This window comes from Pseudomonas sp. GM50, from assembly GCF_000282375.1.
Lineage (GTDB): Bacteria > Pseudomonadota > Gammaproteobacteria > Pseudomonadales > Pseudomonadaceae > Aquipseudomonas.
Genome location: NZ_AKJK01000051.1, coordinates 57,672 through 101,582, shown reverse-complemented (window position 1 = coordinate 101,582; position 43,911 = coordinate 57,672). Strand labels below are relative to the sequence as shown.

The following is a 43,911-nucleotide window of genomic DNA, read 5'->3' as shown; positions in this document are numbered from 1 at the left end:
GAAGGCCGTCCCCTATGCCGATTGTGCATGGATTCTGGAAAGCACCACAAATCCAATGTGGGAGCGGGCTTGCTCGCGAAAGCGGTGGGTCAATCGACATCAATGTTGAATGATGAATAGCTTTCGCGAGCAAGCCCGCTCCCACAGCATTAGTCGTGCTCTTCGAGGTACTGCAATGCCAACCGCTCGGTCGCAACCTTGATCGGCGGCAGCAAGTGCGGCGCCACCAGCATCATGATCTGATACACCACCAGTCGCACTTCACCTTCACGGTCGAGAATCCGCTGATAGTCCAGCGAGAACAGCAACGTCATGGTGATTTGTTCCACCAGCTGCCCCAGCGCCTGTGTGTCACTGACCAACTGACCTTGAGCTTTCAACTGTGCCAGCAATGAAGCCAGTGTGCGCTTCAACGCATTGAGCAGGTTGCGTATCCCCTTGGCCAGTTTCGGCAGGCGGCCGGCAAGGTTCGACAGGTCCTGGAACAGAAACCGGTAGTGGGCCAGGCGTTCGATGATCAGGTGCAGGAACAGCCAGTAATCTTCGGGCGCCAATTCCACATCGGACGGCGGATCGAGCAAGGGCGTCAATTCGGCCTGGAAACGCTCGAACAACCCGAGAATCAGCGGTTCCTTGCCGTGGAAATGGTAGTAGAGGTTGCCCGGGCTGATGCCCATTTCGTTGGCCACTTCCATGGTGGACACATTCGGTTCGCCCTTCTGATTGAACAACTGCAGGGCACATTCGAGAATCCGGTCGCGGGTTTTCATCCAGTCTTCTTAATGGTCGAGTCATGCCACGGCCATGGGCGGCCGTGGTTCGTTGAACGTCAGCGCACGCGCACGTAAGTACCGGGTGCCGCCTCCATCGGTGGATAGTTCTGGTTGCCGAGGGCCATCTGGGTTTCACGTTGTGCGCCGGAGCGTTCCTGAATCCAGCCCAGCCATTGCGTCCACCAGCTACCGTCGACGCGCTTGGCATCGTAATACCAGGCTCGCGGGTCGCTGCTCAGTTTCGGATTCTCGACGTAGTTGGCTTTCGGATTGTGAGGCGGGTTGAGAATGCTCTGCACATGACCGCTGTTGGACAGCACGAAGCGCCGCTCGCCACCCAGCAGCAATGTCGAGCGATACACCGCATCCCATGGGGTGATGTGATCATTCATGCCCGCCACGCTGAAACTGTCGACGGTGACTTTCTGCAGGTCGATCGGCGTGCCGCACACTTCCAGCCCGCCAGGATGACTCAGCGGGTTGTGCTTGAAGAAGTCCAGCAGATCACCATGAAATGCTGCCGGCAGCCGCGTGTTGTCATTGTTCCAGTAGAGGATGTCGAACGCCGGCGGCTCCTTGCCGAGCAGGTAGTTATTGACGAAGTAATTCCAGATCAAATCGTTGGGGCGCATCCAGGCAAACACCCTGGCCATGTCACGACCTTCAAGAACGCCCTTCTGATACGAGCGGCGCTTGGCCGCTTCCAGCGTCTGTTCGTCGGCGAAGAGGGTGGCCGGGCTGTCTATCTGGCTGTCGAGCATGCTGACCAGGTAGGTCGCACTGGACACCCGTCGTAGCTGCCGCTTGGCCTGCAAATGCCCTTGCAGCGCGGCGATGGTCAGCCCGCCGGCACAGGCCCCCATCAGGTTGACCTCGCGAGCGCCGGTGATCGCCCGGCACACGTTCATCGCTTCTTCGACGGCTTCGACGTAAGACGACAACCCCCATTCGCGATGACGCACATCGGGATTGCGCCAGCTGATAATGAAGGTCTGCAAACCGTTTTTAAGGGCGAACTGGACGAAGCTGTTGCTCGGGCTCAAGTCGAAAATGTAGAACTTGTTGATCTGCGGCGGCACGATCAACAACGGTTTTGAATACTGTTTTTCGCTCATCGGCTTGTACTGGATCAGCTCCAGCAGCTCATTGCGAAACACCACGGAGCCGGTGGTGGTAGCGACCGTTTTGCCCACCTCGAATGCTTGTTTGGTGACTTGTCTTGGCAGGCCGTGGTTGTGCATAAGGTCGTCGAGCAGATGGCCGATACCCCGCACCAGACTGTTGCCGCCGGAGTTGAAAAACTCCTTGATCGCCAGCGGATTGAGCAGCGTGTTGGACGGCGCCACAGCGTCGTTGATCAAGGCAAAGGCAAAGTGGGCGCGGGCACGATCGTCCGGGCTCATGTTGCTTTCGTCGATCCAGTTTTTGACTTCTTTCTGCCAGCTCAGATAGGCCTGCAGGCTGCGGCGATAAAAAGGATTGAGGCTCCACGTCGGGTCGGCAAAGCGACTGTCCTGCGGGTTGGTCGGGTGCAGGGTTTCACCCAACAATACGCGGCCCAGCTGGCCGCCCAGCTTCAAGGCATGCCGGGCCGTATACACCGGGTTGCGCAGGCCGTGGGTGGCCAGGCTGCGCAAGGTCGAAAGCAGGTCCCGGCCGCGCAGACCGGTAACCGCACTTTGTGCATTGATGAATGCAGCGGGAGTGGGCAACGAGCCCTTCGCTGGTTTGTCGCGCATGAGTCAACACTCCTTCGTCATCAGGCCAAAAACAAACACACCCGAACAAAACACCATAGACGTTGTTGCGGGTTGTTGCGCGGCACGGCCTCCTGCCGACTCCTTTTCATAAACAAAAGTCGGGATCGGTTAACCGCCCGATGGCGCCGGATGCGGATGCATGACTGCGCGCTGACGTTCCTCCTCAAGAAACTTCATGATGATCGGTGCCACCGCTTCGGCCCGGGTAATCAAAAACAGATGGCCGTCGTCGATGATGTGCAATTGGGCATTGGGAATTCGCCAAGCCAGCATGCGCATGTTGATCAGCGGGATCAGTGGATCGTCGTCGCCAGCCAGCACCAGGGTTGGTTGGTGGATTTTGTGCAGCCAGTGAATGCTGGTCCAGCCGAGGCCGGCGAACAGCTGCCAGTAATAACCGAGTTTGCCTGCCGAACGAACCCTGGCGGCGTGACTGGCAGCCAGGGTCGGATCACGACGGAACGAGCCGCCATAAATCATCGGTGCGATGCGGATCACATGCGATGGCTGGATGTAGCGCCGTGGGCTGGCCATCATCCACAGCACTTTCGGCTTGCCCGGAACCATCACGGCGCCGGCCGCTGTGGCCGCCAGCACCAGCTTCTTGCAGCGCTCGGGATAGTCATGGGCGAATTGCTGCGCCAGAGCGCCACCCCACGAAACGCCAATCACGTTGACTTGCCCGTAATCGAGATAGTCGAGCATTCGCGCCGTGAGTTTCGCCAGGCCCGCAAAGCGATACGGGCGATTGGGAGTCGATGAACCGCCGACGCCGGGTACGTCGAAGGCGATGACTTCCAGGTCCGGATCCAGAGCCTGGACGAACGGGAATATCAGCTCCAGGTTGGCGCCGATGCCGTTGAAAATCAGCAAGGGCGTCAAGTGAGGCTTGCCGGGGCGTACCGCAGTGCGGAGGGTCTGGCCATCCAGGTTGACGGTACGAAAGACGAACGGTTGCGGCATGCACAGAGCCCTGTAGGTTTAAACGCTGATCGGGCCGTCCCGGGCCGTCGCAGAATGTTCGAGGTTGGCCTCGAGAGTAATCGATAGAGATCGCGGCACCTCCCAGTGCCGCGGACTGCGAGTTATTTGAAGCTCAACGTTCATGCACGTAAGTACCTGGCGAAGCTTCGCCCGCTGGATAGGCCTTGTTGCCAAGGTTGGCGGGGGATTTCTTCAGTTTGCCCGAACGCTCGGCCTGCCACGCCTGCCAATGCAACCACCAGGAATCGGTGTGCTTGGTGGAGTTTTCCATCCACTCTTCGGCTTTGACCGGCATGTCGGTGCTGGTCATGTAGCGTGCTTTCGGATTGCCCGGAGGGTTCAGAATGCTCTGGATATGCCCGCTGCTGGACAACACGAACTCGACCTTGCCGCCGAACAGCTGCGCGGATTTGTAGCAGGACTTCCACGGTGTGATGTGATCGTTGGTACCGGCCAGGGAAAAGATGTCGGCGGTTACCTGCTTGAGGTCGATCGCCGTGCCGCACACTTCCAGGGCATCGGGACGGATCAATGGGTTGTTTTTGAACATCTCGATCAGGTCGCCATGGAACGCCGCCGGCAACCGGGTGGTGTCGTTGTTCCAGAACAGAATGTCGAAAACCGGCGGCTCATTACCCAGCAAGTAGTTGTTGACCCAGTAGTTCCAGATCAGGTCGTTGGGGCGCATCCAGGCGAAGACTTTCGCCATGTCGCGACCTTCCAGCACACCGGCCTGGTAGGAATGGCGCTTGGCGGCTTCGAGGGTCTGCTCGTCGACGAACAGGGCCACATCGCTGTCCAGGGTGGTGTCCAGTACGCTGACCAACAGGGTGAGGGCGTTGACCTTCTTCTCGCCGATCGCTGCGTAGTGACCCAGCAGGGCGGTGCAGGTAATGCCGCCGGAGCAGGCGCCGAGCATGTTCACGTCTTTGCTGCCGGTAATCGCAGTGACCACGTCGACCGCTTCCTTGAGCGCTTCGATATAGGTCGACAGACCCCACTCGCGCTGCTCCTTGGTCGGGTTGCGCCAGCTGACGATGAACGTCTGCACGTTGTTGCGCAGGCAGAAGCGCGCCAGGCTCTTGTCCGGGCTCAGGTCGAAAACGTAGAACTTGTTGATCTGTGGCGGCACCACCAGCAGCGGGCGTTCATGCACCTGCTCGGTGATCGGTCGGTACTGGATCAGCTCCAGCACGTCGTTGCGAAACACCACTGCGCCTTCGGTTACGCCCAGGCTCTTGCCGACTTCGAATGCACCCATGTTGACCTGGCTCGGCATGCCACCGTTGTGCACCAGATCCTTGGCCAGATGGGAGAGGCCGTCGAGCAGGCTCTTGCCACCGGTTTCGAAGAAGCGTTTGACCGCCGCCGGGTTGGCCGCCGTGTTGGTCGGGGCCATGGCTTCGGTCATGAGGTTGATCACGAAATGCCCGCGAGCGACGTCCTTTGGCGACAGGTTGCTGTCATCGATCCAGGCGTGAAGCTCTTTGCGCCATGCCAGATAAGTTTGCAAATAACGTTTGTAGAGCGGGTTCTGACTCCACGCCGGGTCAAGGAAGCGACGGTCATCACTTTGCGGTTGAAGCTCGGATTTTCCGAGCAGCACGTTCTTGAGTTCGATGCCGAAATGGGCGACATGCCTGGCACTGTGGATGGGTTGTCTGATGGCCTGGCTAAGCACCATGCGGGCAGAGCCCAAGAGATCCTTTCTACGTAGTCCAACAACAGGATTCAGCCCCAAGGTATTTTCCGAAGCCTGAAATTTCAAGTCATCGTTAAGCTTGTTACTCATCTACGACGCTCCATTGTCCTGAGACGAGTACCTGAGTCCAGCTGTGTAATCACACAGCACGCCAAGTACTACTGCTCGGGTGACTGTAAATTGCGCATCGCTGCTTTTTTAGTTCAGAGAGCACTGCACGGAACTTGCCAGCTCCATTGGTTACCCGAGTTTAATTTTTTTCGCAAGCGGGCCAATCGTTGCCACCGCAGCGAAGCATTCAAACAGATGGAATTAGAAAATGCCCTCTAAATAGCCAGAGGCCTGAGCTAGAGCATCAGCTTGACGACCGACTCATTCGGATCACGGGTCTTTCCAGCCGCTTTGAGTTCCGCAAGATAATCGTTCCAGAGATCTTCCTGGCGCACTGCCAGCTGGTACAGATATTCCCAAGTGAACAAGCCGCTGTCGTGGCCGTCGTCGAAGGTCAATTTCAGTGCGTACTGACCGGCCGGTTCGACCTTGCTCAGGCCGACGCCGATCTTGCCAAATTGCAGGATAGGTTTGCCGTGGCCCTGGACTTCGGCGGAAGGAGAATGCACGCGAAGGAACTCGGCGGGCAGGTGATATTCCTCGCCGGACGCGTATTTGAGTGACAGGGTTTTCGAGGCTTTGTGGAGTTTGATGTCGGTGGGGAGTTGGGTCATGGCTGGCAGTCCGTCTGTGTGGGAGACCTGGTGGAACCTGATCTGCAAAACACCACAGTTCAAATGTGGGAGCGGGCTTGCTCGCGAAAGCGGTGTAACAGTCAACACAGATGTTGAATGTTACGGCCTCTTCGCGAGCAAGCCCGCTCCCACAGGGTCCGCTACCACTGTAAGTATGGCTTACAGGATATAACGGGACAGGTCTTCGTTCTGCGCCAATTCGCCCAAGTGGCTGTTGACGTAATCGGCATCGATCAGGATCGGCTTGTCCTCGTGGGTGCTGGCCAGATCACCGGCGCTGAACGACACCTCTTCGAGCAGGCGCTCGAGCAGGGTGTGCAGGCGACGGGCACCGATGTTTTCGGTTTTCTCGTTGACCTGCCAGGCGATCTCGGCGAGACGCTTGATGCCGTCCGGCAGGAATTCGATGAGCAGCCCTTCGGTTTTCAGCAGTGCACAGTACTGCTCGGTGAGCGATGCATGTGGCTCGCTGAGGATGCGCTCGAAATCTTCCGGGCTCAGGGCCTTGAGCTCGACCCGAATCGGCAGGCGACCTTGCAGCTCAGGCACCAGATCGCTCGGCTTGCTCAGGTGGAACGCACCGGAAGCGATGAACAGGATGTGGTCAGTCTTGACCATGCCCAGTTTGGTGTTGACGGTGCAGCCTTCGATCAGCGGCAGCAAGTCACGCTGTACGCCTTCACGGGACACGTCGATGCCACCGGAATTGCCGCGCTTGGCGACCTTGTCGATTTCGTCGATGAACACGATGCCGTGCTGCTCAACGGCCTCCAGGGCCTTGGCCTTCAATTCTTCTTCGTTGACCAGGCGACCGGCTTCTTCGTCGCGAACCAGTTTCAGCGCTTCCTTGACCTTGAGCTTGCGGTTTTTGCGCTTGCCCTTGCCCATGTTGGCGAACAGGCTCTGCAGCTGGTTGGTCATTTCTTCCATGCCCGGTGGCGCGGAGATATCGACGCCGGCCACTTCGGCCACTTCGATTTCGATCTCCTTGTCATCCAGCTGACCTTCACGCAGGCGCTTGCGGAACAGCTGACGGGTGTTGGAATCGGCCGACGGTGCGGAGTCCTCGTTGCTGAAGCCCATGCGTGCCGGTGGCAGCAAGGCGTCGAGGATGCGTTCTTCGGCAGCGTCTTCGGCGCGGTGGCGAACCTTGGTCATTTCCTGTTCGCGCAGCAGTTTGATCGCGGCGTCGGCCAGATCACGAATGATCGATTCGACGTCACGGCCAACGTAGCCCACTTCGGTGAACTTGGTCGCTTCGACTTTGATGAACGGCGCGTTGGCGAGCTTGGCCAGGCGACGGGCGATCTCGGTTTTACCGACACCGGTCGGGCCGATCATCAGGATGTTCTTGGGGGTAACTTCGACGCGCAGCTCTTCGGGCAGCTGCATGCGGCGCCAGCGGTTACGCAAGGCGATGGCGACGGCGCGTTTGGCATCGTCCTGGCCGATGATATGGCGATTGAGTTCGTGGACGATTTCACGGGGGGTCATGGGCATAATAATTGGCGGTCCTCAAGCAAAAGTGAGCCGTGGCGCTAGGCCAAAACAGGCTTACTCAGCGAGGTCCTGCTCCTCAATGGTGAAGGTGTGGTTGGTGAACACGCAGATGTCGCCAGCGATGCCCAAGGCGGTTTCGACGATTTCCCGGGCCGACAAATCGGTTTTCTTCAGCAGGGCACTCGCGGCGGCCTGGGCGTAACCGCCGCCGGAACCCATGGCGATCAGGCCTTCTTCGGGCTCAACCACGTCACCGTTGCCGGTGATGATCAGGGAGGCATCTTTGTTGGCGACCGCGAGCATGGCTTCGAGGCGGCTCAGGGAGCGGTCGGTGCGCCATTCTTTGGCGAGTTCGACGGCGGCGCGAACCAGGTGGCCCTGATGTTTCTCAAGCTGGCCTTCGAAACGCTCGAAGAGGGTGAAGGCGTCAGCGGTGGCCCCGGCAAAACCGGCGATAACCTGGCCGTGGTAGAGGCGACGAACTTTCTTCGCGTTGCCTTTCATCACGGTATTGCCGAGCGAAACCTGGCCGTCGCCGCCCATGACGACTTTGCCGTGGCGGCGAACTGAAACGATGGTGGTCAAGGGAGAGTCTCCACGCAGCGGGGCGAAAATGCCTTATGCCAACTCATATGGGGGTGGTAGAGCGTTTTTCAACTGTAGGGCGGGAGAGGGGACGAGCGGTGTAGGGCAGGGATGGGGGTGTTGTCTGTTCGGGCGCCTTCGCGGGCAAGCCTCGCTCCTACAGAGATTTACGTGATCCTGTAGGAGCGAGGCTTGCCCGCGAAGAACGATGACGCGGTGTCCCTGGCGAAATCAGCGGCTCTGACGCCTGCTCCTGTAGGAGCGAGGCTTGCCCGCGAAGAACGATGACGCAATGCCCCTGACCGAATCAGCGACTCTGGCGTTGTTGTAACAACAGGTTGCTGAAGCCGCTACCCGCCAGTTGCTTCTGGGCGGTGGTCAGCTGTTCGCGGTTGCTGAACGGACCGACCAGCACCCGATACCAGGTCTCGTCCTTCACCGTGCCGGATTCAACCGCCACGGCCTGCCCCAGCAAGATGATCTGCGCACGCACCTTGTCGGCATCGGCTTCCTTGCGGAACGAACCCGCCTGCAGGAAGAACTTGGTCACCGGCGCAGCTTTCGCCACGGGCGGTGCTGGCGGTGGGGTGATGCCGGCTAATGCCGCTTGAGCCCGGGCGGTGTCGATCTTCGCCGCTTGCTCTGGCGTCACCGGCGTGGTCGGAATGGCCGGCACTTGTGGCGTCGGCAGGGTTTTCTCCGGTACCGCGTCCGGCGGCACAATGACTTCCGATTCCGGCAGCAAAGTGTAGAAGTCGTACTTCGGCTTCACCGGTTGCGTCGGGCTCGGCGGGGTCTTGTTGGCCTCGGCGATCTTGGTGGCTTTCTGCTGCTCGATCTTCTCGCGCTTGACGGTATCGCTGCCCTTGCCCGGCTCCAGCTTCATCAGGAACACAATGAACGCGCCGACCGTCAGGCCGATAGCCATCCACAGCCAGCCCGGGATCGGTTGCTTTGCAGGAGCTTGGTAACGGCTGGCGCCACGCTTGGGTGCTGGTTTTTTCTTGGCAGCCAACTTACATACGCTCCAGAGTTTCCAGACCCAAGAGTTCCAGGCCTTGCTTGAGGGTGCGGCCGGTCAGCGCGGCGAGGCGCAGACGGCTCTGCATTTGCACCGGGGTGTCGGCGCCGAGGATCGGGCAGTTCTCGTAGAAGCTGGAGAACAGGCCGGCAACATCGTACAGGTAGGTGCAGAGGATGTGCGGCGTGCCTTTGTCGGACACGTTATTCAGGATCTCGCCGAACTGCGCGAGTTTCGCCGCCAGCTCATGTTCGTGCGGCGCTTCGAGGACGATCTGCCCTTCGACTTCGCTGAAATCCTTGCCAAGCTTGCGGAACACGCCGGCCACCCGAGTGTAGGCGTACAGCAGATACGGCGCGGTGTTGCCTTCGAAGTTCAGCATCAGGTCGAAGTTGAAGCTGTAGTCGCTGGTGCGGTGCTTGGACAGATCGGCGTATTTCACGGCGCCGATGCCCACGACCTTGGCGATGTTGCGCAACTCGTCTTCGGCAAGCGTCGGGTTCTTCTCTTTCACCAGCGTGTAGGCGCGTTCCTGTGCTTCGGTCAGCAGGTCGATCAACTTCACGGTGCCGCCATCACGGGTCTTGAACGGACGGCCGTCGGCGCCGTTCATGGTGCCGAAGCCCATGTGTTCCATTTCCATCGGGTGCGTCACGAAACCGGCCAGGCGCGCGACCTGGAACACTTGCTGGAAGTGCAGGGCCTGGCGCTGGTCGACGAAATACAGCGCACGATCGGCCTTCAGCACGCCGCTGCGATAACGCACGGCCGCCAGGTCGGTGGTGGCGTAGAGGTAACCGCCGTCGGCCTTGACGATGATCACTGGCAGCGGGTCGCCATCGGCGTTCTTGAACTCGTCGAGGAACACGCATTGAGCGCCGTTGCTCTCGACCAGCAGGCCAGCGGCCTTGAGGTCGTTGACCACGTTGATCAGGTCGTCGTTATAGGCGCTTTCACCCATTACGTCGGCCATGGTCAGTTTGACGTTCAGCAGTTCGTAGATTTTCTGGCAGTGCGACAGCGAGATGTCTTTGAACTTGGTCCACAGCGCCAGGCAGTCCGGGTCGCCGGCTTGCAGCTTGACCACCAGGCCACGGGCGCGATCAGCGAACTCGGCGGACTCGTCGAAGCGTTGCTTGGCGGCGCGGTAGAAGTTTTCCAGGTCCGACAGCTCGTCGCTGGTGATCGGGTTTTCCTGCAGATAAGCCATCAGCATGCCGAACTGGGTGCCCCAGTCGCCAACGTGGTTCTGGCGGATCACTTCGTCGCCGAGGAATTCCAGAACCCGGGCCACGCCGTCGCCGATGATGGTCGAGCGCAAATGGCCGACGTGCATCTCCTTGGCCAGGTTCGGGGCCGACAGGTCAACCACGGTGCGCTGCACCGGGCCGGCCTTGCGTACGCCGATGTGGTCGTCGGCCAGCGCCGCGTCCAGGCGGGTCGCCAGGGCTTGAGTGTTCTGGAAGAAGTTCAGGAAGCCAGGGCCGGCGATTTCGGTCTTGGTGACGTTCTCGTCAGCCGGCAGCGCGGCGATGATTTTCTCGGCCAGGTCACGGGGTTTCATACCCGCCGGTTTGGCCAGCATCATGGCGATGTTGCTGGCGAAGTCGCCGTTTTTCTTGTCGCGAGAGTTTTCCACCTGGATCGCCGGCGACAGGCCTTCAGGCAACACACCTTCGTTGACGAGTTGGGTGATGGCTTGTTGGATCAGCTGGCGAATGGTGTCTTTCATGGTCTGCTCTTTCGACCGCAAGCGCGGCGGCGCTTCGATGCGCTGGTGGAAAAACTGGGCATTATCCGTTGCGAAGACGGGCTTGCCAACTATAGCGGGCAGGTTATGGATATGTGGTGACAAATCGGGCCCCATCGCGAGCAGGCTCGCTCCCACAGGGTAAGTGGTATGACGTAGAGCATGTGAACAACGCAGATCCCTGTGGGAGCCGGGCTTGCCCGCGATAGCAATCTTGAATTCAATACAAATCGACCGGATCCACATCCAAAGACCAACGCACCGCCCGCCCACTCGGCATCTGCTCCAAAACCAGCAACCAACTGCTCAGCAATCGATGCAGCGGTGCCCGGGCCGTCGCTTGCAGCAACAACTGTGCGCGATAACGCCCGGCCCGGCGCTCCATCGGCGCAGGCACTGGCCCCAGCAACTCAATCCCGCTCAGGTTCTGCTCGGTCAGCAAACGCTCGGCCTCGCTGCACGCTTCATCGAGGAAGCCTTCGGCTTGCCCCGGTTTATGCGCTTCGGCCCGCAGCAGCGCGAGATGCGCAAACGGCGGAAGCCCTGCGGAGCGGCGTTCGCTCAACGCCTGTTCGGCAAAGGCGAAATAGCCTTGTTCGGTCAGTTGCACCAGCAGCGGATGGTCCGCCAGGTGCGTCTGGATAATCACTTTGCCCGGCTCTTCGGCCCGCCCCGCGCGCCCGGCGACCTGGACGATCAACTGTGCCATGCGTTCGCTGGCGCGGAAATCGCCGGAGAACAGCCCGCCGTCGGCATCGAGAATCGACACCAGGGTCACCCGTGGAAAGTGGTGCCCTTTGGCAAGCATCTGTGTGCCGACCAGAATGCACGGCTGGCCTTTCTGAATGGTGGCGAACAGTTGATTCATCGCGTCTTTGCGTGAAGTGCTGTCGCGGTCGACCCGCAGCACCGGGACGTGCGGAAACAGAATCCCCAGGCGTTCTTCGGCGCGCTCGGTACCGGCACCCACGGGCCGCAAATCGACTTTGCCGCACTTCGGGCAATGCCGAGGCACTCGTTCGACGTAGCCACAATGGTGGCAACGCAGTTCACCGGAGCGCTGGTGCACGGTCATTCGTGCGTCGCAGCGCTGGCATTCAGACATCCAGCCGCAGTCGTGGCAGAGCAGCGTCGGGGCGAACCCTCGGCGGTTGAGGAACACCAGCACCTGCTGGCCGGCGGCCAGGGTCTGACCGATAGCTTGTTGCATCGGCCCGGAAATGCCGCTGTCCAGCGGACGACTTTTCACGTCCAGGCGCAGGAAACGCGGTTGCTTGGCGCCACCGGCCCGCTCATTCAGACGTAAGAGACCGTAACGACCGGTGTAGGCGTTTTGCAGGCTTTCCAGCGAAGGGGTGGCAGATCCGAGGACAATCGGGATGTTTTCCTGCCGGGCGCGGACCAGTGCCAGGTCGCGGGCGTGGTAGCGCAGGCCTTCCTGCTGTTTATAAGAGCCGTCGTGTTCTTCATCGATGATGATCAGACCTGGGTTTTTCATCGGCGTGAACAGTGCCGAACGGGTACCGATAATAATGTCGGCCTCGCCATCTCGTGCCGCCAGCCAGGCTTCCAGGCGTTCGCGGTCATTGACCGCGGAGTGGATCAGCGCGATGCGCGCATTGAAGCGCTGCTCGAAGCGCGCCAGGGTTTGCGGGCCGAGGTTGATCTCCGGGATCAGCACCAGGGCTTGCTTACCGGCCTCGAGGGTTTCGCGGATCAGCTGCAAATAGACTTCGGTCTTGCCACTGCCGGTGACACCGGCCAGCAGGAACGCGTGATAACTGTCGAATCCGGCGCGAATCGCTTCGTAAGCGGCGCGCTGCTCCGGGTTGAGCGGCAGCTCCGGTTGCGCTAGCCAGTGTTCGTGGCGCACACCGGGCGCGTGCTTGCGGATTTCTACTTGCACCAGATCCTTGGCCAGCAACAGATCGAGGCTGTCCTTGCTCAGCATCAATTTGCTCAGCAACTGATGAGCGACACCATGGGGGTGCTGGGCCAGGGTCGCCAGGGCTTCACGTTGTCTCGGTGCGCGGGCGATGCGCGGATCATCAAGGCTGGCGCCGGGTGCGGCGGACCAAAAACGCTCCTGGCGCGCTTCGGCCAGTTCACCCTGACGCAACAACACTGGCAGCGCCCAGCTCAACGTGTCGCCGAGGCTGTGCTGGTAATACTGGGAAGTCCACAGGCACAGTTTGAACAGCGCTGGCGGCAGGGGCGGCGTGGCGTCGAGCAGCGCCAGGGCCGGTTTGAGTTTTTCTGCCGGTACTTCACTGGTGTCGGTGATCTCCACCAGAATCCCGATCATCTCTCGCCTGCCAAACGGCACCCGCAAGCGCATGCCAGGGTGCAACTGGGCACGCAGGACTCCGGCCGGCGCGCGGTAGTCGAACAGGCGGCGCAGGGGCGAAGGCAGGGCGAGGCGCAAAATGGCGTTGGGCACGCGGGGGAGTCTCGATAAGCGGAAAATAAACAGCAGGGCCATGGCCCTGTGGGAGCGAGCCTGCTCGCGAAAAGGGAATGTCAGTCAGCATTCATGTCGTCTGACACACCGCTTTCGCGAGCAGGCTCGCTCCTACAGGGACGGCGCTTTGGGCCGGGAGCCTAGCAGACGGTCGGTGTAAGGGACAGCTTGCGTGATTGCAAAGGTCTGGTAGAATCCGCGGCCTAATTACGTGCGGTATTCAACAATGGTGTTGAGTGGCGGCACGCTAGCCTGAGGAATACATCATGAAAGCCGATATCCATCCAACATACGAAATCACCGCAGTTACCTGCAGCTGTGGCAACAAGTTCGAAACTCGTTCGAACCTGGCCAAGCCTCTGGCGATCGATGTATGCAACGAATGCCACCCGTTCTACACCGGTAAGCAGAAGACTCTGGATACTGGCGGCCGTGTACAGCGCTTCGCAGACCGTTTCGGCGCTTTCGGCAAGAAAGCTCCTGCTGCTGCAGAGTAAGGTTGAAAGGCCCGATGGGCTTTTCCTTGCTGATGAAAAAGGCGTCCCTCGCGGGCGCCTTTTTTGTGTCCGCGATTTGGCTTTCCGCTGCCCAGGCCTTCTGCCCGGCACCGAGCGGTCTGACGTCGGTCGCGGTGCAGCGGGTGGTGGATGGCGACACCTTGCGCCTGCGCGATGGTCGCAGCGTGCGCATGATCGGTTTGAATACGCCGGAGTTGGGCAAGCAGGGGCGTTCTGACGAGCCGTTCGCCGTGGCCGCGCGCAAGCGCCTTGAAGCTCTGGTTGCCGCCAGCGACGGGCGGGTCGGTTTGCTGCCGGGTAAAGAAAGCAAGGACCATTACGGCCGTACCCTGGCCCATGTCTATGGCGTCGATGGTGCCAACCTTGAAGCGCAGATGCTCGCCGAGGGCCTCGGTTTTCAGGTGGCGGTGGCACCGAATGTCGATTTGGTCGCCTGCCAGCAAGTGGCCGAACGCAGTGCTCGTCGGGCGGGTCTCGGGCTATGGCGACAATCACCTGTACTGAAAGCGGAGCAGATCAGCGCGTCCGGCTTCGCCATGCTCAGCGGTCGTGTGAGCAAGGTTCAGCGCAATCGCGGCGGGGTTTGGATCGAGTTGCAGGATTCGGTTGTATTGCGGGTTGCACCCAATTTGCTGGATCAATTCGATGTCGCATCGCTTGAAAAGCTCAAAGGCAAGCAAATCGAGGCTCGTGGCTGGGTGGTGGATCGTTCGCGTCGCGGCGGGTTGAAGCCGGGGCAGGCGCGCTGGCTGCTGCCGCTGACCGATCCGGCGATGTTGCAGGCAGCACCGTAAGAAAAAATTGTAGACATTTTTTCTATTAATTGTGAACAGTCTATCCCTTGTGTTCCGTGGCTCTTGGCCCAAAGTCGTAGGGCCGGGCGCTTGACAGGGGTGACTGGTCAGTCTTGTGAGGACTTTGCGAGGCGAGTATCCTCGGCGGTCCGTCTGTCCAACAGTAAAAAGCGGAATGCCCATATGTCTGATCTGAAAACTGCCGCTCTCGAATATCACGCCCATCCCCGTCCAGGGAAGCTGAGTGTCGAGCTCACCAAGGCCACCGCTACCGCCCGCGATCTGTCGCTGGCCTACAGCCCCGGCGTAGCCGAACCAGTACGCGAAATCGCCCGCGATCCTGAACTGGCCTACAAATACACCGGCAAGGGCAACCTGGTTGCAGTCATTTCCGATGGCACCGCGATTCTCGGCCTGGGTAACCTCGGCCCATTGGCTTCCAAGCCGGTTATGGAAGGTAAGGGTGTGCTGTTCAAGCGCTTCGCCGGCATTGACGTGTTCGACATCGAAGTCGACTCCGAAAGCCCGCAAGCCTTCATCGACACCGTCAAGCGTATCTCCATCACCTTCGGTGGCATCAACCTGGAAGACATCAAGGCACCTGAGTGCTTTGAGATCGAACGCGCTCTGATCGAGCAGTGCGATATTCCGGTATTCCACGATGACCAGCACGGCACCGCAATCGTTACTGCGGCCGGCATGATCAACGCCCTGGAAATCGCTGGCAAAACCCTGGCTGACGCCAAAATCGTCTGCCTGGGCGCCGGTGCCGCGGCCATCTCCTGCATGAAATTGCTGGTGAGCATGGGCGCCAACATCGAAAACATCTACATGGTTGACCGTACCGGCGTGATCCACTCCGGCCGTGACGACCTGAACCAGTACAAGGCTGTGTTCGCTCACGCGACCGAGAAACGCACCCTGGCTGACGCGCTGGAAGGCGCTGACGTGTTCGTTGGCCTGTCCGGCCCGAACCTGCTGAGCGCTGAAGGCCTGAAGTCCATGGCGGCCAACCCGATCGTGTTCGCGTGCTCGAACCCGGATCCGGAAATCTCCCCGGAACTGGCTCACGCCACCCGTAACGACGTGATCATGGCCACCGGCCGTTCGGACTACCCGAACCAGGTCAACAACGTATTGGGCTTCCCGTTCATCTTCCGTGGTGCCCTGGACGTTCGCGCCAAGCGCATCAACGAAGAAATGAAAGTGGCTGCCGCCAACGCCCTGCGTGAACTGGCCAAGCTGCCAGTGCCTCAGGAAGTGTGCGACGCCTACGGCGGCATCAAGCTGGAATTCGGTCGTGAGTACATCATTCCGAAACCAATGGATGCCCGTCTGATCACCCTGATCTCCGATGCCGTGGCCAAGGCTGCGATCGAGACCGGTGTGGCGACCCTGCCGTATCCGAAGAACTACCCGCTGAAAAGCGTGGATGACGTGTTCAACGGCTAAGCCGTTGTAGCGCTTCAACCAAAAGCCCCGGCTCTCGCGAGTCGGGGCTTTTTATTGCCTGCGGTATTTGTGGTGTCTTTGAGGGCCTCTTCGCGGGCAAGCCTCGCTCCTACGGATATGCGTTGCTCGTGATATCAGGTATGGCAGGACCCCTGTAGGAGCGAGGCTTGCCCGCGAAGGGGCCGGGACAGAAAACCCCGATATAAAAAGCCCCGCTCTTCTTTCGAAGGCGGGGCTTTTGCGTTGCGCTACACGATCAGAACAAATCGATCGGCGCTGCCTCATCCGCTGGCAGCGGGCTGCCCGGGACATTGCCGTTACCCAGCTCGTTCACCGACGGTGGTGTGTCTTCGGCCTTGAACAGTTCGAAGTAGGCGCCTGGCGTGCCAGGGCTGGCGGCACGGCCGCTGATCGGGTCAACCCGCAGGCTGAGGATGCCTTCTGGCTCCGCCTGGGTGTGAGGCGGCTTGTCTTTAAGGGCCGCCGCCATGTAGTTCATCCAGATCGGCAAGGCAACGGTGCCACCGAACTCGCGTTTGCCCAGGCTTTCCGGTTGGTCGAAACCAGTCCAGACGGTGGTCACGTAATCGGCGTTGTAGCCGGAGAACCAGGCGTCCTTGGATTCGTTGGTGGTGCCGGTCTTGCCCGCGATGTCGCTGCGGCCCAAGGCCAGTGCACGGCGACCGGTGCCGAGTTTGATCACGTCCTCCAGCATGCTGTTGAGGATGTAAGTGGTGCGCCCATCGACGATGCGCTCGGCCACGGCTGGCGTTTGTGGCGTTGGCTGGGCGCTCGGCGTTGCGCCTGGAGTGGCGTTGACCGTGAAGGTGTCGGCGGCCGGCACGGCGATGCCATCGCTGGCTACGGCGCCTTTCGGAACACTCGGCGGGTTGGCGACGAATAGCGTGTCGCCGTTGCGGCTTTCGATCTTGTCGATGATGTACGGGGTGATTTTGTAGCCGCCGTTGGCGAAGGTGCTCCAGCCGGTGGCGATTTCCATTGGTGTCAGGGTCGCGGTACCCAGGGCCAGGGACAGGTTGCGCGGCAGGTCCTGCTTGTTGAAGCCGAATTTGCTGATGTAGTCGATGGTGCGGTCGACACCCAGCGCTTGCAGCAGGCGGATCGATACCAGGTTGCGCGACTTGTAGAGCGCTTCACGCATGCGGATCGGGCCGAGGAAGGTGTTGGTGTCGTTCTTCGGACGCCAGACCTTGTCCAGGTACTCGTCGACGAACACGATCGGTGCGTCGTTCACCAGGCTGGCGGCGGTATAACCGTTGTCCAGGGCGGCGCTGTAGACGAACGGCTTGAAGCTCGAACCCGGCTGACGCTTGGCCTGCATGGCGCGGTTGTAGTTGCTCTGCTCGAAGGCGAAACCGCCGACCAGCGAACGAATGGCGCCGTTCTGCGGGTCGAGGGAAACCAGTGCGCCCTGAGCTTGCGGGATCTGGCTGAACTTGAGCGAATTGTCTGGCTGACGCTGCACGCGAATCAGATCACCGACCTGCGCGACATCCGACGGCTGCTTCGGATTGGCGCCCATGCTGTTGGTATTCAGGAAGGGGCGAGCCCACTTCATGGTGTCCCAGGCGACGTGTTCTTCGCCGGAGCGGGTCAGCACCTGCACGCCGTTCTTGTCGACCTGGGTCACGATCGCCGGTTCCAGGCTGCTGATGGTCCGCTGCTTGGTCAGCTCTACAGTCCAGGCCTCTCGGGTTTTACCTGGCAGGCGTGACTCGGGGCCGCGATAACCGTGCCGTTGGTCGTAGGTCATCAAGCCCTCGTGAACCGCGGTGTTGGCCATCTCCTGCAAATCGCTTGGTACCGTGGTGGTGACACGGAAACCTTCGGTGTACGCATCGCTGCCATAGCGGCCGACCATTTCGGCACGGGCCATTTCGGCGACGTACGGTGCGTTCACTTCCGGAGTCGGCACATGGTAGCTGGCGTTCAGCGGTTCATTGATCGCGGTGGTGTAGTCGGCTTCGGTGATCTTGCCGAGCTTGTACATGCGCCCCAGGATCCAGTCGCGGCGCTCCTTGCTGCGGGCCGGGTTGGCCAGGGGGTTAAAGCGCGACGGGGCTTTTGGCAGGCCGGCGATCATCGCCATCTGCGCCAGGCTGACGTCACGAATCGACTTGCCGTAATAGACCTGCGCCGCCGCCTCGATGCCATAGGCGCGGTTGCCCAGATAGATTTTGTTGACGTACAGCTCGAGGATCTCGTCCTTGGTCAACTGCCGTTCGATCTGCAGGGCCAGGAGGATTTCGGTGGTCTTGCGCGAGAAGCTGCGTTCGCTGGTCAGGAAGAAGTTCTTCGCCACCTGCATGGTGATGGTGCTGCCGCCGGACTGAATGTGTCCGCTTTTTACCAACTGGGTGGCGGCACGCATCAGGCTGCTGGGATCGACGCCGTAGTGGTTGGCGAAATTGTCGTCTTCAGCACTTAGTAACGCATTAATGAAATTGGGGGGAATGTCGGCGAAACGGATTGGCGTACGGCGCATTTCGCCAAATTCTGCGATCAATTTGTTGTCGCTGCTGTACACCCGCAAAGGAATCTGCAACTGAATACTTCTCAGCGCCTCCACGGATGGCAATCCGGGGCTAAGGTAAAGAAAAGCGCCGCTCAGACCCAGGAGCAGTCCGCAGAAAACGGCGACGATGGACCAACCGAAAAATTTCAGCAGACGAATCAAGGCTTTTGGATATCCAGGGCAAAGAATGAATTAGGCATCAGGGTTCAGGCTATACAGAGAATGACCCGCGCTTGCAGTGAAAGCGGAAAAAACGCTCGGCATTATAAGCATTTTTCCGTCGGGGGCGTCATTTGCGCTTCTGTCAAGACGGGGGGTATTGAACGCAATGGATATTACAGAGTCCGTAACTCACGGATAGTCATAGGGAATTGGTAGTGCTAGGACTCTTCAATAAAAAAGCCAATACGCTTTTGGGGATCGACATCAGCTCCACGTCGGTGAAGCTATTGGAGCTAAGTCGCCAGGGCGACCGCTATCGGGTCGAGGCCTATGCGGTTGAACCGCTGCCCGCCAGTGCCGTGGTCGAGAAAAATATCGCCGAGCTCGAAGGCGTGGGGCAGGCCCTTGCGCGCGTGCTGGCCAAGGCCAAAACCAGCCTCAGGAACGTCGCGGTGGCGGTGGCCGGTTCGGCGGTGATCACCAAGACCATCGAGATGGACGCCGGTCTTTCCGACGACGAGATGGAAAACCAGCTGAAGATCGAGGCCGATCAGTACATCCCTTATCCACTGGATGAAGTGGCGATCGACTTCGAAGTGCAGGGCGTGTCGGCGCGCAACCCCGAGCGGGTCAATGTGCTGCTGGCGGCGTGTCGCAAGGAAAACGTCGAAGTCCGTGAAGCGGCCCTGGCTCTGGCCGGGTTGACCGCACGCGTGGTCGATGTCGAAGCCTATGCCCTGGAGCGATCGTTCGGCCTGCTGGCAACCCAGTTGGCCGCTTCTCAGGAGCGTCTGACCGTGGCGGTGGTCGATATCGGCGCCACCATGACCACCCTGAGCGTGCTGCACAACGGGCGGATCATCTACACCCGCGAACAATTGTTCGGCGGCCGTCAACTGACGGAAGAGATCCAGCGTCGTTATGGCCTGACGGTCGAGCAGGCGGGGCTGGCGAAGAAGCAGGGCGGTTTGCCTGACGATTATGTCAGCGAGGTCTTGCAGCCGTTTCGTGATGCGCTGGTGCAGCAGGTGTCGCGTTCGTTACAGTTTTTCTTTGCCTCCGGTCAATACAACTCGGTCGATCACATCCTCCTGGCCGGCGGCACTGCCTCGGTCCCCGGGCTGGAGCGATTGATCGAGCAGCGACTGGGTACCCCGACCCAGGTCGCCAATCCATTTTCCGACATGACCCTGAGCAGCAAGGTCAACGCCGGTGCCTTGGCGAGTGATGCCCCGGCACTGATGATCGCCTGCGGGCTGGCCCTCAGGAGTTTCGACTGATGGCGCGGATCAATCTATTACCCTGGCGTGAAGAGTTGCGCGAAGGGCGTCGTAAACGCTTTTTGCTGGCGTTGGTCGGTGTGCTGGTGGGGTCAGTGGGGGCGTTGCTGATCGCGGATCAGGTCCTTAACGGCGCCATTAATCGGCAAGTCGCCCGTAACGATTACATCAGCAAGCAGATTGCCGTGGTCGACGAGCGGATCAAGCAAATCAGCGACCTGAAGGCCCGTCGACAGCAACTCGTCGAGCGCATGCGCATTATTCAGGACCTGCAAGGCAACCGACCGATCAGCGGGAGGATTTTCGATCAATTGGCGCGTACTTTGCCGGACGGAGTTTATTTCACTGAAGTGAAAATGGTCGGCAAGACGTTGTCCGTCACCGGCGCGGCGGAGTCCAATAATCGTGTTTCGGATCTGATGCGCAATCTGGATGCCTCCGACTGGTTCGATGCGCCCAATCTTACGGAGGTCAAAGCAACCACCGCTGGTCAGCTGGATCAGGCCAATGTTTTTCAGTTGACCGTCCGTCAGACTCAGCCCGCAGTTGTGGGGGGCGCTAAATGAAGCTGTCCGAATGGTTCGAAGGGTTGCGCCAGATCGATATCAGCGATCTGGACACCAACAACATGGGCTCCTGGCCTGCGCCGATCAAGGTCCTGGCGAGTGTCCTGCTGATGGTTCTGGTGCTGGCCCTGGGCTACAGCTTCTTGATCAGCGATCTGCAAAACCACCTGGAACTCAGGCGCGAGGAAGAGTCGACGCTCAAGGAGCAATTCGCGACCAAGGCCCACATGGCGGCGAATCTGGAGCTGTATACCCAGCAGATGAAGGAAATGGAGAACTCCTTCGGCATGCTGTTACGGCAGTTGCCCAGCGACACCGAAGTGCCCGGCCTGCTGGAGGACATCACCCGCACCGGCCTGGGCAGCGGCCTGGAGTTCGAAGAGATCAAGCTGCTCCCGGAAGTCACCCAGCAGTTCTACATCGAGCTACCTATCCGGATCACCGTCACCGGCGCATATCACGACCTGGCCACTTTCGTCAGCGGCGTGGCCGGGCTGCCGCGGATCGTCACCCTGCATGACTTCGACCTGGCACCGGCCAATCCCGATGGCGGCCCGAAATTGCGCATGAGCATCCTTGCCAAGACCTATCGCTACAACGACAAGGGGTTGCAGAAATGAGCCCGATTCGTTGCCTGTCGATGGTTATGTGTCTGGTTCTCCTCACTGGTTGTGGCGGCGACGCTGATTTCAGCGACCTGGACGCCTACCTGAACGAAGTGCGCCTGCGTGCACCCGGCAAGATTGAACCAACGCCGACATTCCGGTCTTACCCGACATTCGCCTACAACGCTGCCAACCTGCGTAGCCCGTTCTCCCGGCAGGTCAGAGTCGATCTGGCCGGGCAGAAACACGGCTCGCGCAACGTCAAACCCGACCCCAACCGGGTCAAGCAGTACCTCGAAGGTTTCAACATCGAGCAATTTGAAATGGTCGGCACCCTCTCCAATGCAAACGGTTCCTTCGCGCTGCTGCGCGGGGCGGGCGGCGTGCATCGGCTGAAAGTCGGCGATTACCTGGGGCGTAACGATGGACGGATCGTCGCCATCAGCGGTTCGCAAGTCGACGTGGTCGAAATCGTTCCCGATGGCGAAGGTGCCTGGCTGGAACGGCCGCGAACCATCCCTTTGAAAGAGCACTCATAGTGGAACTCGAATAATGAACAGGATTTTCTCAACCTTCGGTATTTCGCTATGGATAGCGTTTCTGTCGCCGATGGTAGTGGCGGCCAACCTCAAAGCGCTGGATGTCGCCGCGCTGCCCGGTGACCGTGTCGAGTTGAAGTTGTCGTTCGATGGACCACCGCCGCAGCCCCACGGTTACACGACAGAGCAGCCTGCGCGGATTGCGCTGGACCTGCCGGGGGTCACCAGTCAGCTGGCGAACAAGCATCGCGACCTGGGCGGCGGCAATGCCCGCAGCGCCACGGTAGTGGAGGCCAAGGACCGCACACGGCTGATCATCAGCCTGACTCAATTAACGCCATACAACGCCCGCGTCGAAGGCAACAATCTGTTTGTGGTCGTCGGGCAGGCGGCCGGTAACAAGGCGTCCAAACCGATTGCCAGCGCACCGCGCGCGGCCACTGCGGTACCCGCGCCCGCCAGAGCCAGTGCTCCCGTGGGCAAAGCCATCCGGGGCGTGGATTTCCAGCGCGGCACCCAGGGTGAGGGCAATGTGGTCATCGATCTGTCGGATCCCTCCATCGCCCCGGACATCCAGGAACGCGATGGCAAAATCATCGTCGGGTTCACCAAGACCCAACTGCCTGAACGGTTGCGCGTACGCCTCGACGTCAAGGATTTCGCCACGCCGGTGCAGTTCGTCAACGCCAGCGCCACGGGCGACCGGGCCATTATCAGTATCGAGCCCAGTGGCGCCTTCGATTATTCGACCTATCAGACTGACAACAAACTGACCGTCAGCATCCGGCCGATGACTGTCGATGACTTGCAGAAACGCAATGCCGAACGCTTTGCCTACACCGGCGAAAAACTCTCGCTGAATTTTCAGGACATCGATGTGCGCTCGGTGCTGCAACTGATCGCCGACTTCACCAACCTCAATCTGGTGGCCAGCGACACGGTGCAGGGCGGCATCACGTTGCGCCTGCAGAATGTGCCGTGGGATCAGGCGCTGGATCTGGTGTTGAAAACCAAAGGCCTGGATAAACGCAAGATTGGTAATGTGCTGCTGGTGGCGCCGGCCGATGAAATCGCTGCCCGAGAGCGTCAGGAGCTGGAGTCGCAGAAGCAGATCGCCGAACTGGCGCCTCTGCGTCGCGAGCTGTTACAGGTCAATTACGCCAAGGCCGCCGATATCGCCAAGCTGTTCCAGTCAGTGACCAGCGCCGAAGCGAAAGTCGACGAGCGAGGTTCAATCACGGTTGATGAGCGAACCAACAACATCATTGCCTACCAGACCCAGGATCGCCTCGACGAACTGCGTCGCATTGTTGCGCAACTGGATATTCCGGTGCGTCAGGTGATGATCGAGGCACGCATCGTCGAAGCCAACGTCGACTATGACAAAAGCCTCGGCGTACGCTGGGGCGGCTCGGTGCAGAAGGGCAACTGGAACACGTCCGGGGTCAACGGCTCTTCGACCACTATTGGTACGCCGGGCAGCACCAGTACCAACTCGCCGTTCGTCGACTTGGGAACCTCTGCCAATACCTCGGGGATCGGCATCGCCTTCATTACCGACAATGTGCTGCTGGACCTTGAACTTTCGGCCATGGAGAAAACCGGCAACGGGGAAATTGTCTCGCAGCCCAAGGTAGTCACGTCCGACAAGGAAACCGCGAAAATCCTCAAGGGCACCGAGATTCCCTATCAGGAAGCCAGCTCCAGCGGCGCCACCTCGGTGTCGTTCAAGGAAGCTTCGCTGTCCCTGGAAGTGACCCCGCAGATCACGCCGGACAACCGCATCATCATGGAGGTCAAAGTCACCAAGGACGAACCGGACTACCTGAACAAAGTGCAGGATGTACCGCCGATCAAGAAAAACGAGGTCAACGCCAAGGTGTTGGTCAACGACGGCGAGACCATCGTCATAGGTGGGGTTTTCTCAAATACTCAGAGCAAGGTTGTAGATAAGGTGCCATTTCTCGGTGATGTGCCGTATCTTGGCCGCCTTTTCCGGCGTGACGTGGTTTCGGAGAAAAAATCCGAGCTGCTGGTATTTCTCACTCCGCGTATCATGAACAATCAGGCGATTGCTGTGAGTCATTGATTCTGTGCGAAATTTGATTCTTGTTGGACCGATGGGGGCTGGTAAAAGCACCATCGGCCGGTTGCTGGCCAAAGAGCTGCGCCTGCCGTTCAAAGATTCCGATAAGGAAATTGAACTGCGCACGGGCGCCAATATCCCGTGGATCTTCGATAAGGAAGGCGAGCCGGGCTTTCGTGATCGCGAGCAGGCGATGATTGCCGAGCTGTGCGAGTTCGATGGCGTGGTGTTGGCGACCGGTGGCGGCGCGGTGATGCGCGAAGCCAATCGTCGAGCGCTGCACGCCGGTGGTCGGGTGGTGTATCTGCATGCGTCTGTCGAGCAGCAGGTCGGCCGAACGGCTCGCGATCGCAATCGGCCACTGTTGCGCACCGCCGATCCAGCGAAGACCTTGCGGGACTTGCTGGCGATCCGTGATCCGCTGTATCGGGAGATCGCCGACCTGGTGGTTGAAACCGATGAGCGGCCGCCGCGGATGGTGGTGCTCGATATCCTCGAACGCTTGCAGCAGCTACCGCCCCGTTAATGCGCGGCGCGAAATGCGCTATCCTCGGCGTCCTGTCGCAGCCGCTCAAGGTTGTGGCAGCTGGCTACCGAATGGCGTCACACCAGCAGACGCCATGGAATTCGTAAACTCAAGGCAGGACGCCTGATTCCATCTTCACTGTGGGGACACATGCAGACACTCAAGGTCGATCTAGGCGAGCGCAGCTACCCGATTCATATTGGCGAAGGTTTGTTGGATCAGCCTGAGCTGCTGGCCCCGCATATCCGCGGGCGGCAAGTAGCGATCATCTCCAACGAGACCGTCGCGCCGCTCTACCTGGAGCGTCTGACCCGCAGCCTCGCGCAGTTCTCGGTGATTTCCGTGGTGCTTCCCGACGGCGAAGCCTTCAAGACCTGGGAAACCCTGCAACTGATTTTCGACGGCCTGCTGACTGCACGGCACGATCGCCGTACCACGGTGATCGCCCTCGGTGGCGGTGTAATCGGTGACATGGCCGGTTTTGCGGCCGCCTGCTACCAGCGAGGCGTCGATTTCATCCAGATACCAACCACGTTGTTGTCGCAAGTCGACTCTTCGGTGGGCGGCAAGACCGGGATCAATCACCCGCTGGGCAAGAACATGGTCGGTGCCTTCTATCAGCCCAACGTGGTGCTGATCGATACCGCCACCCTCAACACCCTGCCGCCCCGCGAACTGTCCGCCGGGCTGGCGGAAGTCATCAAATACGGGCTGATCTGCGACGAGCCATTCCTGACCTGGCTCGAAGAAAACGTCGATCGCCTGCGAGCGCTGGACCAGACCGCCCTGACTTACGCCATCGAACGCTCCTGCGCGGCCAAGGCTGCGGTGGTCGGTGCCGACGAGAAAGAGACGGGCGTACGTGCCACGTTGAATCTGGGCCACACCTTTGGCCACGCGATCGAAACCCACATGGGCTATGGTGTCTGGCTTCATGGTGAAGCAGTCGCTGCTGGCACCGTAATGGCTTTGGAGATGTCCGCGCGCCTGGGCTGGATCAGCGAACAGGAGCGTGATCGCGGTATTCGCCTGTTCCAGCGGGCCGGCCTGCCGGTCATCCCGCCGCAAGAGATGACCGAAGCCGATTTTCTCGAGCACATGGCAATTGACAAGAAAGTGATCGACGGTCGTTTGCGCCTGGTGCTGCTGCGCCACATGGGCGAAGCAGTGGTGACCGACGATTATCCGAAAGAGGTTTTACAGGCCACGCTGGGGGCGGATTACCGCGCCTTGGCTCAGCTTAAAGGTTAATAAGATCCCGATGACTAGTTTGCATGCCGACGAGGCTTTCCTCGGCCATTACCAGTTAAGTCATGACCCTTTCGCTCCACGGGTGCCTGGCTTCAAATTTTTCCCGGCCCAGCGCAAACCGGTGCTGGGGCAACTGCATCATCTGGCCCGTTACAGCCAGTTGTTGCTGGTGGTCACTGGCCCTCAAGGCAGCGGCAAAACCCTGTTGCGTCAGGCTCTGGTGGCTAGTACCAACAAACAGTCAGTGCAGAGCGTGGTGGTTTCCGCCCGTGGTGCCGGCGATGCAGCCGGTATGCTGCGCCAGGTGGCTCAGGCGCTGAACGTCGAGCAGGCCGAAATCGGCGCCATTCTGGCCCAAGTGGTACAGCTTGCCCTCACGGGGCAGGAAGTCTATTTGCTGGTGGATGATGCCGAACAACTCGACGAATCCGCGTTGGAGGCCTTGCTGGCTTTGGCCGCGGGTGCGCCGGAAGGTCGCCCGCACGTGTTCCTGTTCGGCGAGTCCTCGCTGATTGCCCAACTTGAAGCGCTGACCCTTGAGGAAGAGCGTTTCCATGTCATCGAATTGCAGCCCTACACCGAAGAAGAAACCCGCGAATATCTGGACCAGCGTCTTGAAGGCGCCGGCCGGGGTATCGAACTTTTTACCGCGGATCAGATCTCTGATATTCACGAAAGCTCCGACGGTTGGCCTGGCACCATCAACCAGGTCGCCCGCGATGCGATGATCGAAGCCATGATTGCCAGCCGCTCAGCGGTGAAGCGTCCAAGTATGGGGTTCAACATGCCGAAGAAACACGTATTGGCGATTTCCGCCGTTGTCGTGGTCGCGGTAGCCGCCGCCTGGTTGATGCCGGGTCGCAGCAAAGCGCCGACCACCGGCGCACCTGCCAACGAACAGGCGCAACTGCCGCTGGGCCAGGGCACGCCACAACCTGACAGCGGTGGCGCTCCCTCCGTCGAGTTCGCCGGTAATTCGCAACCGATGCCGTTGCCGTTGGTCGGCAACTCGCAGCCGGTGATGCGTGGTCCGTTGGCCGAAGCGGCCGGTGGTATCACCGAAGGCGATGACGGCGTGCCGGTCGAAGGTTCCAGCGCTACACCGCCAACCGTGACCACGACTGCGCCGCCTGCCGGCGTCCAGCCAGGCCCGGCACCAACGCCTGCCGCCAAACCGGTTCCAGCGCCGACTCAGGTCGCGACAGCCAAGCCAGCGCCTGCACCTGTTGCCAAACCGGCTCCAGCGCCCGCCAAGCCGGCCGTCGCCGTCAAACCTGCCGAGAAGCCAGTCACCGTGGCCAAAGCCGCCGGTGGCAGCTGGTACGCAGGCCAGGCGCCGGGTAACTACGTGGTGCAAATCCTCGGCACCAGCTCCGAATCGGCCGCGCAAAGCTTCGTCAAGGAGCAGGGCGGCGAGTACCGTTATTTCAAGAAAGTACTCAACGGCAAGCCGCTTTACGTCATCACCTACGGTAGCTTCGCTAACCGCGATGCAGCCGTTACCGCTATCAAGGCCTTGCCAGCGAAGGTTCAGGCTGGTAAACCTTGGCCTCGCACTGTCGCCAGCGTCCAACAGGAACTGGCAACAACTCGCTGAAGATTCGGCGGCCTTACCCAGGCCGCCTCTCCAAGCACCTCAAAATTTCTGCAAGTGCATGCCGCCTCTACAGGCCGCGTGCCTTGTGGTGTCTGCGTCACAGTAGTCTTTGAGTCGCTGCGGTCAAAATTAAAAAAGTTTTGACTAGCACAGCATATCGCTTTAAACCTTTCACAAATGCGACATAGATTTGCGACATTTCGTCGTCAAATTTGTGAGCCTCCGTGTCGGTGTGTACAATGACCTCCCTTTTGCCCCCACAAAGCTGGCGTACGTTCGGCGTGGATGGTAACTGGTTGAATTGAAAAGAAATTTGTCTCGATAAGAGGCAGCCTGGTGAGAAAGTGTCTATGAAAGCAGGTCTGTACCAACCAGATGAATTCAAGGATAACTGCGGTTTCGGCCTGATAGCCCATATGCAGGGCGAGCCCAGTCATACCCTTTTGCAAACGGCCATTGAGGCCCTGACCTGCATGACCCACCGCGGTGGGATCAACGCCGACGGCAAGACCGGTGACGGTTGCGGTCTGCTGATTCAAAAGCCGGATGTATTCCTGCGTGCCATCGCCCAGGAAACCTTCGGCGTCGAACTGCCCAAGCAATACGCTGTGGGCATGGTCTTCTTCAACCAGGACCCGGTGAAAGCCGAAGCGGCTCGCGAGCACATGAACCGCGAGATCCTGGCCGAAGGCCTGACCTTGGTCGGCTGGCGCAAAGTGCCGATCGACACCAGTGTCCTCGGCCGTCTGGCCCTCGAGCGCCTGCCGCAGATCGAACAAGTGTTCATCGGTGGTGAAGGCTTGAGCGATCAGGACATGGCGATCAAGCTGTTCAGCGCCCGTCGTCGTTCGTCCGTGGCCAACGCCGCCGACGTCGATCACTACATCTGCAGCTTTTCCCACAAGACCATCATTTATAAAGGCCTGATGATGCCGGCGGACTTGACCGCCTTCTATCCAGACCTGAGCGACCAGCGCCTGCAAACCTCGATCTGCGTGTTCCACCAGCGCTTTTCGACCAACACCTTGCCGAAATGGCCGCTGGCGCAGCCGTTCCGCTTCCTCGCCCACAACGGCGAGATCAACACCATCACCGGCAACCGCAACTGGGCTCAGGCCCGTCGCACCAAGTTCACCAACGATCTGATGGATCTGGAAGAACTCGGCCCGCTGGTGAACCGTGTCGGTTCCGACTCCTCCAGCATGGACAACATGCTCGAGTTGATGGTCACCGGTGGCATCGACCTGTTCCGTGGCGTGCGGATGATCATTCCGCCTGCGTGGCAGAACGTCGAAACCATGGACCCGGATCTGCGTGCGTTCTACGAATACAACTCGATGCACATGGAACCGTGGGACGGCCCGGCCGGCGTGGTAATGACTGACGGTCGTTACGCGGTGTGCCTGCTCGACCGTAACGGTCTGCGTCCGGCGCGTTGGGTCACCACCAAGAACGGCTTCATTACCCTGGCCTCGGAAATCGGTGTCTGGAACTACCAGCCTGAAGACGTGATCGCCAAAGGTCGCGTTGGCCCTGGCCAGATCTTTGCCGTGGACACCGAAACCGGTCAGATCCTCGACACCGACGCCATCGACAACCGCTTGAAGTCCCGTCATCCGTACAAGCAATGGCTGCGCAAGAATGCCCTGCGCATCCAGGCGACCATGGAAGACAACGACCATGGTTCGGCGTTCTACGACGTCGATCAGCTCAAGCAGTACATGAAGATGTATCAGGTCACGTTCGAGGAGCGCGACCAGGTGCTGCGTCCGCTCGGCGAGCAAGGCTACGAAGCCGTCGGCTCGATGGGCGACGATACGCCGATGGCCGTGCTGTCCCAGCGCGTGCGCACGCCGTACGACTATTTCCGCCAGCAGTTCGCGCAGGTAACCAACCCGCCGATCGACCCGCTGCGTGAAGCCATCGTCATGTCGCTGGAAATCTGCCTCGGTGCCGAGCGCAACATTTTCCAGGAGTCGCCGGAACACGCCTCGCGTGTGATCCTCAGCTCGCCGGTCATTTCCCCGGCCAAGTGGCGCTCGCTGATGAACCTCGATCGTCCGGGCTTCGAACGCCAGATCATCGACCTCAACTATGACGAGAGCGTCGGCCTCGAAGCCGCAGTGCGCAATGTTGCCGATCAGGCTGAAGAAGCCGTTCGCGCCGGTCGCACCCAGATCGTGCTGAGTGACCGTCACATCTCCCCGGGCAAGTTGCCGATCCACGCTTCGCTGGCGACCGGTGCGGTACACCACCGCCTGACCGAAAAAGGCCTGCGTTGCGACTCCAACATCCTGGTGGAAACCGCTACCGCTCGCGATCCGCATCACTTCGCGGTGCTGATCGGTTTCGGTGCCTCGGCGGTCTATCCGTTCCTGGCCTACGAAGTGCTGGGCGACCTGATCCGCACCGGTGAAGTGCTGGGCGACCTCTATGAGGTGTTCAAGAACTACCGTAAAGGCATCACCAAAGGCCTGCTGAAGATCCTGTCGAAGATGGGCATCTCCACCATCGCCTCGTACCGCGGTGCGCAACTGTTCGAGGCGATCGGCCTGTCCGAAGAAGTCTGCGACCTGAGCTTCCGTGGCGTGCCAAGCCGCATCAAGGGCGCGCGTTTCGTCGACATCGAAGCCGAGCAGAAAGCCCTGGCGGCCGAAGCCTGGAGCCCGCGCAAGCCGATCCAGCAAGGTGGCCTGCTGAAGTTCGTCCACGGTGGCGAATATCACGCCTACAACCCGGACGTGGTCAGCACTCTGCAAGCCGCTGTGCAGCAGGGCGACTACAGCAAGTTCAAGGAATACACGGCGCTGGTGGACAACCGTCCGGTGTCGATGATCCGCGATCTGTTCAAGGTCAAGACCCTGGACACGCCGCTGGACATCAGCGAGATCGAACCGTTGGAATCGGTGCTCAAGCGCTTTGACTCCGCGGGCATCTCTTTGGGCGCATTGTCGCCGGAAGCCCACGAAGCCCTGGCCGAAGCGATGAACCGCCTCGGTGCGCGTTCCAACTCCGGCGAAGGCGGTGAAGACCCGGCGCGCTACGGCACCATCAAGAGCTCGAAAATCAAGCAGGTCGCCACTGGCCGTTTCGGTGTGACCCCGGAATACCTGGTCAACGCTGAAGTGTTGCAGATCAAAGTCGCTCAGGGCGCCAAGCCGGGCGAAGGCGGTCAGCTGCCAGGTGGCAAGGTCAACGGTCTGATCGCCAAGCTGCGTTACGCAGTGCCGGGCGTGACCCTGATCTCGCCTCCACCGCACCACGACATCTATTCGATCGAAGACTTGTCGCAGCTGATTTTCGACCTGAAACAAGTCAACCCGAAGGCTTTGGTCTCGGTGAAGCTGGTCGCAGAAGCGGGCGTCGGCACCATCGCTGCCGGTGTGGCCAAGGCCTACGCGGACTTGATCACCATCTCCGGCTACGACGGCGGCACCGGTGCATCGCCGCTGACCTCGATCAAATACGCGGGCGCTCCGTGGGAGCTCGGCCTGGCCGAAACCCACCAGACCCTGCGCGGCAACGACCTGCGCGGCAAGGTCCGTGTACAGACTGACGGTGGCCTGAAAACCGGCCTCGACGTGATCAAGGCCGCGATCCTCGGCGCTGAAAGCTTCGGCTTCGGCACCGCGCCAATGATCGCCCTGGGCTGCAAATACCTGCGTATTTGCCACCTGAACAACTGCGCCACCGGCGTTGCGACTCAAAACGAGAAGCTGCGCAAGGATCACTACATCGGTACCGTCGACATGGTGGTGAATTTCTTCACCTACGTCGCCGAAGAAACCCGTGAGTGGCTGGCCAAGCTGGGCGTGCGCTCCCTCGAAGAGCTGATCGGCCGTACCGATCTGCTGGAAATCCTCGAAGGCCAGACCGCCAAGCAGAACCACCTGGACCTGACCCCGTTGCTGGGCAGCGATCACATCCCGGCAGACAAGCCTCAGTTCTGCCAGGTCGACCGCAACCCGCCGTTCGACAAAGGCCTGCTGGCCGAGAAAATGGTCGACCTGGCCACCTCGGCCATCAACGACATGAGCGGCGCTGATTTCGCCCTGGATATCTGCAACTGCGACCGTTCCATCGGCGCACGGATCTCCGGTGAAATTGCTCGCAAGCATGGCAACCAGGGCATGGCCAACGCGCCGATCACCTTCCGCTTCAAAGGCACGGCGGGTCAGAGCTTCGGTGTGTGGAACGCCGGCGGCCTGAACATGTACCTGGAAGGCGATGCCAACGACTACGTCGGCAAAGGCATGACCGGCGGCAAGCTGGTCATCGTTCCGCCGAAGGGCAGCATCTACAAGACTCAGGACAGCGCCATTATCGGCAACACCTGCCTGTATGGCGCCACCGGGGGCAAGCTGTTCGCCGCCGGTACCGCGGGCGAGCGTTTCGCGGTGCGTAACTCCGGTGCTCACACTGTCGTGGAAGGCACTGGCGATCACTGCTGCGAGTACATGACCGGTGGTTTCGTCTGCGTGTTGGGCAAGACCGGTTACAACTTCGGCTCCGGCATGACCGGCGGTTTCGCCTACGTGCTCGACCAGGACAACACCTTCGTTGACCGGGTCAACCACGAACTGGTGGAAATCCAGCGGATCAGCGGTGAGGCGATGGAAGCCTATCGCAGCCACCTGCAACGCGTGCTGAACGAATACGTCGAGGAAACCGACAGCGAGTGGGGTCGTAACCTCGCTGAAAACCTCGATGACTATCTGCGTCGTTTCTGGCTGGTCAAGCCCAAGGCTGCCAACCTGAAATCGTTGCTTTCCAGCACCCGTGCCAACCCGCAGTGATATGCGCCTGAAGAGTTTGATGAGGTTTTAACAATGGCTGAACGTCTGAATAACGACTTCCAGTTCATCGATGTCGGGCGCAAGGATCCGAAGAAGAAACTGTTGCGTCAACGCAAGAAAGAGTTCGTGGAAATCTACGAACCGTTCAAACCCCAGCAGTCGGCCGACCAGGCCCACCGCTGCCTGGGTTGCGGTAACCCGTATTGCGAATGGAAGTGCCCGGTGCACAACTTCATTCCCAACTGGCTCAAGCTGGTGGCCGAGGGCAACATCCTCGCCGCCGCCGAGCTGTCGCACCAGACCAACACCCTGCCGGAAGTCTGTGGCCGTGTGTGTCCCCAGGATCGCCTGTGCGAGGGTGCCTGCACCCTCAACGACGGTTTCGGCGCGGTGACCATTGGTTCGGTGGAGAAGTACATCACCGATACCGCGTTCGCCATGGGCTGGCGCCCGGACATGTCCAAGGTCAAACCGACCGGCAAGCGTGTCGCGGTAATCGGCGCGGGCCCTGCCGGCCTGGGCTGTGCCGACGTGCTGGTACGCGGCGGCGTGACTCCGGTGGTGTTCGACAAGAACCCGGAAATCGGTGGTTTGCTGACCTTCGGGATCCCCGAGTTCAAGCTGGAAAAGACCGTGCTGAGCAATCGCCGCGAAGTCTTCATCGGCATGGGTATCGAGTTCCGTCTGAACACCGAAGTGGGCAAGGACGTGACCATCGAGCAACTGCTCGAAGAATACGATGCCGTGTTCATGGGCATGGGCACCTACACCTACATGAAGGGCGGCTTTGCCGGTGAAGATCTGCCGGGCGTGCACGACGCGCTGGACTTCTTGATCGCCAACGTCAACCGCAACCTGGGCTTTGAAAAGTCGCCGGAAGATTTCGTCGACATGAAAGGCAAGAAGGTCGTGGTACTGGGTGGCGGCGACACGGCGATGGACTGCAACCGTACTTCGATTCGCCAGGGCGCCAAGTCGGTGACCTGTGCCTATCGTCGCGATGAAGCGAACATGCCGGGCTCGCGCAAAGAGGTGAAGAACGCCAAGGAAGAAGGCGTGAAATTCCTCTACAACCGCCAGCCGATCGCGATCGTCGGTGAAGACCGTGTCGAAGGCGTGAAGGTGGTCGAGACCCGTCTCGGCGAACCGGACGCCCGTGGCCGTCGCAGCCCCGAGCCGATCCCGGGCTCCGAAGAGATCATCCCGGCCGACGCCGTGGTCATCGCCTTCGGTTTCCGTCCAAGCCCGGCGTCGTGGTTCGAGCAGTTCAGCATCCAGACCGACAGCCAGGGCCGCGTCGTGGCGCCGGAACAAGGTCAGTACAAGCACCAGACCAGCAACCCGAAAATCTTCGCCGGTGGCGACATGGTGCGCGGTTCCGACCTGGTGGTAACGGCGATCTTCGAAGGCCGCAATGCCGCTGAAGGGATCCTGGATTACCTGGGCGTTTAACCCCGAATCCTGAGCTGAAATGCAGTAACCCTGTGGGAGCGAGCCTGCTCGCGATAGCGGTGTATCAGTCACCAGATGTATTGGCTGACACTCCGTCATCGCGAGCAGGCTCGCTCCCACAGTTGCTTCTCAGTGTTGCTAAACAGCGTGTTCCACCGCGACAAATTGACCCGATAGACAAAAGGAACGGCTCTTGCCGTGCCTTTTGCGTCGCGCTCTGAGAAAATGCCCGCACTTTTTTTCCGGATGCCGACATGACTGCCCTGAAGAACGACCGTTTCCTTCGCGCCCTGCTCAAGCAACCCGTAGACGTCACGCCTGTGTGGATGATGCGTCAGGCCGGTCGCTACCTGCCTGAATACCGCGCCAGCCGTGCCAAGGCCGGTGACTTCATGAGCCTGTGCATGAACCCGGCGTTCGCTTGCGAAGTCACGATGCAGCCGCTCGACCGCTATCCGCAACTGGACGCGGCGATCCTGTTCTCCGACATCCTCACCATCCCGGACGCCATGGGCCAAGGCCTGTACTTCGAAACCGGTGAAGGTCCGCGCTTCAAGAAAGTCGTCAGCACGATGGCTGACATCGAAGCCCTGCCGATTCCTGATCCGCACAAAGACCTCGGCTACGTCATGGATGCGGTCAGCACCATACGCCGCGAACTGAACGGCCGCGTGCCGTTGATCGGCTTCTCCGGCAGCCCATGGACCCTGGCCACCTACATGGTCGAAGGCGGCTCGTCGAAAGACTTCCGCAAGACCAAGGCCATGCTCTACGACAACCCGCAAGCCATGCACCTGCTGCTGGATAAACTCGCGCAGTCGGTCACTTCGTACCTCAACGGCCAGATCATGGCCGGCGCGCAAGCAGTGCAGATCTTCGACACCTGGGGCGGTAACCTCTCCGCAGCGGCTTACCAGGAATTCTCCCTGGCCTACATGCGCAAAATCGTCAGCGGCCTGATCCGCGAGCACGAAGGCCGCAAAGTGCCGGTCATCCTGTTCACCAAGAACGGCGGCCTGTGGCTGGAAAGCATTGCCGACGCCGGCGCTGATGCGCTGGGCCTGGACTGGACTTGCGACATTGGCGAAGCCCGCCAACGCGTCGGCAGCAAAGTCGCCCTGCAAGGCAACATGGACCCGACCGTGCTTTACGCCAAGCCAGAAGCCATTCGCGCCGAAGTCGGCCGCATCCTCGCCAGCTACGGCAAGGGCAGCGGCCACGTGTTCAACCTCGGCCATGGCATCACCCCGGAAGTCGATCCGGAGCACGCAGGTGCCTTCCTGCGCGCGGTGCATGAGTTGTCGGCGCAGTATCACGAGTGATCGTCGCCCGATAAAAAACCGCTTTTCTGTGGGAGCGAGCCTGCTCGCGATTAGCGGTCTGACAGTCAACTTAGATGTTGAATGTTATGACCCTTCGCGAGCAGGCTCGCTCCCACAGTTGTTTGTGGCTGACAGGATATTGCCGTCAGGCTTTCACATTTTCCAATGGCGGCAACTTCGCCAATTTCAACGCCACCAACAGCGCAATCACCAACAATCCGCCGATAAACAGCCCGATCCCGTTCCAGCCACCCAAGTGCCAGGCCACGCCGCCTGCCGTACCCGCGATACTCGACCCGGCGTAATAGCTGAACAGGTACAGCGACGACGCCTGTCCTCTGGCCTTGATCGCACGACGGCCGATCCAGCTACTGGCCACCGAATGCGCCCCGAAGAAGCCGAAGGTAAAGATCAGCATGCCGAGAATCACCAGCGGTAAAGGCGTGAACATGGTCAGGGCGATGCCCGCAAGCATGACCACGATGGTTGCCCAGAGCACTTTGCGCCGGCCGAGTTGGTCGGCCAGGGCGCCGATTTTCGCCGAGCTGTAGATGCCCGACAGGTACACCACCGAGAGCAGCCCGACGAAGGCCTGGTCCATATGGTACGGCTCGGCCAGCAAGCGATAACCGATGTAGTTGAACAGCGTGACAAACGCGCCCATCAGCACAAAAGCTTCGACAAACAACAGCGGCAGGCCGGCATCGCGAAAGTGCATGGTGAAGCCGTCCAGCAAGCTACGCGGATGTAACGAGCGAGCGCGGAAGTTGCGCGATTCGGGGAGGATTTTCCAGAACACCGCTGCGGCAATCAGCGCCAGGCCACCGATGACCAGCATCGCCGTGTGCCAGCTGACGAAGTCGATCAATACCCCGACGATCAATCGTCCACACATGCCGCCGATGGCGTTGCCACCGATGTACAAGCCCATGGCCAGACCAAGGTGCTGCGGGTGGATCTCTTCGCTCAGGTAAGTCATCGCGACCGCCGCCAGACCGCTCAACGACAGCCCCACCAGCGCCCGCATCACCAGCACGCCTTGCCAACTCGGGATCATCGCGCTGGCCATGGTGCAGAGTGCCGCAGCGAACAGCGCGGCGACCATCACTGGTTTACGCCCGATGCGATCAGAGATGGGGCCGGTGATCAGCAAGCCGATGGCGAGCATGCCGGTGGCCACCGACAGGATCAGACTGCTCTGGGCTGCGTTGATGGAAAACTCGTGGGACAGCAGCGGCATCATCGGCTGCACGCAATAAAGCAGGGCGAAGGTCGCGAAGCCGCCCGAGAACAGCGCCAGCACCGTGCGAATAAACATCGGCGTGCCTTTCTCTATGTAGATATCGCTTCGCTCGGCGACGACATCATCCAGCGCAGTGGGCGGAATTTCATGGGCGAGTGGGGCGACAGCAGTTTTCACTTCAGACCTCGGAGGGGCGCAGCCGGTCAGGCAATGAAAAAATCATATAGCTGCCTAATGATTCAATCCAATATATTGTTCGACCTGTTTGATAGGTTTTACGACCTAATGGAGTTTTCATGGAATTGCGTCACCTGCGCTACTTCATTGCCGTCGCCGAAGAACTGCATTTCGGCCGCGCCGCCCAGGTGCTGGGCATCTCGCAACCGCCGCTGAGCCAGCAGATTCAGGCGCTGGAGCAGGAGGTCGGGGCGCGTCTGTTCGAACGGACCAATCGTCGGGTCGAACTCAGTGAGGCGGGGCGGTTGTTCCTGGAAGAGGCGCGGCTGGTGCTGGCTCAGGTCGACAAAGCGGCGGATGTGGCACGGCGGGCACAACTCGGTGAACTGGGTGAGTTGAAGATCGGCTTCACTTCGTCGGCACCGTTCAACTCGACCATTCCCCAAGCGATTTTCTCGTTTCGCCAGCGCTTCCCGGCGGTGCACCTGAACCTGCGGGAAATGAGCAGCACTCAAGTGGCCGATGCACTGGTTGATGAGTCGATCGAAGTCGGGATCATGCGACCGCTTGGGCTGCCGGACTCGCTCAGCGTAGTGGAACTGATGCGTGAGCCTCTGGTGGCGGTGCTCAGCTCCAAGCATCCGCTGGTGAATGGCAGCGAAGAAGGTTTATTCCTCTCGGCGCTAGCCCTCGAACCGTTCGTATTTTTCCCGCGCAGCTATGGCAGTGGTCTGTACGCTCAGTTGCTCAGCCTGGCGCGGGATGCCGGTTTCAGCCCGCACTTCGCGCAAGAGGCAGGCGAGGCAATGACCATCATCGGGCTGGTGGCGGCAGGTTTGGGGGTGTCGGTACTGCCGGCGTCGTATCAGCGGATGCGTATCGATGGCGTGGTCTACCGCCCGCTGCTGGATCCGGAAGCGGTGTCGGCAGTGTGGCTGGTGCAGCGCAAGGATCAGAAATCGCCGATGGCCAAGGCGTTTGTGGAGTTGTTGACGCGTAAGGTTGAGCCTCTGAAGCCGTAACTACGGGTGCCCCCAGAGGGTAGATAATTAATTAACCGCTCAGTCAACTGGCATCACTGGGCAGTTTGCGTTTGCTGCGCTTTGTTTTGTTCTGCCAGTGCTATCGCTTTGAAATCATAGGTCGGATAGAACTCGGTTTTGTAACTTCCCCACGCTGTATTTTCAAGTGCAAGGTTTACTTCAGCAAGACGGGAGGCTGGGAAGCGCACTGTGACGACTTGTCCGATGCCCATCATTATGTTCCAACTGACAATCTCTACTCCCGCAGGTGGAAATACCTTATAGAATCCTTGTTTGGAAAGTTGGGCCTTTAGTTCACCCAATGGCCGTGACTGATCGTGCTTTAAAAATACGGTCAGCATGACGGCGTTGTCTGGTGTGGCCACGGCATTTTTTGCAGGGGAATTTGTTGTGGACTGTGCATTGACAACACCGCAGAAGGCCGAGGATATTAATAGTACAGATGCAAGGAGTGTTTTGAGTGATTTCTGCATATTGAAACTCCATGTTTTATTAAGAAGCAAAATTGATTCCAGGCGGTAACGCTGCTTCAGCAGAACTGCCTGGAATATTTAGTGTGCTGCGGGCGATTGCTTTTAGTTCGTGATGTTTGTATCTGGATCAATAGCGGACTTTGTTTCCACTGTTCCGGTATAGGGGGCATGAACTACATAGATACGCACTGGAGGGTTATTGGCTATCATGTCGCGAGGCACTTCGCGAGAATAGGTGAATTCATTTGGAATCAACGTTTCCAATCGCCTGGCCACGGTTTTGGTTGGCCCTACATCGGGCACTAAAATGTGGGTTTTTTGATCGCCAGTGACAAAAAAGTAACCTCCACCTCCATTGTCGTACTTTGATTTTCCCGTATCGGTGTAAAAGAACTCATAGCGATTGCGTTCGGGGTCCCACGTCGATATTCCGACCACGCCAGGATAATTCGCTTTTACGTCCGTTTGTGGTGCACCCTCTATATAGACCTTGGTTGTCAGCCATCGAGGGGAGGATGCCAGAGCTCGAGAATCGGCAGTGGTGGGGGCTTGTTGCGCAAAACTACCCAAAGAGCAAGACAATGCCGCAAGAAGCAGGCATATAGAAGCAATATTGTTTTTTTGCATGCGAATAACTCCTTATCTGTTTTTGTAGATTGCTCGCTATTTATTATCCAAATTCAATGCGTGAAAAGTATAGGCTGGGAATAGGGGGGGTCAATAGTTGGGTAATGACTTGTAATAATTTGGCGTTTCTTTTTAAAGTGATGCTTTGTCGCACTTGCTTTTAAATGTGTTGGTTGTTGGGGTTTGCCTATATGTTGAAATTACAAAGCTGGCTGTAGGGCGTTTCCGAAATTACATACTCCGTTTTCCTATGTTTCACTCGTTTGCCGAGGACTCAGATGTGGCAAGCCCGCTGCTTGATTCAGAAGTGTCGGCGGTGTGGTTAATGCAGCGCAAGAATCAGAAGTCGCCGATGGCCAAGGCGTTTGTGGAGTTGTTGACGCGTAAGGTTGAGCCTCTGAAGCCGTAACTATGGGTGACCCCAGTGAGGTCACCCGTTTTTTTCCAGGCACTACACCGAGACCTGCACCTGCAATCGTCGCCCGATGACATCCATCAAATCGCAACCATCGCGCAATGACGTCACCAATACCCGCGCCAGCTCGCTGTAAACGCCCTCGCTAAACGCGAAACTTTCCAGCAGTTGGGTCGCGGTACGAATGCGGTAGGCCGCGGTTTCGTGCAACACGTCCAGCGGTGCTTCGGTGTCGATCACCAACGATGCGATGGTGCAGTCGATGCCGGTGATAGGCATGTATCGATCCATGACAAAAAACCTCCATTTGGTAACAAAACGGGACTACTCAGCGTTGGCTGTTTGACGGAGCCTCAGGCAACCCCCCGGGCAGGTCCAGGTTGTCTAGTGCTCGATTTACCAATAGCTCGGCCAGTACGGCCAACTGCTGAATGGCCAGTGCCACATTGCGGCGAGAGCCTTCCAGTTCCCCGGCGAGATCGGTGGTCATGACATTCAGCGAGGCAAGGGTTTCGCAGGCGTGACAGAGCAAAGACTCCGTGTCGGCATTCGGGACGATGGTGAAGAGGTGACTGACAGGGTCGGGTTGGCCCGGATTGCGCAGACGGGCGCTGACGCGGCGTTCGGTGATTTGGGAGAGCTTGGGTAAATCGACGGTGTTGTCGGTTGATGGATTTTGCGAATCCGAGGGGGTAGGGGGGATCTTTTTCATATTGGAATTCCCTTCAAGATTTAAGAAACCACTGAGCCCATGCAACAAGCCAAGTTTGGTTGGCGACGTACAAAAGGGAGTGGAGCGGTAGATTTATTACCAGAAAATTCTATTTAATTAATCAAATAAATGAACATCTGCGCAATTAAATGATTCATTTCTTGTCAGGTGGATTTTGTAGGGTAGTGCCGTAAGAAATATATGTGGGAAGTTTCGCTGTGTGTTGTGTTGAATATCAACGGCGAGTTTGTTTTAGCGCTGGGGGGGGGCGAAATATTATCTAATGATTATTTAGCGTCTTTGTGATATTGATTTTGTATAAGGCCTGGTTCTGTAGGATGCTGGGTTCGCGAAACACCAGCGTAGTGCTGAAGGTTATAAGTACATGGTAAATATTTGATGCATAAAAAAGAAAAAACAGAAAATTTAAAAAATAATATTAAGTATCTGATAAAAAGTCGAGGAGAAACGCAGCTGTCCTTGTGTAATTCCAGTGGGCTGACCCGGACCACGATATATAACATACTGGAAGGGAGGGTGGTGAATGTTCAACGATCTACAATTCGCAAGATTTCTGATTTTTTTGGTGTGTCCTACAAAGAGATAGAAACAGTAAATTTTGAAGAAAAGGAAATAATTGAGAGCGACGTTTCGCTGCTGGGGAATATGAATCCGGCGGCTGTTCCGGTGGTTAAAGAGGCTCTGTTGATCAAGAGTCTGGAAAAAAGAATCGGTGAGTTGGCTGCCACTTACCCGCTTACTTACTATTTCGGATCAGCCTGCAACGTAATCGGTGTGTTATTAGAAAATGATATCCCGGGTGTCTATGAGTCAGGAGATTTGTTGATAGTAAAGAAAGGTTTGTCGAGGAGTGCCAGGGAGAAATTGGTGTATGAAAAGAGAACAGGGATTTTATATGTAGTTAGTAGCGCGTGTTTTGATTCTGATGTTTTCTGTGTTATAGGGGACGTACTGGAGCAACGATTCAATGGATGACGCTGCTGAGAATAGTAAATACAAGCTTCTTGGGTTTGAGAGCAACAAGAGTCTTGCTGTAGTCATGGTGATCTCTACAGGAAAAATTCTTCGAGTAAAACTGAACGAACTTTTGAAAAGCGAGATATTAGACAATTTAAGCAAGGTCGAAATTAAGGATGTTTACAGGAAGTTTTATTCTGGTGGGGCGGCGTTAACTGCATACGAAGTCAATGATCGCCATGAGCGGTCTTGGTTGACTTATGTGGTACTCAATCTTTTGCTTTTTGCGCTTTACATTTTTTCAAATGTAGCGGCCACGAAGCTTGTTTATCTTGAGCGATTTGATGTGGTTGTCACTCCTGGGGTTTTTCTATATCCGCTAACGTTTTTAATAGTCGATCTGTTAAATGAGTCTTATGGGTTTAAACTCGCGAGGAAGGCTATATTATTTGCTTTTTCAAGTAATGCACTCATTATTATCTTGCTTAGCACTACTAGCTATCTACCTGGACTGCCAGGTTGGAAGCTTGATGCTCCGTTTAGCGAGGTCATGACTCATGTATCTTCAGTTTTGATCGCTTCGTCTATTTCATTTATTTTTTCTGAGTACTTCAATTCTTATTTGTTATGCAAGATAAAGGAGCTCACAAATTCCAGGTTTCTATTTCTTCGAGTGTTCTTAAGTACCTTTTTTGCTGTGATAGTAGATAGTTTTATTTTTTGCTCTATTGCGTTTTATGGGGTGATGCCAAATAATGAAATATTAGACATAATTTATGTTCAGATAGCTATAAAGATGTGCTTTGCTGTCTTTAATGTTTTGCCTGCCTATGGAGTAAGGCATTTGTTTAGAAAATATGTGGCTGCGGTTTCGACGGCATAACGGAAAATGAAGGGGCGCTAATAGCTCCCCTTGTAGCGTACTTCTTTTTTAAATTTTTTCTTTTAGACTGGTCATCGTTTCTATTTTGTTTTTCATGAACTTATCTAATCCTTTTGCACGAAGGATGCACGCATCACATTGGGTGCAACCACTTCCCTTTATGCCGTTGTAACACGACAGAGTATGGTGGCGAATTAAGTCTAGCTGTTTGTAGTGATCGGCCAGCGCCCAGGTTTCTGCCTTGTTTAACCACATAAGTGGGGTTTTAATTCGTAATTTATAGTCCATCCCCAGTTCAACGGCGTTATTCATAGCCTTGATGAATTCATCCCTGCAATCCGGATAGCCTGAGAAGTCGGTTTCACAAACTCCCGTGATTACAGTCTCGGCACCCACTTGATAGGCATAAATAGAAGCAAGCGTTAAAAACAGAATATTCCGGCCAGGTACGAAAGTGTTTGGCAGGCTCTCCCCTGAGCAGGCAGAAATTGGTACTGGGATGTTGTCGCGGGTAAGGCTACTGATCGCTAACTCATTTAATAATGAAGTGTCGAAAACCTTGTGCACTGTCACGCCAAGCTTTACCGAAAGCTGTTGCGCAACTTCAATTTCTGCGCGGTGGCGCTGTCCATAATCGAATGTAATGCAGTGTATTTCTTCGTAGTTTGGCAATGCGTGGATCAAGCAGGTTGTTGAATCTTGGCCACCACTAAAAACGATCACCGCTTTTCTATTCATGTTTTTCATCCCTGGAGTACCCCGACATGTCGCTGGGGTATCGACCCTATCGCGAAACTTAAGGTCTCGCTGTGGGACGTTTCCGAAATGACAGACGGCGCTTTCCCTAGTTTCATTTCTTCGCTGGGCGTGGAGGCTTGGCAAAGCCGTCTTCATGGGGTCGGAGTGGTTGAATTACGGTTGTGTTGGTGACTACGCAACATTGCGGCATTACCTACAAATGCATCAGAAACCACCGACTTGTGTGCTTTCCTGGCCTTCGGTAATTTTATTGTCAGTGTTACTACGCGGAAATTTCAGGATGCGAGGTTTGTCGGAAGGCACCAGCAGGCATGAAAACCATGACCGAACAATTCAGTCGATGGGACTCCGCTGACTATCTCAAAACAGAAGATGAGAGGGCTGAATATCTAGAAGTTTGCATGGATGCAATGAGAGGTGATTTGGAGTTTATCGCCAAAGTGCTTGAGACGATTGAGCGTGCTCGCGGCAGGGATAGATTCTTGAACGATACTAGCGGCGTTGCCGAAAGGGGCTTGTAAGACTCTGAGGATCCTGGACAAACAGCCATCGCAGAGCCAGACAGGTAAAGGGCGATGACAACCCGACCTGTTTGAAAAAAGGGCGCCGAAAGGCGCCCTTTGTCATTGTGGCGAGGGAGCTTGCTCCCGCTTGAGTGCGTAGCGCTCACAAAATCTTCAGTGATGTCAGGATTTGGGGGCTGCTGCGCAGCCCAGCGCGAGCAAGCTCGCTCGCCACAGGACGAGCGTTCGGCTCGTCCTCCTATTGAACTCAAGGTCTTACTGAACCTTCGCCAAATCCCCTTTCAACGCAACGCCCGCCATGAGCGCCCCTGCGTGGCACTCATAATTCTTGGCATCCTTGCGCTCATTGCTTTTGTAGAAGCTGACGATGTTGGTCACGGCGTTGGCGCCGGCGTTCTTCGCGGCCTGGTGCAGGCTGATGATTGCCGATTGCGCGACCCATTCGCAGGCCACTTCGTCAGACTTGTTGAAGGCGTTGGTTTTCTTGTTGGTCACGGCACCTGGGCTGACTACGGTGACGTTGCCAGTCGGTGTATTGCCTGCCAGGTAGAACTTCACGCTGCCATCGATTTTGCCGGCACGGGTTGCTTCGGCGACTGCTTTGTCAAAAGGCAGATACACCGCGGTGTCACGGGCCTGGCTGATGCTTGGCAACGCGCAGATCAGCAAGGTGGTGGCGGCAGCGAGTTTCTTGAAGTGCATGAAGGTCTCCTTGACCCTGAGTTATTCGATTACGACCAGCGGCGGAAAATCAACGAGGTGTTGACCCCACCAAAAGCGAAATTGTTGTTCATCACGTACTCATTGCTCATCTGCCGGAACTCACCGCGCAGGTAATCGAGCGTGCCGCACTTCGGATCGACCTCATCGAGGTTGAAAGTGTGCACGTACTGGTCGCGGTTCATCATTTCGATGCTGAACCAGGACTCCAGCGCGCCGCAGGCTCCCAGGGTGTGGCCGAGGAAACTCTTTTGCGAACTGATTGGCATGTGTTCGCCGAACAACGCGCTGGTGGCCAGTGTTTCGGCAATGTCGCCCTGTTCTGTCGCGGTGCCATGACCGTTCACATAGCCGATGTCCGAAGGCTGCAGCCCGGCGTCTTCCAGGGCGAGTTCCATGGCCCGGCGCATGGTGAGCTGCTCCGGACGGGTGGCGTGCTGACCGTCGGCGTTGCTGCCGAAACCGACGATCTCGGCGTGGATGTGTGCGCCGCGTGCCAGGGCGTGTTCGAGCTCTTCGAGCACCAGCATGCCGCCGCCTTCACCGATCACCAGGCCATCGCGGCCGGTGTCGTAAGGGCGAGGGCTGGTTTG

37 protein-coding genes and 1 pseudogene (1 of these 38 cut by a window edge) are annotated in these 43,911 nt (G+C 58.3%); 19 read left to right on the top strand and 19 right to left on the bottom strand.

Annotated features, from left to right (window positions below; translation table 11 throughout):
- Positions 1-149: 149 nt before the first annotated feature.
- The 10 genes from PMI30_RS16905 to PMI30_RS16950 all read right to left on the bottom strand — a co-directional run bounded on the left by PMI30_RS16905 (position 150) and on the right by PMI30_RS16950 (position 13,261).
- Positions 150-770 (bottom strand): TetR/AcrR family transcriptional regulator, encoded by a 621-nt coding sequence (locus PMI30_RS16905; RefSeq protein ID WP_008009235.1) that lies wholly within the window; start codon positions 768-770, stop codon positions 150-152.
- Positions 771-829: 59 nt separating this feature from the next.
- On the bottom strand, positions 830-2,512 hold the full coding sequence (gene phaC, locus PMI30_RS16910; protein ID WP_007899256.1) for a class II poly(R)-hydroxyalkanoic acid synthase: 1,683 nt from the start codon (positions 2,510-2,512) through the stop codon (positions 830-832).
- 129 nt (positions 2,513-2,641) lie between these two features.
- Positions 2,642-3,496: a poly(3-hydroxyalkanoate) depolymerase gene (gene phaZ / locus PMI30_RS16915; RefSeq protein WP_007899255.1), complete on the bottom strand. Its 855-nt coding sequence runs from the start codon at positions 3,494-3,496 to the stop codon at positions 2,642-2,644.
- 133 nt (positions 3,497-3,629) lie between these two features.
- Positions 3,630-5,309 (bottom strand): class II poly(R)-hydroxyalkanoic acid synthase, encoded by a 1,680-nt coding sequence (gene phaC, locus PMI30_RS16920; RefSeq protein WP_008009232.1) that lies wholly within the window; start codon positions 5,307-5,309, stop codon positions 3,630-3,632.
- Positions 5,310-5,566: 257 nt separating this feature from the next.
- On the bottom strand, positions 5,567-5,944 hold the full coding sequence (locus tag PMI30_RS16925) for a gamma-butyrobetaine hydroxylase-like domain-containing protein (RefSeq protein ID WP_008009230.1): 378 nt from the start codon (positions 5,942-5,944) through the stop codon (positions 5,567-5,569).
- Positions 5,945-6,124: 180 nt separating this feature from the next.
- Positions 6,125-7,465, bottom strand: coding sequence for an ATP-dependent protease ATPase subunit HslU (hslU, locus tag PMI30_RS16930; RefSeq protein ID WP_008009228.1), 1,341 nt, complete (start codon positions 7,463-7,465; stop codon positions 6,125-6,127).
- A 54-nt stretch (positions 7,466-7,519) separates the two neighbouring features.
- Positions 7,520-8,050, bottom strand: a complete 531-nt coding sequence (gene hslV, locus PMI30_RS16935; RefSeq protein WP_007899242.1) for an ATP-dependent protease subunit HslV — start codon at positions 8,048-8,050, stop codon at positions 7,520-7,522.
- Positions 8,051-8,357: 307 nt separating this feature from the next.
- Positions 8,358-9,065, bottom strand: a complete 708-nt coding sequence (locus PMI30_RS16940) for an SPOR domain-containing protein (RefSeq protein ID WP_008009226.1) — start codon at positions 9,063-9,065, stop codon at positions 8,358-8,360.
- Between the two features lies 1 nt (position 9,066).
- Positions 9,067-10,803: an arginine--tRNA ligase gene (gene argS, locus PMI30_RS16945; RefSeq protein WP_032835321.1), complete on the bottom strand. Its 1,737-nt coding sequence runs from the start codon at positions 10,801-10,803 to the stop codon at positions 9,067-9,069.
- A gap of 238 nt (positions 10,804-11,041) precedes the next feature.
- Positions 11,042-13,261, bottom strand: coding sequence for a primosomal protein N' (locus tag PMI30_RS16950; protein ID WP_032835319.1), 2,220 nt, complete (start codon positions 13,259-13,261; stop codon positions 11,042-11,044).
- 287 nt (positions 13,262-13,548) lie between these two features.
- Between PMI30_RS16950 and rpmE the strand changes: the two genes are divergently transcribed.
- The 3 genes from rpmE to PMI30_RS16965 all read left to right on the top strand — a co-directional run bounded on the left by rpmE (position 13,549) and on the right by PMI30_RS16965 (position 16,046).
- Positions 13,549-13,779: a 50S ribosomal protein L31 gene (gene rpmE / locus PMI30_RS16955; protein ID WP_007899231.1), complete on the top strand. Its 231-nt coding sequence runs from the start codon at positions 13,549-13,551 to the stop codon at positions 13,777-13,779.
- A gap of 14 nt (positions 13,780-13,793) precedes the next feature.
- Positions 13,794-14,594 (top strand): thermonuclease family protein, encoded by an 801-nt coding sequence (locus PMI30_RS16960; protein WP_008009219.1) that lies wholly within the window; start codon positions 13,794-13,796, stop codon positions 14,592-14,594.
- A gap of 183 nt (positions 14,595-14,777) precedes the next feature.
- The gene (locus tag PMI30_RS16965) at positions 14,778-16,046 is read left to right on the top strand and encodes a malic enzyme-like NAD(P)-binding protein (protein WP_007899225.1); all 1,269 of its coding nucleotides are present in this window, start codon (positions 14,778-14,780) and stop codon (positions 16,044-16,046) included.
- A 256-nt stretch (positions 16,047-16,302) separates the two neighbouring features.
- On the opposite strand, the gene PMI30_RS16970 is transcribed toward PMI30_RS16965, so the two are convergent.
- Complete coding sequence (locus PMI30_RS16970; RefSeq protein ID WP_443216302.1) at positions 16,303-18,741, bottom strand: penicillin-binding protein 1A; 2,439 nt, start codon at positions 18,739-18,741, stop codon at positions 16,303-16,305.
- A gap of 218 nt (positions 18,742-18,959) precedes the next feature.
- On the opposite strand from PMI30_RS16970, the gene PMI30_RS16975 reads away from it, so the two are divergent.
- The 11 genes from PMI30_RS16975 to hemE all read left to right on the top strand — a co-directional run bounded on the left by PMI30_RS16975 (position 18,960) and on the right by hemE (position 34,764).
- Complete coding sequence (locus tag PMI30_RS16975) at positions 18,960-20,024, top strand: pilus assembly protein PilM (RefSeq protein WP_007899221.1); 1,065 nt, start codon at positions 18,960-18,962, stop codon at positions 20,022-20,024.
- Complete coding sequence (locus PMI30_RS16980; protein WP_008009214.1) at positions 20,024-20,590, top strand: PilN domain-containing protein; 567 nt, start codon at positions 20,024-20,026, stop codon at positions 20,588-20,590. Before PMI30_RS16975 ends, PMI30_RS16980 begins: the two co-directional genes overlap by 1 nt.
- Positions 20,587-21,210 (top strand): type 4a pilus biogenesis protein PilO, encoded by a 624-nt coding sequence (gene pilO, locus PMI30_RS16985; protein ID WP_008009212.1) that lies wholly within the window; start codon positions 20,587-20,589, stop codon positions 21,208-21,210. The genes PMI30_RS16980 and pilO overlap by 4 nt, the downstream gene beginning before the upstream one ends.
- Positions 21,207-21,734 (top strand): pilus assembly protein PilP, encoded by a 528-nt coding sequence (locus PMI30_RS16990; RefSeq protein WP_008009210.1) that lies wholly within the window; start codon positions 21,207-21,209, stop codon positions 21,732-21,734. The genes pilO and PMI30_RS16990 overlap by 4 nt, the downstream gene beginning before the upstream one ends.
- 13 nt (positions 21,735-21,747) lie before the next feature.
- Positions 21,748-23,823, top strand: coding sequence for a type IV pilus secretin PilQ (pilQ, locus tag PMI30_RS16995; protein WP_008009208.1), 2,076 nt, complete (start codon positions 21,748-21,750; stop codon positions 23,821-23,823).
- A gap of 4 nt (positions 23,824-23,827) precedes the next feature.
- Positions 23,828-24,346 (top strand): shikimate kinase AroK, encoded by a 519-nt coding sequence (gene aroK / locus PMI30_RS17000; RefSeq protein WP_032835309.1) that lies wholly within the window; start codon positions 23,828-23,830, stop codon positions 24,344-24,346.
- Between the two features lie 150 nt (positions 24,347-24,496).
- Positions 24,497-25,597: a 3-dehydroquinate synthase gene (gene aroB / locus PMI30_RS17005; protein ID WP_008009204.1), complete on the top strand. Its 1,101-nt coding sequence runs from the start codon at positions 24,497-24,499 to the stop codon at positions 25,595-25,597.
- A 10-nt stretch (positions 25,598-25,607) separates the two neighbouring features.
- Positions 25,608-27,194, top strand: a complete 1,587-nt coding sequence (locus tag PMI30_RS17010; protein WP_008009201.1) for an SPOR domain-containing protein — start codon at positions 25,608-25,610, stop codon at positions 27,192-27,194.
- A gap of 350 nt (positions 27,195-27,544) precedes the next feature.
- Complete coding sequence (gene gltB, locus PMI30_RS17015) at positions 27,545-31,990, top strand: glutamate synthase large subunit (RefSeq protein WP_008009198.1); 4,446 nt, start codon at positions 27,545-27,547, stop codon at positions 31,988-31,990.
- Positions 31,991-32,023: 33 nt separating this feature from the next.
- Entirely contained in the window at positions 32,024-33,442 is a 1,419-nt protein-coding gene (locus PMI30_RS17020) for an FAD-dependent oxidoreductase (protein ID WP_008009196.1), read from the top strand.
- A gap of 254 nt (positions 33,443-33,696) precedes the next feature.
- The gene (gene hemE / locus PMI30_RS17025; RefSeq protein WP_008009194.1) at positions 33,697-34,764 is read left to right on the top strand and encodes a uroporphyrinogen decarboxylase; all 1,068 of its coding nucleotides are present in this window, start codon (positions 33,697-33,699) and stop codon (positions 34,762-34,764) included.
- Between the two features lie 145 nt (positions 34,765-34,909).
- Here hemE and PMI30_RS17030 read toward each other — a convergent pair whose 3' ends face one another.
- The gene (locus PMI30_RS17030; protein ID WP_443216301.1) at positions 34,910-36,151 is read right to left on the bottom strand and encodes an MFS transporter; all 1,242 of its coding nucleotides are present in this window, start codon (positions 36,149-36,151) and stop codon (positions 34,910-34,912) included.
- Positions 36,152-36,303: 152 nt separating this feature from the next.
- Between PMI30_RS17030 and PMI30_RS17035 the strand changes: the two genes are divergently transcribed.
- The gene (locus tag PMI30_RS17035) at positions 36,304-37,206 is read left to right on the top strand and encodes a LysR family transcriptional regulator (protein ID WP_008009190.1); all 903 of its coding nucleotides are present in this window, start codon (positions 36,304-36,306) and stop codon (positions 37,204-37,206) included.
- Between the two features lie 53 nt (positions 37,207-37,259).
- On the opposite strand, the gene PMI30_RS17040 is transcribed toward PMI30_RS17035, so the two are convergent.
- Together PMI30_RS17040 and PMI30_RS30575 are read right to left on the bottom strand one after the other, a co-directional pair.
- Positions 37,260-37,700, bottom strand: coding sequence for a hypothetical protein (locus PMI30_RS17040; protein ID WP_008009188.1), 441 nt, complete (start codon positions 37,698-37,700; stop codon positions 37,260-37,262).
- A gap of 102 nt (positions 37,701-37,802) precedes the next feature.
- On the bottom strand, positions 37,803-38,327 hold the full coding sequence (locus PMI30_RS30575) for a DUF4822 domain-containing protein (protein WP_008009186.1): 525 nt from the start codon (positions 38,325-38,327) through the stop codon (positions 37,803-37,805).
- A 271-nt stretch (positions 38,328-38,598) separates the two neighbouring features.
- Between PMI30_RS30575 and PMI30_RS31685 the strand changes: the two are divergent.
- Positions 38,599-38,736: pseudogene (locus tag PMI30_RS31685) on the top strand (LysR family transcriptional regulator); the annotation flags it as partial.
- A gap of 42 nt (positions 38,737-38,778) precedes the next feature.
- Here the strand turns inward: PMI30_RS31685 and PMI30_RS17045 are convergent.
- Together PMI30_RS17045 and PMI30_RS17050 are read right to left on the bottom strand one after the other, a co-directional pair.
- Complete coding sequence (locus tag PMI30_RS17045; RefSeq protein ID WP_008009183.1) at positions 38,779-39,033, bottom strand: hypothetical protein; 255 nt, start codon at positions 39,031-39,033, stop codon at positions 38,779-38,781.
- A gap of 37 nt (positions 39,034-39,070) precedes the next feature.
- The gene (locus PMI30_RS17050; protein WP_008009182.1) at positions 39,071-39,454 is read right to left on the bottom strand and encodes a DUF6124 family protein; all 384 of its coding nucleotides are present in this window, start codon (positions 39,452-39,454) and stop codon (positions 39,071-39,073) included.
- Between the two features lie 399 nt (positions 39,455-39,853).
- Between PMI30_RS17050 and PMI30_RS17055 the strand changes: the two genes are divergently transcribed.
- Together PMI30_RS17055 and PMI30_RS17060 are read left to right on the top strand one after the other, a co-directional pair.
- On the top strand, positions 39,854-40,450 hold the full coding sequence (locus PMI30_RS17055) for a helix-turn-helix transcriptional regulator (protein ID WP_008009180.1): 597 nt from the start codon (positions 39,854-39,856) through the stop codon (positions 40,448-40,450).
- On the top strand, positions 40,443-41,315 hold the full coding sequence (locus tag PMI30_RS17060) for a queuosine precursor transporter (RefSeq protein ID WP_008009177.1): 873 nt from the start codon (positions 40,443-40,445) through the stop codon (positions 41,313-41,315). The genes PMI30_RS17055 and PMI30_RS17060 overlap by 8 nt, the downstream gene beginning before the upstream one ends.
- A 48-nt stretch (positions 41,316-41,363) precedes the next feature.
- On the opposite strand, the gene queC is transcribed toward PMI30_RS17060, so the two are convergent.
- Positions 41,364-42,053, bottom strand: coding sequence for a 7-cyano-7-deazaguanine synthase QueC (gene queC, locus PMI30_RS17065; protein WP_032835306.1), 690 nt, complete (start codon positions 42,051-42,053; stop codon positions 41,364-41,366).
- Between the two features lie 332 nt (positions 42,054-42,385).
- On the opposite strand from queC, the gene PMI30_RS0129665 reads away from it, so the two are divergent.
- Positions 42,386-42,595 (top strand): helix-turn-helix domain-containing transcriptional regulator, encoded by a 210-nt coding sequence (locus tag PMI30_RS0129665; protein WP_157173025.1) that lies wholly within the window; start codon positions 42,386-42,388, stop codon positions 42,593-42,595.
- Between the two features lie 258 nt (positions 42,596-42,853).
- On the opposite strand, the gene PMI30_RS17070 is transcribed toward PMI30_RS0129665, so the two are convergent.
- Both PMI30_RS17070 and PMI30_RS17075 read right to left on the bottom strand, forming a co-directional pair.
- Entirely contained in the window at positions 42,854-43,300 is a 447-nt protein-coding gene (locus PMI30_RS17070) for a hypothetical protein (RefSeq protein WP_008009171.1), read from the bottom strand.
- Positions 43,301-43,329: 29 nt separating this feature from the next.
- Positions 43,330-43,911 carry the 3' portion of a beta-ketoacyl-ACP synthase gene (locus PMI30_RS17075; RefSeq protein WP_008009169.1) on the bottom strand. Its footprint extends 645 nt past the window's final position, so only the last 582 of its 1,227 coding nucleotides appear in the window; its start codon lies beyond the right edge, outside the window — the gene reads right to left on this strand; the stop codon is at positions 43,330-43,332.

What these genes read in the sequence shown, in the direction of transcription:
- PMI30_RS16905 (WP_008009235.1), bottom strand. Translation starts at nt 770, where the DNA reads ATGAAAACCCGCGACCGGATTCTCGAATGTGCCCTGCAGTTGTTCAAT.
- phaC (WP_007899256.1), bottom strand. Translation starts at nt 2,512, where the DNA reads ATGCGCGACAAACCAGCGAAGGGCTCGTTGCCCACTCCCGCTGCATTC.
- phaZ (WP_007899255.1), bottom strand. Translation starts at nt 3,496, where the DNA reads ATGCCGCAACCGTTCGTCTTTCGTACCGTCAACCTGGATGGCCAGACC.
- phaC (WP_008009232.1), bottom strand. Translation starts at nt 5,309, where the DNA reads ATGAGTAACAAGCTTAACGATGACTTGAAATTTCAGGCTTCGGAAAAT.
- PMI30_RS16925 (WP_008009230.1), bottom strand. Translation starts at nt 5,944, where the DNA reads ATGACCCAACTCCCCACCGACATCAAACTCCACAAAGCCTCGAAAACC.
- hslU (WP_008009228.1), bottom strand. Translation starts at nt 7,465, where the DNA reads ATGCCCATGACCCCCCGTGAAATCGTCCACGAACTCAATCGCCATATC.
- argS (WP_032835321.1), bottom strand. Translation starts at nt 10,803, where the DNA reads ATGAAAGACACCATTCGCCAGCTGATCCAACAAGCCATCACCCAACTC.
- rpmE (WP_007899231.1), top strand. Translation starts at nt 13,549, where the DNA reads ATGAAAGCCGATATCCATCCAACATACGAAATCACCGCAGTTACCTGC.
- PMI30_RS16960 (WP_008009219.1), top strand. Translation starts at nt 13,794, where the DNA reads ATGGGCTTTTCCTTGCTGATGAAAAAGGCGTCCCTCGCGGGCGCCTTT.
- PMI30_RS16965 (WP_007899225.1), top strand. Translation starts at nt 14,778, where the DNA reads ATGTCTGATCTGAAAACTGCCGCTCTCGAATATCACGCCCATCCCCGT.
- PMI30_RS16980 (WP_008009214.1), top strand. Translation starts at nt 20,024, where the DNA reads ATGGCGCGGATCAATCTATTACCCTGGCGTGAAGAGTTGCGCGAAGGG.
- pilO (WP_008009212.1), top strand. Translation starts at nt 20,587, where the DNA reads ATGAAGCTGTCCGAATGGTTCGAAGGGTTGCGCCAGATCGATATCAGC.
- PMI30_RS16990 (WP_008009210.1), top strand. Translation starts at nt 21,207, where the DNA reads ATGAGCCCGATTCGTTGCCTGTCGATGGTTATGTGTCTGGTTCTCCTC.
- pilQ (WP_008009208.1), top strand. Translation starts at nt 21,748, where the DNA reads ATGAACAGGATTTTCTCAACCTTCGGTATTTCGCTATGGATAGCGTTT.
- aroB (WP_008009204.1), top strand. Translation starts at nt 24,497, where the DNA reads ATGCAGACACTCAAGGTCGATCTAGGCGAGCGCAGCTACCCGATTCAT.
- PMI30_RS17010 (WP_008009201.1), top strand. Translation starts at nt 25,608, where the DNA reads ATGACTAGTTTGCATGCCGACGAGGCTTTCCTCGGCCATTACCAGTTA.
- gltB (WP_008009198.1), top strand. Translation starts at nt 27,545, where the DNA reads ATGAAAGCAGGTCTGTACCAACCAGATGAATTCAAGGATAACTGCGGT.
- PMI30_RS17020 (WP_008009196.1), top strand. Translation starts at nt 32,024, where the DNA reads ATGGCTGAACGTCTGAATAACGACTTCCAGTTCATCGATGTCGGGCGC.
- hemE (WP_008009194.1), top strand. Translation starts at nt 33,697, where the DNA reads ATGACTGCCCTGAAGAACGACCGTTTCCTTCGCGCCCTGCTCAAGCAA.
- PMI30_RS17035 (WP_008009190.1), top strand. Translation starts at nt 36,304, where the DNA reads ATGGAATTGCGTCACCTGCGCTACTTCATTGCCGTCGCCGAAGAACTG.
- PMI30_RS17040 (WP_008009188.1), bottom strand. Translation starts at nt 37,700, where the DNA reads ATGCAGAAATCACTCAAAACACTCCTTGCATCTGTACTATTAATATCC.
- PMI30_RS30575 (WP_008009186.1), bottom strand. Translation starts at nt 38,327, where the DNA reads ATGCAAAAAAACAATATTGCTTCTATATGCCTGCTTCTTGCGGCATTG.
- PMI30_RS17045 (WP_008009183.1), bottom strand. Translation starts at nt 39,033, where the DNA reads ATGGATCGATACATGCCTATCACCGGCATCGACTGCACCATCGCATCG.
- PMI30_RS17050 (WP_008009182.1), bottom strand. Translation starts at nt 39,454, where the DNA reads ATGAAAAAGATCCCCCCTACCCCCTCGGATTCGCAAAATCCATCAACC.
- PMI30_RS17055 (WP_008009180.1), top strand. Translation starts at nt 39,854, where the DNA reads ATGCATAAAAAAGAAAAAACAGAAAATTTAAAAAATAATATTAAGTAT.
- PMI30_RS17060 (WP_008009177.1), top strand. Translation starts at nt 40,443, where the DNA reads ATGGATGACGCTGCTGAGAATAGTAAATACAAGCTTCTTGGGTTTGAG.
- queC (WP_032835306.1), bottom strand. Translation starts at nt 42,053, where the DNA reads ATGAATAGAAAAGCGGTGATCGTTTTTAGTGGTGGCCAAGATTCAACA.
- PMI30_RS0129665 (WP_157173025.1), top strand. Translation starts at nt 42,386, where the DNA reads ATGAAAACCATGACCGAACAATTCAGTCGATGGGACTCCGCTGACTAT.
- PMI30_RS17070 (WP_008009171.1), bottom strand. Translation starts at nt 43,300, where the DNA reads ATGCACTTCAAGAAACTCGCTGCCGCCACCACCTTGCTGATCTGCGCG.